General features: G+C 57.2%; 54 protein-coding genes (1 of these 54 running past the window's edge). 33 read left to right on the top strand and 21 right to left on the bottom strand.

The genetic code is table 11. From position 1 onward, the window contains the following. From ACWKWM_RS08655 to ACWKWM_RS08630, 6 genes are all read left to right on the top strand, one after another. Positions 1–92 carry the 3' end of a GNAT family N-acetyltransferase gene (locus tag ACWKWM_RS08655; RefSeq protein ID WP_483845744.1) on the top strand. The gene continues 367 nt to the left of window position 1, outside the view, so only the last 92 of its 459 coding nucleotides appear in the window; its start codon lies beyond the left edge, outside the window; the stop codon is at positions 90–92. A 240-nt stretch (positions 93–332) separates the two neighbouring features. Next, positions 333–980 (top strand): DedA family protein, encoded by a 648-nt coding sequence (locus tag ACWKWM_RS08650; RefSeq protein WP_483845743.1) that lies wholly within the window; start codon positions 333–335, stop codon positions 978–980. 3 nt (positions 981–983) lie between these two features. Continuing rightward, the gene (locus tag ACWKWM_RS08645) at positions 984–1802 is read left to right on the top strand and encodes a M90 family metallopeptidase (RefSeq protein ID WP_483845742.1); all 819 of its coding nucleotides are present in this window, start codon (positions 984–986) and stop codon (positions 1800–1802) included. A gap of 107 nt (positions 1803–1909) precedes the next feature. Further along, a complete protein-coding gene (gene ppa / locus ACWKWM_RS08640) occupies positions 1910–2437 on the top strand; it encodes an inorganic diphosphatase (RefSeq protein ID WP_483845741.1) in 528 nt (175 codons plus the stop codon). Positions 2438–2850: 413 nt separating this feature from the next. Then, a complete protein-coding gene (locus tag ACWKWM_RS08635) occupies positions 2851–3582 on the top strand; it encodes a LexA family transcriptional regulator (protein WP_483845740.1) in 732 nt (243 codons plus the stop codon). Positions 3583–4280: 698 nt separating this feature from the next. Then, positions 4281–6275, top strand: coding sequence for an acyltransferase family protein (locus tag ACWKWM_RS08630; RefSeq protein WP_483845739.1), 1995 nt, complete (start codon positions 4281–4283; stop codon positions 6273–6275). A 123-nt stretch (positions 6276–6398) separates the two neighbouring features. Here ACWKWM_RS08630 and ACWKWM_RS08625 read toward each other — a convergent pair whose 3' ends face one another. The 12 genes from ACWKWM_RS08625 to ACWKWM_RS08570 form a co-directional block, all read right to left on the bottom strand. Continuing rightward, positions 6399–7877, bottom strand: coding sequence for an undecaprenyl-phosphate glucose phosphotransferase (locus tag ACWKWM_RS08625; RefSeq protein ID WP_483845738.1), 1479 nt, complete (start codon positions 7875–7877; stop codon positions 6399–6401). 186 nt (positions 7878–8063) lie between these two features. After that, positions 8064–8873 (bottom strand): hypothetical protein, encoded by an 810-nt coding sequence (locus ACWKWM_RS08620; RefSeq protein WP_483845737.1) that lies wholly within the window; start codon positions 8871–8873, stop codon positions 8064–8066. Between the two features lie 68 nt (positions 8874–8941). Then, positions 8942–10141 carry a polysaccharide pyruvyl transferase family protein gene (locus ACWKWM_RS08615; RefSeq protein WP_483845736.1) on the bottom strand — a complete coding sequence of 400 codons (1200 nt, stop codon included), beginning with the start codon at positions 10139–10141 and terminating at the stop codon, positions 8942–8944. A 96-nt stretch (positions 10142–10237) separates the two neighbouring features. Next, entirely contained in the window at positions 10238–11695 is a 1458-nt protein-coding gene (locus ACWKWM_RS08610; RefSeq protein ID WP_483845735.1) for a lipopolysaccharide biosynthesis protein, read from the bottom strand. Positions 11696–11768: 73 nt separating this feature from the next. Next, positions 11769–12857: a GumK N-terminal domain-containing glycosyltransferase gene (locus tag ACWKWM_RS08605; protein ID WP_483845734.1), complete on the bottom strand. Its 1089-nt coding sequence runs from the start codon at positions 12855–12857 to the stop codon at positions 11769–11771. Positions 12858–12911: 54 nt separating this feature from the next. Beyond that, positions 12912–13655: a WecB/TagA/CpsF family glycosyltransferase gene (locus ACWKWM_RS08600; RefSeq protein ID WP_483845733.1), complete on the bottom strand. Its 744-nt coding sequence runs from the start codon at positions 13653–13655 to the stop codon at positions 12912–12914. Further along, entirely contained in the window at positions 13609–14730 is a 1122-nt protein-coding gene (locus ACWKWM_RS08595; protein ID WP_483845732.1) for a glycosyltransferase family 4 protein, read from the bottom strand. The genes ACWKWM_RS08600 and ACWKWM_RS08595 overlap by 47 nt, the downstream gene beginning before the upstream one ends. A gap of 50 nt (positions 14731–14780) precedes the next feature. Next, a complete protein-coding gene (locus ACWKWM_RS08590) occupies positions 14781–16049 on the bottom strand; it encodes a hypothetical protein (RefSeq protein ID WP_483845731.1) in 1269 nt (422 codons plus the stop codon). 65 nt (positions 16050–16114) lie between these two features. After that, on the bottom strand, positions 16115–18358 hold the full coding sequence (locus ACWKWM_RS08585) for a GumC family protein (protein ID WP_483845730.1): 2244 nt from the start codon (positions 18356–18358) through the stop codon (positions 16115–16117). 80 nt (positions 18359–18438) lie between these two features. Then, a complete protein-coding gene (locus tag ACWKWM_RS08580) occupies positions 18439–18981 on the bottom strand; it encodes a polysaccharide biosynthesis/export family protein (protein WP_483845729.1) in 543 nt (180 codons plus the stop codon). 70 nt (positions 18982–19051) lie between these two features. Beyond that, the gene (locus ACWKWM_RS08575; protein WP_483845728.1) at positions 19052–20221 is read right to left on the bottom strand and encodes an outer membrane beta-barrel protein; all 1170 of its coding nucleotides are present in this window, start codon (positions 20219–20221) and stop codon (positions 19052–19054) included. Between the two features lie 584 nt (positions 20222–20805). Beyond that, a complete protein-coding gene (locus ACWKWM_RS08570) occupies positions 20806–21822 on the bottom strand; it encodes a glycoside hydrolase family 5 protein (protein ID WP_483845727.1) in 1017 nt (338 codons plus the stop codon). 452 nt (positions 21823–22274) lie between these two features. On the opposite strand from ACWKWM_RS08570, the gene ACWKWM_RS08565 reads away from it, so the two are divergent. The 15 genes from ACWKWM_RS08565 (at position 22275) to ureC (ending at position 39344) form a co-directional block, all read left to right on the top strand. Beyond that, a complete protein-coding gene (locus ACWKWM_RS08565) occupies positions 22275–22754 on the top strand; it encodes a copper chaperone PCu(A)C (protein ID WP_483845726.1) in 480 nt (159 codons plus the stop codon). Positions 22755–22779: 25 nt separating this feature from the next. Next, the gene (locus ACWKWM_RS08560) at positions 22780–23223 is read left to right on the top strand and encodes a DUF2946 domain-containing protein (protein ID WP_483845725.1); all 444 of its coding nucleotides are present in this window, start codon (positions 22780–22782) and stop codon (positions 23221–23223) included. A 93-nt stretch (positions 23224–23316) separates the two neighbouring features. Then, positions 23317–24690: a PepSY-associated TM helix domain-containing protein gene (locus ACWKWM_RS08555; RefSeq protein ID WP_483845724.1), complete on the top strand. Its 1374-nt coding sequence runs from the start codon at positions 23317–23319 to the stop codon at positions 24688–24690. A 355-nt stretch (positions 24691–25045) separates the two neighbouring features. Then, positions 25046–28534 carry a dermonecrotic toxin domain-containing protein gene (locus ACWKWM_RS08550; protein ID WP_483845723.1) on the top strand — a complete coding sequence of 1163 codons (3489 nt, stop codon included), beginning with the start codon at positions 25046–25048 and terminating at the stop codon, positions 28532–28534. 262 nt (positions 28535–28796) lie between these two features. After that, positions 28797–30062, top strand: a complete 1266-nt coding sequence (urtA, locus tag ACWKWM_RS08545; protein ID WP_268799368.1) for an urea ABC transporter substrate-binding protein — start codon at positions 28797–28799, stop codon at positions 30060–30062. A 207-nt stretch (positions 30063–30269) separates the two neighbouring features. Continuing rightward, a complete protein-coding gene (gene urtB, locus ACWKWM_RS08540) occupies positions 30270–31859 on the top strand; it encodes an urea ABC transporter permease subunit UrtB (protein WP_483845722.1) in 1590 nt (529 codons plus the stop codon). After that, on the top strand, positions 31859–32938 hold the full coding sequence (gene urtC, locus ACWKWM_RS08535; protein WP_483845721.1) for an urea ABC transporter permease subunit UrtC: 1080 nt from the start codon (positions 31859–31861) through the stop codon (positions 32936–32938). The genes urtB and urtC overlap by 1 nt, the downstream gene beginning before the upstream one ends. Further along, entirely contained in the window at positions 32935–33801 is an 867-nt protein-coding gene (gene urtD, locus ACWKWM_RS08530) for an urea ABC transporter ATP-binding protein UrtD (RefSeq protein ID WP_483845720.1), read from the top strand. Before urtC ends, urtD begins: the two co-directional genes overlap by 4 nt. Before the next feature lie 118 nt (positions 33802–33919). Further along, a complete protein-coding gene (urtE, locus tag ACWKWM_RS08525) occupies positions 33920–34618 on the top strand; it encodes an urea ABC transporter ATP-binding subunit UrtE (protein ID WP_268799364.1) in 699 nt (232 codons plus the stop codon). Positions 34619–34667: 49 nt separating this feature from the next. Beyond that, positions 34668–35513, top strand: coding sequence for an urease accessory protein UreD (locus tag ACWKWM_RS08520; protein ID WP_483845719.1), 846 nt, complete (start codon positions 34668–34670; stop codon positions 35511–35513). Positions 35514–35699: 186 nt separating this feature from the next. Further along, positions 35700–36002 (top strand): urease subunit gamma, encoded by a 303-nt coding sequence (locus tag ACWKWM_RS08515; protein ID WP_483836288.1) that lies wholly within the window; start codon positions 35700–35702, stop codon positions 36000–36002. Positions 36003–36026: 24 nt separating this feature from the next. Beyond that, positions 36027–36566: an N-acetyltransferase family protein gene (locus ACWKWM_RS08510; RefSeq protein ID WP_483845718.1), complete on the top strand. Its 540-nt coding sequence runs from the start codon at positions 36027–36029 to the stop codon at positions 36564–36566. Between the two features lie 40 nt (positions 36567–36606). After that, positions 36607–37143 carry an N-acetyltransferase family protein gene (locus ACWKWM_RS08505; protein ID WP_483845717.1) on the top strand — a complete coding sequence of 179 codons (537 nt, stop codon included), beginning with the start codon at positions 36607–36609 and terminating at the stop codon, positions 37141–37143. After that, positions 37140–37448 (top strand): urease subunit beta, encoded by a 309-nt coding sequence (locus tag ACWKWM_RS08500; protein WP_483845716.1) that lies wholly within the window; start codon positions 37140–37142, stop codon positions 37446–37448. The genes ACWKWM_RS08505 and ACWKWM_RS08500 overlap by 4 nt, the downstream gene beginning before the upstream one ends. Positions 37449–37643: 195 nt before the next feature. Further along, positions 37644–39344 (top strand): urease subunit alpha, encoded by a 1701-nt coding sequence (gene ureC, locus ACWKWM_RS08495; RefSeq protein ID WP_483845715.1) that lies wholly within the window; start codon positions 37644–37646, stop codon positions 39342–39344. An 89-nt stretch (positions 39345–39433) separates the two neighbouring features. Here the strand turns inward: ureC and ACWKWM_RS08490 are convergent, their stop codons facing one another. Then, entirely contained in the window at positions 39434–39694 is a 261-nt protein-coding gene (locus ACWKWM_RS08490) for a hypothetical protein (protein ID WP_483845714.1), read from the bottom strand. Between the two features lie 181 nt (positions 39695–39875). Between ACWKWM_RS08490 and ACWKWM_RS08485 the strand changes: the two genes are divergently transcribed. After that, positions 39876–41009: a sensor histidine kinase gene (locus ACWKWM_RS08485; RefSeq protein WP_483845713.1), complete on the top strand. Its 1134-nt coding sequence runs from the start codon at positions 39876–39878 to the stop codon at positions 41007–41009. Positions 41010–41259: 250 nt separating this feature from the next. Here the strand turns inward: ACWKWM_RS08485 and ACWKWM_RS08480 are convergent, their stop codons facing one another. Beyond that, positions 41260–41562, bottom strand: coding sequence for a chaperone modulator CbpM (locus ACWKWM_RS08480; RefSeq protein WP_483845712.1), 303 nt, complete (start codon positions 41560–41562; stop codon positions 41260–41262). 2 nt (positions 41563–41564) lie between these two features. Beyond that, positions 41565–42515 carry a curved DNA-binding protein gene (gene cbpA / locus ACWKWM_RS08475; RefSeq protein WP_483845711.1) on the bottom strand — a complete coding sequence of 317 codons (951 nt, stop codon included), beginning with the start codon at positions 42513–42515 and terminating at the stop codon, positions 41565–41567. Between the two features lie 295 nt (positions 42516–42810). Between cbpA and ACWKWM_RS08470 the strand changes: the two genes are divergently transcribed. Next, positions 42811–44076, top strand: a complete 1266-nt coding sequence (locus ACWKWM_RS08470) for an Hsp70 family protein (RefSeq protein WP_483845710.1) — start codon at positions 42811–42813, stop codon at positions 44074–44076. A gap of 28 nt (positions 44077–44104) precedes the next feature. Here ACWKWM_RS08470 and ACWKWM_RS08465 read toward each other — a convergent pair whose 3' ends face one another. Both ACWKWM_RS08465 and ACWKWM_RS08460 read right to left on the bottom strand, forming a co-directional pair. Continuing rightward, complete coding sequence (locus tag ACWKWM_RS08465) at positions 44105–45115, bottom strand: AI-2E family transporter (RefSeq protein ID WP_483845709.1); 1011 nt, start codon at positions 45113–45115, stop codon at positions 44105–44107. Between the two features lie 202 nt (positions 45116–45317). Then, on the bottom strand, positions 45318–45608 hold the full coding sequence (locus tag ACWKWM_RS08460) for a PsiF family protein (protein WP_483836280.1): 291 nt from the start codon (positions 45606–45608) through the stop codon (positions 45318–45320). A 258-nt stretch (positions 45609–45866) separates the two neighbouring features. On the opposite strand from ACWKWM_RS08460, the gene ACWKWM_RS08455 reads away from it, so the two are divergent. Next, entirely contained in the window at positions 45867–46751 is an 885-nt protein-coding gene (locus ACWKWM_RS08455) for a DMT family transporter (protein ID WP_483845708.1), read from the top strand. A gap of 13 nt (positions 46752–46764) precedes the next feature. Here the strand turns inward: ACWKWM_RS08455 and ACWKWM_RS08450 are convergent, their stop codons facing one another. Both ACWKWM_RS08450 and ACWKWM_RS08445 read right to left on the bottom strand, forming a co-directional pair. Next, positions 46765–47001, bottom strand: coding sequence for a hypothetical protein (locus ACWKWM_RS08450; RefSeq protein ID WP_483845707.1), 237 nt, complete (start codon positions 46999–47001; stop codon positions 46765–46767). A gap of 60 nt (positions 47002–47061) precedes the next feature. Beyond that, positions 47062–47952 (bottom strand): esterase/lipase family protein, encoded by an 891-nt coding sequence (locus ACWKWM_RS08445; RefSeq protein ID WP_483845706.1) that lies wholly within the window; start codon positions 47950–47952, stop codon positions 47062–47064. Positions 47953–48295: 343 nt separating this feature from the next. Here ACWKWM_RS08445 and osmE point away from each other — a divergent pair, with 343 nt between their 5' ends. Continuing rightward, a complete protein-coding gene (gene osmE / locus ACWKWM_RS08440; RefSeq protein ID WP_483845705.1) occupies positions 48296–48640 on the top strand; it encodes an osmotically-inducible lipoprotein OsmE in 345 nt (114 codons plus the stop codon). Positions 48641–48713: 73 nt separating this feature from the next. On the opposite strand, the gene ACWKWM_RS08435 is transcribed toward osmE, so the two are convergent. After that, complete coding sequence (locus ACWKWM_RS08435; RefSeq protein WP_442793071.1) at positions 48714–48800, bottom strand: small membrane protein YohP; 87 nt, start codon at positions 48798–48800, stop codon at positions 48714–48716. A gap of 226 nt (positions 48801–49026) precedes the next feature. Between ACWKWM_RS08435 and ACWKWM_RS08430 the strand changes: the two genes are divergently transcribed. Beyond that, entirely contained in the window at positions 49027–49551 is a 525-nt protein-coding gene (locus ACWKWM_RS08430; protein ID WP_483836275.1) for a ferritin-like domain-containing protein, read from the top strand. 335 nt (positions 49552–49886) lie between these two features. On the opposite strand, the gene ACWKWM_RS08425 is transcribed toward ACWKWM_RS08430, so the two are convergent. Beyond that, positions 49887–51953, bottom strand: coding sequence for an AsmA family protein (locus tag ACWKWM_RS08425; protein WP_483845704.1), 2067 nt, complete (start codon positions 51951–51953; stop codon positions 49887–49889). A 329-nt stretch (positions 51954–52282) separates the two neighbouring features. On the opposite strand from ACWKWM_RS08425, the gene ACWKWM_RS08420 reads away from it, so the two are divergent. From ACWKWM_RS08420 to ACWKWM_RS08390, 7 genes are all read left to right on the top strand, one after another. Beyond that, on the top strand, positions 52283–52549 hold the full coding sequence (locus ACWKWM_RS08420; protein ID WP_483845703.1) for a hypothetical protein: 267 nt from the start codon (positions 52283–52285) through the stop codon (positions 52547–52549). 156 nt (positions 52550–52705) lie between these two features. Then, entirely contained in the window at positions 52706–53338 is a 633-nt protein-coding gene (locus tag ACWKWM_RS08415) for a TetR family transcriptional regulator (RefSeq protein WP_483845830.1), read from the top strand. Between the two features lie 279 nt (positions 53339–53617). Then, positions 53618–54118 (top strand): urease accessory protein UreE, encoded by a 501-nt coding sequence (gene ureE, locus ACWKWM_RS08410; protein WP_483845702.1) that lies wholly within the window; start codon positions 53618–53620, stop codon positions 54116–54118. After that, positions 54115–54789: an urease accessory protein UreF gene (locus tag ACWKWM_RS08405; protein ID WP_483845701.1), complete on the top strand. Its 675-nt coding sequence runs from the start codon at positions 54115–54117 to the stop codon at positions 54787–54789. Before ureE ends, ACWKWM_RS08405 begins: the two co-directional genes overlap by 4 nt. A 34-nt stretch (positions 54790–54823) precedes the next feature. Beyond that, positions 54824–55441, top strand: coding sequence for an urease accessory protein UreG (gene ureG / locus ACWKWM_RS08400; RefSeq protein ID WP_483836270.1), 618 nt, complete (start codon positions 54824–54826; stop codon positions 55439–55441). A gap of 24 nt (positions 55442–55465) precedes the next feature. Then, positions 55466–56038 (top strand): HupE/UreJ family protein, encoded by a 573-nt coding sequence (locus ACWKWM_RS08395; protein ID WP_483845700.1) that lies wholly within the window; start codon positions 55466–55468, stop codon positions 56036–56038. Between the two features lie 214 nt (positions 56039–56252). Next, positions 56253–57401: an AGE family epimerase/isomerase gene (locus tag ACWKWM_RS08390; protein WP_483845699.1), complete on the top strand. Its 1149-nt coding sequence runs from the start codon at positions 56253–56255 to the stop codon at positions 57399–57401. Positions 57402–57671 lie beyond the last annotated feature (270 nt).

The following is a 57671-nucleotide window of genomic DNA, read 5'->3' as shown; positions in this document are numbered from 1 at the left end:
ATAATGAAGTGGCGCAGAAGGTGTACGAGTCGATTGGTTTCAAAGAGGACACGCAGTTCAAGAATTATGTGTTGCCGATCAGCGAGGGTTGATAGATCGCCTCTGTAGAGCGAACTTTTTCGCGAGGCGGTGTCTCTGACTATCCGCATCGCATTGCTCGCCAACAAGTTGGCTCCTACAGATCAATGTGATCAGGCGTTTCCCTACCAAATGTTTCAAAGCACATGCGGACCAGCGACATGATGTTTCTTGCCCCTATAATGCCGCCCATGTAACGCCTCATTTCGACCCGCACGTGACCCTGATCGGGTCTCCTCACCCAGGTGCCGTACATGGATTTCAACCCGCTGGACCTTATCCTTCATCTCGACGTTTACCTTGATTTACTGGTTACCAACTACGGCACCTGGGTCTACGCGATTCTGTTCCTGGTGATTTTCTGCGAGACAGGCCTGGTGGTAATGCCTTTCCTGCCGGGCGATTCTTTGTTGTTCATCGCCGGCGCAGTAGCTGCGGGCGGCGGTATGGACCCTCTCCTGCTGGCAGGATTGCTGATGGCGGCGGCCATTCTTGGCGACAGCACCAACTACATCATCGGGCGCACCGCTGGCGACAAGCTGTTCAGCAATCCGAACTCGAAAATCTTCCGCCGCGACTACCTGACCCGCACTCACGAATTCTATGATCGCCATGGCGGCAAAACTGTCACCCTGGCGCGCTTCCTGCCGATCATTCGCACCTTCGCGCCGTTTGTGGCTGGCGTGGGCAAGATGCACTATCCGCGCTTCCTTGGTTTCAGCGTGCTGGGTTCGGTGCTGTGGGTCGGCAGTCTGGTAGCGCTGGGTTACTTCTTCGGCAACATCCCGTTCATCAAGAAAAACCTCACCCTGCTAGTGCTGGTCATCATCCTCATCTCGCTGCTGCCAATGATCATCGGCCTGGTCCGTGGCCGTACCAGCCGGTCCGCCGACGCGCGCTGAGCCATGTGGTCGCTTGGCGGCTGGCTCAAACGTCGCACCCTCGCACGTCATCCGGTCTCTGCCGAACTGTGGAGCCGGGTGCGTGAGCGACTGCCGATCCTTGACGGCTTGAGTGCCGAAGAGGATCAGCGTCTGCTGAACGGCTGCATCCTTTTCCTGCACAGCAAAACGCTGACGGCGCTGGACGGCGTCGAGCTGGATGACGAATCACGCCTGTTTCTGGCGGCTCAAGCGCAACTGCCGTTATTGGCGCTGGATGATTTGAACTGGTATCAGGGTTTTCACGAAATTGTCCTGTACCCCGATGATTTCATCAGCCCGCAGAAGCACCGTGACGCCAGCGGCATCGAACACGAGTGGGACGGCGAGCACAGCGGTGAGGCCTGGTCGCAAGGGCCGGTGATTCTGGCGTGGGCCGGCGTGCTGTCGAGTGGCGGCTGGGAAGCGTACAACCTGGTCATTCACGAACTGGCGCACAAGCTGGACATGCTTAACGGCGACGCCAACGGCATGCCGCCACTGCACAAGGGTATGAAAGTCCAGCAATGGACCGGGGCGATGCAAAGCGCATACGACGATCTCAACTGCCAACTCGACGCCGACCCCGATGCCGAAACCGCCATCGATCCATACGCTGCTGAAAATCCAGGCGAGTTCTTCGCGGTCACCAGCGAATACTTCTTCAGCGCCCCGGATTTACTGGTCCACGCCTACCCCGCCGTTTACGAACAGCTCAAAGCCTTCTATCGGCAGGACACCCTCGCCCGACTGACGGCACTTCAACGGGAAAACCCGGTCTATCAGGCTCATACCAACGTCTAGAAGACGTCGAGCCGCATGGCAACCCTTCTGGAATATGCCTATAATCCGGCCCACTTTTTGGCGTTCGACGCCAGATTCTGACTGGTCAACAAAGGGGGCACTGCCCAATGAGCTACAGCAAGATTCCGGCTGGCAAAGACCTGCCGAATGACATCTACGTCGCAATCGAAATCCCGGCTAACCATGCCCCGATCAAATACGAAATCGACAAAGACAGCGACTGCCTGTTCGTTGACCGCTTCATGGCCACCCCCATGTTCTACCCGGCCAACTACGGTTTCATCCCCAACACTCTGGCTGACGACGGCGACCCGCTCGACGTGTTGGTCGTGACCCCTTATCCGGTCACTCCAGGTTCGGTCATCCGCGCCCGTCCAGTTGGCATACTGCACATGACCGACGACGGCGGCGGCGATGCCAAAGTCCTCGCAGTCCCACACGACAAGCTGTCTCAGCTGTACGTTGATGTGAAGGAATACACCGATCTGCCGCCACTGTTGCTGGAACAGATCAAGCACTTCTTCGAGAACTACAAAGACCTCGAAAAAGGCAAATGGGTGAAGATCGAAGGCTGGGGCGACGCAGAAGCAGCCCGCACCGAGATCATGAAATCGGTTGCTGCCTACAAAGGCTGATCCGATTCGCTGCCTGCTCGGCATCCGCTTCGGGTGTCTGGCAGGCTGCATTCCACGCGTTTTTTGCAGTGCGGCGCAAAAAACCACTGTTTAAATGTTTAAAAAACTCTCGCTTTAAACACATCGTTTATTCGGATTTATGCCTTAGCGGTTTCTGCAACTCGCCCCAAGCGCCCCCTGATAAATCAAGTGAATGGAAAGGCTCTATATCAACAGTCTTCCACTAGACGTCGCCAAAGCCTGCGCAATTAAAAGAAAACCGCACTGTTGACCAAAACAGCAACAGCTACGGAAACACCCTACAAGTGCAACTTACAGCCGTAAGTTATCCGCACAGCCATAACGTTGACGCCCCTCGCATTTGAACACTTCGTTCATTTAAACAGCCTTGAAGCCCCCGTAAACTTGATCCCATGAATACATCAGGTGATCGACTACGCGTCCTATTGCGGGAGTGCCAACTCTCTGCCACAGACTTCGCCGCCAACCGCAAGGTGACGCCGCAACACGTAAATAATTGGTTCAAGCGCGGCATCCCAATAGCGCGCGTGGAGGAAGTTGCCCAACTGCTCAGCGTCAACCCTCACTGGCTGCGCACCGGCTGCGGCCCCAAACATCCGGGAGAGGCCCGCGTGAAAAGCCAACCCACGCCCGCCCCCGTCCACCGAACACGCAACGAACGAAGCAACGCCCGCGATCAACTTGAACTGCCGGTCTACAACGAGCAGCAAAAACAAGGTGCCAGCCGCACCGCCGTGAGTGAAATCCCCAACCACAAGATTCGGCTGTCACGCCGAGTCCTCGACGCAATGGACGTCGAACTGCATAACGCCATCTGTATTGCCATGGCTGGCAGCAGCATGGCCGACAAGATCCAGGACGGCTCGCTGATTGGCGTCGACCGGGGAAAAGTCCACGTCATCGACGGCGAAATCTATGCCCTCGAACACGACGGCATGCTGCGCGTGAAATACCTGTACCGCCTTCCCGGCGGCGGCTTGAGATTGCGCAGCCACAATGCCAGCGAATACCCCGACGAACTCTTTACCGCCGAACAAATTCAGGAACAACACATTCAAGTGCTCGGATGGATTTTCTGGTGGTCCACGCTCAATAACCGCCGCCATCCGGCCACTGTGCTGTGAATCCTGCCGGGTAGACATCAAGCGGCGGGATGATGGAAGAAATCCAGGCTGGGCAGACACGGCGAACATCAGTATCCTGTGCGCCTTTGTTTCATCACCCCTGCGCCACCCGCACAGGGATGACAGACCAGGCACCGGCCCACGGCCCGCCTTGGTTACCTCACAAGCGCTTTCCTGTAGAGCGCACTTTTGCAGGCGGGTGCGGTTAGCCAAAAACTAACCAAACCTGCCCACGAGAAGCCGGCCACAAGCCGGCTTTTTAATGTCTGGAGGATTGTCGTGGGCTGCCTATTCAGATTGGCCACATGAGTGAAGGTAACTGTGACAGCAGTGCTGACACTATTTGTCTTTGGCCTCCTCGCGAACGAGTCTGCCTCCCAATCAGTTTCTTGTACGCCTGATTTCCTCAATCAGAAGCAATTTCCGTGGGAGCGGACCTGTCCGCGAATAGGGAGGTAAATGCGCCGCATTTGTTTCGGTTGGAATTTTTTTTTGCGGGCAAGCGCACCCCTACAAAGCCTTACAAGCGCTTGCCATATCTTTGACACCCCCAAACCAACCACCAATCCTCCCCCCCATTCAAGCCATTAATTTGACTGGCCGTCCCATTCCTCTATGGTTGACCACGGCGAATGGATTCCCTGTTTTTCTGGAGTGCCATCCCTCGAGTTCTTTCAACTTCGACGATCAGGCCTCCCATGAATCCAGCCGTAGCCCATCCCGAGCGTGTCATTAAGTACCGGCCTGAAATCGACGGGCTTCGTTCGTTGGCGGTTCTGCCGGTGATACTGTTTCATGCGGGGTTTACGTTCTTTTCCGGCGGGTTTGTCGGTGTGGATATTTTCTTCGTGATCTCGGGCTACTTGATCACGTCGATACTGGCGGCGGAGATTGCTCAGGGAAACTTCTCGATCCTCAAGTTCTACGAGCGCCGTGCCCGTCGTATTTTGCCTGCACTGTTTTTCGTGATTATCACAACGGTGCCGTTTGCCCTGGCCTGGATGCTGGACAGCGATTTGCAGAATCTGGGACGCAGCATCATGTCGGTCGCGGTATTTGCGTCCAATCTGTTCTTCTGGCGCAACACGGATTACTTCGACCCCGCGGCTGGGGAGCAACCGTTGCTCCACACCTGGAGCCTGGCGGTCGAGGAGCAATATTATATTTTCTTCCCGTTGTTTCTCTTGCTGGCCTGGAAGCTCAAGAAGCCTGGTTTGACGCTGTTCATCCTGTGCATCACTTGCGTATCGCTGGCCTTGTCCGAGTGGGGCGCAACGTATCACCCGGCAATTAATTTCTACCTGTTGCCGACCCGGGCCTGGGAACTGTTGGCGGGCTCGCTGGTGGCGATGCTGCTCTTCAGCCGACCAAAAACTACAGCGCTGGCGCCTACGTTCAATCCATACAAAGCGGCGCTGGCGATCACCGGCGTCGGCATGGTGCTGTACTCGATTTTCGTGTTCGACGAATCAACGCCCTTCCCCAGCCTGTACACCGTGGTGCCGGTGCTCGGCACGTGCCTGATCATTCTCTTCGCCTCGCCCCAGTGCCTGACGGGCAAGGTGCTGTCGCTCAAGCCGATGGTCGCTATAGGGTTGGTGTCCTACAGCGCCTATTTATGGCATCAGCCGATCTTCGCGCTGTACAGGCTCTCGCCGCTTCAGTTGTCGGCGTATGACGAGGCTATCTTTCCGCTGCTGATCGTGACGGTGTTCGTCCTCGCGTGGATCAGCTGGAAATACATCGAGGCGCCGTTCCGCTACAAAAACCGCATATCCCAGGCCGGAATCTTCAAATGGGCCACAGCGAGCATCGTGTTGCTGCTGGCCCTCGGGGGGACCTTGAATGCTGTCTTCACGCCCAAAGTCGATCCGTTCGCGGTCAACGTGCAGGACTGTCCCGGCTACGACGCTGGCGGATCAGAGTTGGTGTGCAAGAAGATCGGCAACGGCAGCCGGCTGGTGGTGCTGTTCGGCGACTCCCATGTATTGCCGCTGATTGACGCCTTCACCGAAGACGCGGCCATGACGTACATGTTCATCTCGATCCCGGGCTGCCCGCCGCTGGTTGGGCTTGAACGCTATGACGGGATCGGCAACAGCTCCAACTGTGACAAACCTGGGCAACTGGCGGGATACGCCGATCAAGTCGCCAGCCTTCAACCGGAGAAAATCATCCTCGTGGGCCGCTGGACGCTTTACATGCATGGCTGGCAGAAAAAGAACGTGCTGCAGAAAAAGCATCATCTGTTGCAGCTCGAAACCGGGGAGAAAGGGCTGACGCCGCAGCAGGTCGTGGCAGCGGGCGTAGATGCAACGGTCAAGTTTTTCACCCGAACAACACCTTCGAGCAAACTGTTCATCGTTGAGCAGGTGCCCGATATCCAGATGTTTGGTCATGTCAAAGCGGTAGTCAGCGCATTGGGCGATAACGTACCGCGAACGGCCATTGATGCATGGGACCAGGGCGAGATGGCGATGTTGGACAATGAGTCCAGTGGCGGACTGCTAAAAGTCATCCGCACCAAACAGTATTTCTGCGACGCCACTACGTGCGAAATAGGCAAGGACAAGCGCTTCTATTATCTGGATGACAACCACCTCAGCGCATCGGGCGCGAAGTTGTTGAGCGAGCCTTTGAAGATGGCGATTGCAGACCAACCTGACGACGCTAGAACGTTGATCAAGCCCTGATTAAAAACCAAAAAAAACCCCGTACTTGTTTCCAAGGACGGGGTTTTTCAGGTTTAGGTAATACGAATCAACGATCACTGATGTGCGGCCCCCCTTTGCATGTCGATATAGAGGACGGGGGCATCAATACGCATTTTTATCGCGTTTCACCAGCATCAAGGCCGTTTTGATAATGATCATGATATCGAGCGATACACTCCAGTTCTCGATATAGAACAAGTCATGCTCAATGCGCTTGTCGAGTTTTTCCTGGGTATCGGTCTCACCTCGCCAGCCGTTGCATTGAGCCCAACCTGTGACACCTGGTTTTACACGGTGGCGCCTGGCGTAATCGCTCAACAAATCATGCAGCAGACACCCGCCCGAGTGCATGCCGGTCGCGTGAGGACGGGGCCCCACTAACGACATTGTGCCCATCAGCACGTTAAACAGCTGTGGCAACTCATCGATGCTGGTTTTACGAATAAAGCGGCCTACACGCGTTACCCGAGGGTCATCCGCCACCGTTTGCCTGGCGCCGCGCTGATCACCCCTGTCGGTGAACATTGAGCGGAATTTAAAGACCCTGATCGTCTCGTTGTTAAAACCGAAACGTTCCTGGATGAACAGCACCGGACCTTTGGACTCAAGCTTGATCGCCAGTGCGACGAAGGCCAGCACAGGGAAGAGCAAAACGATAGCTGTCAGCGACAGCACGACGTCTTTGATACGTTTGACGACCGCGTTCCACTCGCTGATAGGCCGTGCCTGAAGACTCAAAAAGTACGCGCCGCCTACTTGCAATACAGGGTGGTCAGCGTACATAAAGCCCAACTTGTCCGGGGCCAGGTACACGTCGACGCTCCAGGATGAAAATCGGCTCACCATCGCATCGATGCGAGCAGTTTCCTGCCACGGCACGGCAACGATCACCAAGTCGATACCGTGCTTGCGCACCATCTCGTCAGAAAGATCGATGGTGCCCAGCAGAGGCACTCCGGTGTTATTTTGCGGCAGATGGGTCACACGGTCGTCGAGAAAACCCACCAGATCAATGTTTTGGTCATTGAATCGGCGCATGTGCTCAACCACTTGCAGCCCTTCCTCGCCGGCGCCCAAAACCAATGCCCGACGCCGAAAAATGCTGCCGCGCGTGGCCTGAGAAGGTCGTGCGAAATACCACATCAGCATCAAACGGCTGCACAGTATGTAGAGCGAGAAACCCGCGAACCACGTAGTGACCCAGAGGCGCGAAAAACTCTCGGTCATCCTGAAAACAAAACCGATCAGCAAAAGCGCCCCGAACGCGAACACCAGCCCGCCAAACGTGATGAACGGCGCTCTGACCTGCTGTTTGAAGCGCTGCCATTCGTACTGGCCACTGGAAAAGCCAAAGATACTGAACGTTACCACCGCAATGACCACCGCCATACCGTAGCGAAAGTACGATGCAGGCCCATCTTCAACGTAATACTGCACGCCGAAATAGACGATCAGCGAGGTGAGCATCATCGCGATGATGTCAGTGAAATAAAGAAGGTAGTTGGCGTAGCTCTGTAGAACGGTTGGCGTACGCTGGAACGCTGATAGACCGTCCATAGGTCGTTGAACGTCGTTATCCATAGCAAGAGCACCTTAGAGATAGAAGTTAGATGTTTGAACTTTTCACCATGCACAAGCCCACCCCAAAACAAGCGGACACGCACTTGCCACAATGAAAACCCTTAAGCTAATTAAGCTGAACGGCAGCATCGAAGCGCATGTTCAGGATCTATCTGATATCAGTTTTTATGACAGCCAAAAGGCAGATTAGAGAGGCAGCGTAAACTCACTATTCATCGACTTATTCACGTGTCGAAATTTTCTAGCTGAAGTGACGAGTTTCACAGGGGAACTCAAGTTGCTCTTATTCAATAAAAATGTGCGCACCACAGAGTTTGATTTGCTGTGGGCTCCTGAGTGACCCACCCGGTAGACCGCCCCTGGGAAGGGCAGCGGAGAAAGGGGCGTGCCGTTCTCGATCATCAGGGCCTTGATAAACTTGTGACTGCCCAGCACCTCCTTTATGTACTCATCCGTCGCTTCGGCAAAGGAGCCGGGCAATTTCATGAGGCGCGCCTGAACAATGTAAGACGTGCCGCAGTACTCGTTGAATTCAGGATGCAGGAAAACCCAACGAGTGCCTTCGGACCAGACAAAACCATTATTGATGTACCAACCGTTGGAGAGCGGTTGTTGCGACACAAAGGCCGTGAGCTTGTTACTGAGGAAGTCGTCGTCATCAACGATCATGAAATAATCCGTTGGCGCAGCGTGCAGCATGCCCGCGAGGACCCGACGACCTTTGTCCAGACGCACAGCATCGTAAAATGCTGCACGGCCCGCGTCGCTCAATTCATGCAGCGGGTTGGGCTCAAAATCAACGCGCACAACCTGAATGCGTGACGGCAGCGGTGGCAACTCGGCGCCTTCATTCGCAACAATCACGGCGGCCCAATCGTCCCCCTGCTGGGCGACGATCGACTTAACAGTTTCCGAGATATTTCTTTTGTTCTGTTCCCAATCTTTTGAGTTGGCCGGATGCCTTACCGGTATAACAAAGGTTAATTTGAAAACCACGTTATATGCCTCTCTCGAAGATTGAACAGCCGGCAACCTGAACGATGGCTCAGGCACAGACAGGTGAGTTACTTTCCCGCCCGAAGCGCTTGGGCCAAGGTCTTGACCCCGGTGTGAGCCTCATCCAACACTTGAGTGTGCCTGTCCGGATCGATGCCTTGAGCCATGGCAGCAATAAAGGTTTCAACCACGTCTTCTGGTGAGGAGCGGCTTGTTTCAACAAAGAACGCATCGCGGTCCACGGACTTATAAAAGCTTTTCAATTTGACGTCCCACCCCAGGCCAACATGGGGAATCTTCAACGAGTACGCAGTGATGTTTGCGTGCATGCGGTGAGCGATCAGGCCGTCAAAACTTGAGATAACGCGATACAGCTCACCACCATTCAAGGGCCGTGGTGAAATTTCGCAACCCGGAACGCGACTGGCCACTTTCACCAGCACTTCTTCATCCTCAACGTCGCCATTGGTGAACAGGACCGGGGTGAAACCCTTGTCGATCAGCCGCAAAGCCACATCAGCGAAGAACGTAATCATCGCGTCCTCGGCGACGTCTTGGGCGCGGATGATGGCATTGACCATCTTGGAGTCGATCACGCCGACGCCGACGCGGCCGGTCAGTTGTCGCTCGGCGTTAGGGAGCGCCAGTCTTTCCGGGTAAACCCTTGAGGCCAGCAAACCAGGGTCACGGCAAAACTGCGGGTGAACGTCGGCATCCACGTAGGCGGTCCAGTGCTCAGCGGACAACCCGTCGCGCACAGAAACAAACCCAATCAGCGGCTGCTTGTGCAGCGCTTTGCGCAACAGGCGACCGGAATGAGCAAGCCAGGTTTTCTCGCTCGACACACCGACCGCGTAGAACGAAACCTGAACATTCAGGCGCCGCGCCAAACGCATGATTGAATACAGCCGGGCCGGAAAATAAGAAGACGTCGCGGTGACGAGCTGCCCGCCGCCGATTACAAAGCGAGTGGTCTGGTCTGAAGGGGCTGCTGTGATATGCGCAGAGAGCCGACGATCAGTGCGCTTGATGTTTTTGATGTCTGCAATACGCGAGAGCAGCCAGCCTGGCATGACCTTTTTCAACGTGCCTTTGAGTTGCGCTTTGCCAGCGCCCTCGCTGACAGGGAAATCCGATTTGCCGTCAATGTCGATCGAACTCACGTTTGCCTCTGGCAAACATTTTCTGAGCTCGTGTTCCAGGCAGTCGGACAGGAGCCCGTCGCCTACGTTGGTGCTGTATTTGTCGTTGAAGATCAAAACATTCATCGAAGATTCCCTACATGACGGCCCGTTGAATGAGCCAGCCCACGATGCTTTGAAATAAATACGAAGTCCCAATCCTGGGCGCCTGAGACGGTGCAATCATGTTTCCCGTCGAAGTGTTTGCTTGAGCAGGGTAAGCACCTCAATCACGGCGCGGCGGTTGGTCAGCAGCATGGCCACCAGATAGATAAATACGCCCGCAGGAATGAGCAGTAAAAGCCGTAGTCCTGGGGAGAGTGCCGAGACTTGCAGAGCCAGAAGATAGACACACGCGCCCATCACTAACGATGAGACCAGGGGCGCAATAATGCATTTTAGATACGTCGTCCAACTGATTCCGAGCAAGCGCAAGGTGGGCAGGATCGAGAGCGGTGAGAACAAGATTGTCTTGACCAGAAAGCCGCTCGTAAGGGCGATAAGTCCATGCCGAGCCAGCGCGAAAAACAGGATGAAGTTTCCCGCCCCGCTAATGAGCGTAATGCTGGTTTGCCAATGGGCCTTGCTGAACACCATCAAGATGTTCGAGTTGTACTGGGACAGTGCAGTGACGAAAGCGCTCAGCGAGAGGAAGGCCAGGACCGGCGCTACATCCGCCCACTTCGCTCCCAACAGCACATACACAACGTCCGGGGACAGCGCGGCGATCCCGACGTACAAAGGCCCGGTTATGCAGATGCTCAGGTAAACGCATTTTAAATAGGCTTCGCTTGACCGTTTCGGGTCATCCCGAAGTGCCGCCTGGATAGGCAGGGCTACAGAGTTCAGCGAACTGGAAATCATCAGCCACATGGCAACACTGATGCGCTTTGCCGCATTGAACACCCCGGTTTGAGCAGCGCCGAGGTAGTAGGAAGCAAAGAACACATCGCTTTGCATACTGACGAATGAAGCAGCGGCAGATAACGACACATGGCGCGAATGGTGAAGCACTGAAGCGACGTCTTTCCACGTCGTGTTGAGACTGGGCTTCCAACGAGTGGTCAGCCATAAGGTGGCGGTCCCGACCAGCGAGGTCACTAACTGTTGAGCGATCAGACTCAGCAAGCCAAACCCCTGGATCGCCATGCCGATACCGATCGCGCCACCGATTGAAATCGCCAGCAAGGACCGTACGGCGAGGACCTTGAACATCAGTTGTTTCGTCAGCCAGGCCTCATGTGTCTTCGACAACCCAGTGGTGAACAGCAGAATGCTGGTCCACTGCAGTGAGGGTGCGATCTCGCTGTTATCCAAAAGCCGGGCAATGGGCTCGGCGAGTAGAAACAGCACCAACGCCCCGACTGCACCACTGGCCAGCATCAGGACGAACGCCGCGTTGAATGTCGCGTCCCCGGTGTCTCGCCGGGAAACAATCGATGCCGCCACGCTTTCAATGCCTATCTGGCGGAACGCCTCCACCAGAAGCAGGCACACAGCCATGATGCCGAACGCTTCTTTTGAAACAAATCGAGCAGTCACCAGAAAAACAAGCAGCGCAAGAATCTGCGCAACCGACTGGTTGATGATGGACCAAAATGCGCCCCGGCCAATTTTATTGGCGGTGAAATTAGCTGACATAAGGACCTGTTGATATGAGTGGAAACATCGAACGGACGCGTTCGCGAGGATGCCGCGACAACCCTAAACAGAATCAGGACAAGAACATTTGCTCAGTCACTTTTTCCCAATTCATGACTTGGGAGCGATCAATGGACTTGCGGTCATACGCTATTGCGCTTTCGAACGCAGAGACCAGTGACGCCTCGTCTGCATCGGGGTGAAACGATTGCACGTGATCACGGCCGGCTGCTGCGAAATGAGGCGCAACGATCGGTAACTGACAGTACGTGTACTGGACCATTTTCAAACTGGACTGGCTGATATAAGCAACACTGGGTGCGTCTCGATAAGGCGCCAGACCGATGTCGGAGTAAAGCAGATAAGGCACCAGATCCGAAAACGGACGCTCGCCATGCTCGATGACATTATCAAACGGTTTGGTCAGGTGAGACTTCTTGCCGAACACGTGAAATGTCCAGTCCGGAAACCGCCCGGCAAGCGTTTCAATCACAATGGGATTGAAAAGCATGTCGCCAACACTGATCGCATTCTTTGAAGTTTTGAATGGATTACTCGCCGGCGCATCGAAGACTTCGGTATCCAGCCCAGGCGGCACGTAGGTGATGGGCGCGCTGGCCGGAAAGCTTTCCTGCATGACAGCGGCAGGCACTCTGATCGAGTTAAACAGCGGGAGCGATGCTTTCTCTGCTTGAAGCACCATGGGATGAAACGTCAGTGTTTCCAACAGATCGCTGACGCTGTAGATGAACTTTGCCTTGGGCGCCAGCTTGGCGAACAGGCTGACCAGCATCAGACCCACACCGCTTTCTATGACCACGATATCCGCCTGCCGCACCCGATCCTTGACGGCCGTCGGAACGAGACTTGGATAGATCGAAAACACCGGAGCGGTGATGCTGTCGAGCTTTTTGTTGCCCAGGCTGAAGGGATGAACGACAGGCCGCCAGACGTATTTCTGGACGAGATCAGACATTCGAATCCAGGTATTGAACGGACGACTGAAATGCCGGCTGTTTTTCTTCATGCCCGTGGCGTAGCTCAAACCAACGGTCATGAAGTCGACGTGGATTCCTTTCCTTTCCAGACAGTCCGCCCAGAAATGGAAATCTACTTTTCGACCTGCGCTTGCATCATGTCCTGAGACAAAGAAGACATTCATGGACTACGTTCCTGTGAACCTTCGGCTTGTTCATAACCCAGTAAAAGCAGCGAATTATTTGTTGGCCACCAGGTAGTAAAAGAACTTGGGGATGCCCAGCAAATAACGCCGGAACAGTCGTTGCGGCTCCCTGATCAACCTGAATAGCCACTCAAGGTTCAAGCGACGCATGAACTGGGGCGCACGATCAAAGCGCTCGGCCTGGAAGTCGATGATTGCCCCGCCGCACACCACGAGAATCGGACCATTCACGGCCTCGCGCAACCGACCGGCAAGGTGTTCTTGCTTGGGCATCCCCATGGCGAGAACGACGATGACGAGCACGTTTTTACGCGACCACCTCTTCAGATACTTCAGGTATTTCTCTTCACTGTGGAAGCCGTGCAAAGTGTGGCAGGCCTGCCCTTCCATCAACTTCTGCGTCCCCGCTTCGAGCCACGGAGACTGGGTACCAAATACGAAATAGTCGATCTCGATCGGGCAGTCATGCGCCTTCTTGATAAGCTCCGGGATAAAGTCCGTTCCGTTCAGATTCGCGCCAGGCTCAAGCTTGTTCCAGCGGCACGCAAGCTTGATCCCCACCCCGTCGCGCAGCAGATAATCGATATTTCCAAAACTTGACAGTACGGACTGTTCTTCCGCGGCCAAGTTGTAGCCATATTGATTCAAGAACCCGAGAACTTTTTGTTCCTTGGTGCCTAGCAGCTCGTCAATAAATGTATCGAGGTTATCGTCTTCTATTATATGAAGCCTATCGATAAGCGCTGACGCTGTTCTCAAGGGTGCTTTCGTATACATTGAAGATTTCCTCTGCCACAGTGGTCCACGAGAATTGTTTGGCATACGATGCCGCGCTTACTGCTGCTGAAGGAGACCATTCACTTATAAGCATCTCGTATTTGGACTTGAAGCTGGACGGACCAACATTAAATATCTGTCCGACTCCAGAGTCATTGACGAAATCCTTAAACGAAAGTGGCTCCTCAGCCAAAAACGGTACATGTCCATATGACATTAATTCCACGACGCCCAGCCCAAAACCTTCATATTCTGAAGCGCTTACTGTGAATTTCGAGTTGACAATATGATCAGCTATTTCTTCGTCATTGATATCGAAGATGAGTTTCACTTTGTCATCACAACCCAAACGCTGTACCAGTGACGTTAACTCTGCTGCATCCCCGGTTTTGCTTCGCCCGATGATTTTCAAGAGTCCCGCCGGGTGTTCGAGCTTTGCAAAGTTTTCGATCAGCCAGGGCAAACGCTTGTTTTCACTGAACCGTCCCAGGTAAACCAGATCGTCGACGGGTGCAGATCCATTCGACGTACCTGCTCCGAACTTTTTCACCCGTATCCCGTTGTTCACCATCTGGGCACGCCGCGAGATCGGAGCGAACACCGAATAATCGTTGGAGCTGTTGCAAACAACTGCCTCAACACCACCCAGCGTCCAACGTGTGATGACTTCGAAGAACACTTTCTTTATCCACTGATTTTTCCGCGTGTGGAAAAACCCGCCATGGGTCGACAGCACCAAAGGCGCTGTGAGTCGTCCGAGCCTACGCATGAGCGACAAATAATCGATGAAGAAATCAACCGCATGAACATGGACGACGTCCATCTGGTTCAGTAATTCAAGATTTGGCCTGCATAGGGGATAACGCTTTGATCCTTTCCAGGGAAGTCTTAGTACCTTGATGCCCTGATGTTCTTCAGTATCGGAAAGTTTGTTTCCCGTCTGAAAATCGGAGTCCAATGTGAGCACGATGACTTCATGACCTGCCGAGCGCTGCTCCTTTGACAAGTTAAGGACGTAGTCCTCAAGACCGCCGACGCTTGGATAAAACTGTCTCACAATATGAACAATTTTCATGGAGAACCTTTATCAGTCGAAGTAATTCGCTCGAGGGAAAGAGGCGCATCTTATGCAGCAGTTTTAATGAACCTGTCAGGTCGCTTGAACAGTGGTCCGGACATGAGCCCTACTAACAACCAAAGCGGCGCACCTGTTTTCATCGAAAAGATAGCGGTACCGGACACCAGCAAATTCATGAATATGTAAAGCGACAGTGCGTTGGCACAGCGTCGGCGTTCTGGCGTGTTCTGCGGGACGATGAAACAAACAAAAAGCCAGTAGGCGATGAAGCCAATGATAGTGGCTGTGGAAATCAAATAAGGATAACCACTGTCCAACAGTGCGCCGGTGGCACCGACGTTATTACCGAAGTATTCACCTAACGGCATATTGAACAGGAAGTCGCCCGTCTTTGACGTTCTCCCGACGAAGGTATCGGAATGATCAAGAGGGAACGCCAGATACACCATCACCGCAATTGCCATGATGATCGGCGCCAAAAACGTATTTGAATACTTTGGCACCTTGGGATACAGGAAGTAACCCACCAACGAGAGCAATGTCAGAATAGAAGTCATGCGAGTGTTGTTCGATACGATGATCAACAGCACAACTGCAATGTGCAGCACACGTTGCTTTGGAGCGATGTATTTCCACAGCGATACCAGAAAAATCCCTGTGACGGCTGCGTAATTGGCCAACGACACCTGCTCCAGAAAAATGGAAGAGGTGCGAGGACCGTCGAATATCCCGTAAGAAAAACGCCCCTTGAAACCCAATGCGTTATTGAACAGCCCGGTCTCGTTGTACTTGAACTCAACCATGCCCCGGGTATTGATGAAGTACTGCGCCGGCTTGAGCAACGCTGCGTATTGGGTCACCGATGAAACTTCCAGGATCAACACTGCCAGCACCAACACGCTGCAGCAAAGGAAGGCTGCCATCACCGTTTCACGTGACGACCTTCGACCCAGGCAAACAAATATCGAGACGATCAGTGCGTTTCGCAAAGCATCCACGAATACACGCTGGTTGATCATGCTGACCATGAGGCCGAGCAATACGAACAGGCAAACGAGATAAAGAACGTTTTTGTCTGCTTTCGCCAAGCCCCCTCGCAGGATCAAAAACAACCCAGCGAAAATGACCAATATCTCGGTGAGGGCAACAACGCCAAAATTCAGGCCGGCAGCATGCGCGTTTACGAAGGACAGCAGCGCGTTATAGCCGACGGCAAAAAACGTTAAAACCACCACACGCCGGTCGGCGACATCTGCTGTTGTATTCGGCGTGACGACGCCCTCAAAGGGTGCCGTTCGCGGCATTGAGCGCTCCATTGAATCGACTCCCGATTTGTTCTATCACTGCGCCTGCAGCTGAAGCAGGATGACGACACGACTTTTTAAGCGGGTCTTTTTTGGCTGTACCCGTGGTAGTCATAGAAGCCGTCAAATCGGTGGCCGTACTGCTTGGCCTTGTTGATGTCTACCTGGTTCACGATGATGCCGCGCACTGGAGCCTTGTGTTGTAGCAACTGTGCGATGCCTTTTTCGGTCAGCGAAATCGACGTAGCGCCAGATTTCACAACATAAATAACCGAGTGGGCCAGCGTGGAGATCACTTTCGTATCGCTCACCCCTTGGGTAGGGGATGAATCGATGATGACCCGCTTGTATTTGAGCTTGAGGGTTTCAAGCAGTTGAGCGAAGCGTTGCGACGCCAATTGCTCAAGTGGATTGCTGGTCGCGCTGCCTGCGCACAGCACGTCGATACCATCGATATGGCTTATGCACTGCTCCAGCGTGGCTTTGCCCTCGATCAGATCGGACAAGCCCGGCTTGTCAGCTGAAACGCCCAGTGCTTTTGCCAGGGATGGACGACGCAGATCGCCATCCATCAATAACACCGGCTCCATCTGGCCCAACGCCACAGCAAGATTGATCGACACGGTGGTTTTGCCCTCACCCGGAACAGATGAAGTCACCAGAATGATCTGATGGGGTTTGTCGTAGCCGCTCAATACGACGTTGGTGCGAATCGTACGTATCGATTCTGTGAAGCGGTTGAACCTTGGATCGTTGAACGTCTTGGCCAGATCCTTTCTGTCCCGACGGCTAATGAGCGGCAAGATACCCACCACCGGAATATTCAGATGATCTTCAACTTGCTCGATGCTGCGGAAAGTGTTGTTCAGAGCATCCAACAGCAGTGCGCACAGCGCACTGAGGAATAGCCCCATGACCGCGGCTATAACCAGAATCAGTGATTTCTTTGGCTTGATCGGAGCGATCGGAACAACAGCGGGGTCAACCACCCGAATGTTTGCACTGTCGATGTCAGCAGTCGCCGCCGTCTCTTTCAGGCGGGTCATGAAGGTGTCATAGAGCGCACGGTTCCCGTCCACCTCGCGCTGCAGTTCCTGCAACTTGAACTCCTTGCGCGAGATGTCCTGGATTTGCGATTTGTTGGTATTGAACGAAGACTGCAGCGAGCTTTCATTGGCAGCAGCGAGCTGATAGTTGCGTTCGATCCCGGCGACCACTTGCTCAACCTGGCCACGCAAAGCGGCGGATGCTGCATTCAGGTCTGATCGCGCAGCGTCCATCGCTGGGTGTTTAGGGCCATAACGGTTCGACAACTCATCGACTTTGGCTCGAGCCTGCGCTTCCTGTGCCTTGAACTGCTGCACCAATGGATCGGCGAGGACCGCTGGGACGCTGGCCATTTTCTGCCATCCGCCCTTACCCATCGCTTGCACTTGCCGAAATTGGCTTTCGGCTTCGGCACGCTGGCGACGCGCGTCGATCATTCTCTCGCCGGTCAAGGACAACTGGGCGGCGCTGATAGTGCCGACGCCTTTAACGTCCACCAGACCTTCAGACTCTCGATAAGCCTGAAGACGAGACTCCGAATCTTTCAGCTTTTCGCCTAACTCCACCAGGCGGCTGTTCATCCAGACGGTTGCCGACTCCGAGGCGCCGATGGTGGACTGCAACTGACTTTCGATAAAAGCGCGCGAAAGCGCGTTTGCCGCTTGTGCCGCCAGAGCAGGGTCTTGCATGTCGACCATGACATTGGCCAACTGACTTTTACCTTGGGGCTCTACGTTCACCAGCTCCATGAACGCGCGAGTTGTGCGGTCCAGGCGTTGCTGCTCAGTGGGTTGGGGGGACGGGTTAAATTTCGCGACCAGGCCTTCCGGAAGGTATTTATCCAGGCCCGTACTGGCGAGCCAGCGTCCAATAAAGGCAAAGGGCTTGGTTTGGACGCCAGGATCAAATTGAGGCTTGCTGGATAAATCCAGATCGCGCACTACACGTTCTGCCAGCGTACGCGACTGCAACAGTTCAGCCTGGGTTTCCATGTACTGGCTGGCGTTACTGTCGCCGCTCGCCGCTGCCACGTCGAACGACACTGCCTTGGAGCCTTTGGCATCCATGACCAGCGTCGCCTGCGCTCGATACACGGGCGTCATTGAGGACACGGCCACCAACGCAATCACGATCACAACCCCGGTGAAAGCAAAAATGGCGTTCTTGCGGTGCCAGATCGTTTGCCACAGCTTGAGCAAATCGATGGTGTCGTCACCGTTGTCTTTTCGAGATGAACCAATGCGGGACGCAAAGACTGGAGGATTTGTATCCATGATGGGCAACCCTGAAAAGGACATGCTTGGGTAGGCTAAGCGCCGTTTGCGACGCTTGAACTGTGACCCTGCAGTCTTAACTAGAAAAAACCCTGAGGCACGGTAATGGTGTCTCCAGGACTGACCAACGCATCAAGACTGGCCTTTTCGGTCGGCTCGGCACTGAGGTCACGATTGATCGTGATCTTTCCTTCCGACGCTCGTTCAGTAAAACCGCCTGCCAACGCTACGGCGCGTCGAATAGTCAAGCCAGGCTGGAACGGGTAACCACCCGGCGTTTTGACCTCGCCGCTGATGTAGAACTCGCGATACTGCAAGACACTGACCGAGACGCGAGGATTGACCAGGTAATCGCCTTTGAGCTGAGCCACCAGCAGCCCCTCGATTTGCGAAGCAGTCTTGCCCTTGGCGTTGACCTCACCGATGAACGGATAGGAAAACGTGCCTGCATCGGTCAGTCGCAGGCTCTTGAAACTCATGTCTTCTTCGCCATATACCGTAATGCTGATGACGTCGCCAGAGGCGAGCTTGTATTCGGAGTTACCTGCGGCGTATACCGCCTGCTGACCGGCGACGAGCATGAAAAGGCCCAGGAGCAGGCGGCTGATGGTACGAATGATCATAAAGTTGACCGCTCTAGAAGGGTGTCTTGAAACGGCCACCGACCGACCAATGTCAAGTGCGCCTGCATGACTACAGTGTTGCAGTAATACTGAGCTTGTAAATGTTGCGTTCATAGCTTTCATCCGCAACGGTGGAATCCTCTTTGCCATGCCGGTAGCCCAGATCGAAGCCCAACCAGCGACGCATCTGGTATTTAACCGCAAAGCCGTAACGATTGATTTTGTCTTCGCGGTCGACCTCCTGATACTCCTTGGTCGTGTGCGATACGGTCGCCACGGTACTGAGTCGCTGTAGCCATTCGTGCTCCCATGCCAGCGAAGTAGTCAAGTTATCGATGGCCGATGCGCCGTTGGTACCTTCGTCCAACGAATGGTGGGTCTTGAGCGTGAATGTCGAGTAAGACCGGGGTTTGTAGTCGACGCCTACTTCCCACAACGAACCGCCTTTATTACCGACCGTCTTGTCGTCATAACGTTTGCGTTCGGCACCTAGTTTGGCGGTACCGGTAGTATTGGCAGTCGCGTCCCAACTCAAGCCACCCAACAGCGCCACGGTGTCATTATCCAGGCGTGTATTGGATACGTAATCAAATCGGGTCCAGCGTGATTCAATCAACGCGCGGGTGCTGGGCGCAACTTTGAAGTAGAACGTTCCAATGTTGGCTGTAGCGTCACGCTCTTTATCGTTGTTGATGCCGTCGCTGTTCTGGTACCGCATTTGTGAATAGTCAGTGCTGAGCTCAATTTGTCCACGCGCGGTTCGCGCGCCGTACGTGTACATCCCGCCTGCGTGCGTATAGGTGTACTTGTCATTTTCAATGTGTTGGTCAAGCGTCGCGGTATCTTCGACTTTCTTATAGCCCGACTCCAACTTCAACCGGTTACGCGCATTGAATTCAAAGCGCGCCGTGCCATCGAGATACTGGTCAGTGTTGTTGTCTTTTGGGCTTGAATGGAATGTATCGCTATCAGCTTTATATGACAGCTTAAAGGCCCTTTTGCCGTGGTCGGACGCAAGATTGAAGCTGGGTGTCAGGCCAGTGATCCAGGAGGATTCGGCGTGACGCTCAACCTCTCGAAAATTGTCGTCGTAGCGCTCACTGGTCTGCAGGTAGGGCGTGAAGGTCAGGCCGTTCTCGAACTTGAAGCTTTGGGGGATGTGCTGCTCCTCGGCGCAAGCGTTAGCACACAGCAAGGCGGAGAGCTTTATGAGAGAACGGGTACTGGATTTCAAGCTCATAGTATTTCCGGCAGAATCGATGAGGAAATGGCATTGAACAGTATTGGCCTTGACCACGCTACCGCCCCAAGATTTTCCGTCAATCCTTGAAGACGTCGTTAGCACAAAGATGAATGACGCAATAGCCCCGCCCCTCTGGTAAAGGGGAGTCGTTAACAAACGGGCAGGTTTTTAAAATCGAAAAGGAGCCTCTCGGCTCCTCTATTATTCAAACGCTGATCTTTGCCAGCGTGGTGACCTCGGTCCCGGAGTCCCAAGGCGGCAAGCGCTTAGAGACTACGGGCCATAATGCTTTATTCGGAACCACGGCGTTAAATGTAACTCTACTGTTACAGCAGCTCCAGCATGAGCCATCTAGCGGATCCGAAGTGATACTTACACCTGATACGAGCCATCATGCTTCGTATAAGTTCAACTGACCAGTTACTTTTTTCGCTTATTGCAAAAGGCCAGTATCAATTATTGCAAAAGGCCAGTATCGTTATCAACGGCATATATAAGTCGTCAAAAAAAGAACACTTGATCCTCTATAACGCTAGCAAACCACTAAGTGCCTGCTTTAGATCAATAAACCTACGACAGCCTTACTGGCAGTTGCTGTTGGTTTTAACAAACGGCGCCAGCATCGCCCACTGTGGTTTTTCCACACCCGCCTTCGGTTCGACCGAGAGTGAATAGGATCCCCAGAACGACCCGGCAGCCCAGTAGGCTAGAGGAACGCAGTTTGCGCTCAGGTAAGTCAGCAAGCGTGTGCCGGCCTCTGCCCACTGAGGGTCATTTCCGGGAATGCCAAATTCACCTATATGTCCCTTTTTACCGTTTTGCACAAGCCAGTCGACGAACGGTTTTGCCCTTTTGACGCCGATGTCCGGGTCAAAATTGGCCCCGGGCTCAGACTTGTAGGTCCCGCTCGCGTCGGAATCCAGATACAGGTGGGCAGAAAAAATCAGGTTGTTACTTGGGTCCTGAAGCGCAAGCAGAGCATCGTTATTTTTGGCCCACTGTGAAGCGCTTGACCATGAACGACCCTCGACGTAAACAGGCTTGACCTTGTCATAAGCCCGCACACCCCTGATCCCCGCCTGGGCCGCGCTCGGCCAATTCGCATCTGCCGGGCCGTTTGGCTCATTCATAATGTCGTAACCATGAAGCCCCGCATTCCCTTGCCAACGCTCGGCAACCAGCGACAGAAACTTCTCGTAGGCGGTGTAAGGCACATCTGCGGACCCAATAGGCTGCTTGCGATAAACCCCGTAATTATGGATATCGAGCAGAACAGTCATTTGCCTGCTTTGGGCCTGGGTCAAGAGCGTATCAATCAGCGCGGCGTAGGTTGGGTCAAGAGGCCCATCCAGAGCAGGCTGCAAGCGCTCCCAAGTCAGAGGCACGCGGACGATTTTAATGCCCTTTGCCTGCCACTGATCCAGATACGTCGCGGAGGGGAACATGTAGTCGTATCCCGGGCGACCGGGCAGAAGCTTGGCGTTGAACTCGGCGCCAGAGACATTGATGTGAATCATAGGACGCGGATCTGCGGCTTGGGCACACACCCCGAAAAGGCCGGAAACGGCTAATACTAAAGCGCTTGAAAAGCGTGTCATGACGTCGTCCTGCTCGCTTGCGTGATAACGCGTTAAGTTAGGGTCACGTACAGCCTTGGCAGGGTATTCATTTGCAACTGAAGGTGATCGTTGAACACCGGCGCAGAGCGCTCTAATGCTGAGGGGATCAAGCGGACCTGAGGCCTCTCACGTTGACCTCTTATGTTTAGAGGATCGATTCAGCACCGAGGACAACCTAGCACAGGTTTAGGGCGAGCAACGAACCGAGACGGCAGCAATTGCCCAGACGGCGACTCGCGTCACATCCCTCGTTTTTTACATCGCGTGTTTATTCAGGCTAAATATCCTCCCCTTTGCGCCCGCAGGTAGGCGCTGATGTCGGGCAGCGCGCGGCGACGCCACTCGCCCACAAAATAATTATGCGCCCCCGTGAATTTATTTTTCCCCCGCGCCCAACCTGCGCCAGGACAGACTGGAAACTTGACACCCCAATGTTAAAAAAATACCTGCTTCTTTTAGCATTACTGCTGCCCGTCTTTTATGCCCAAGCTCAGGACTACAGCGCAGGCTCGCTGCACATCGATCAGCCGTGGTCGATGGAATTGCCACCGAATGCGCCGACAGTGGCGGCCTATTTCTCGATTCATAACGGTGGCACCACGGCTGATCGCCTGACCGCTGTCGACAGCCCGATTGCCGGCAGCGCTCAGTTGCACGAACACATTCACAAAGATGGCCTGATGAAAATGCAGCCGGTGCAAGCTGTTGAGATTCCGGCAGGCGGCAATGTCAGCTTCGCGCCGATGGCATATCACGTCATGCTGCTGGACCTCAAAGATCGCTCGACGCTGGTGGACGGGCAGCACTTCGCGCTGACCCTGCATTTCGAAAAAGCCGGTGATGTAACGGTCCAGGTACAGGTGCTCAAACAACCAGCGCAAACTTCAACCGCCCCGACTCACGCCCACTGATTGATAGCCACGATCCTGACCTGACTTGAACCGCACAACCGCCTCACGCAGCAGACCTTCCGGCCCCCCGCGCAAAACGTCGGGCACCTGGCTGAGCCTGTTCGCCATGCTGATGATCTTCATCGGACCGCTGATTTCCCAAGCGATGCCGATGGAACATCACGCGGGCATGTCGATGCCCGCGACGATGGACATGTCCTCGTCCATGGAAATGCCGGGCGCGCATGTGGGCATGCAGCACGAGGCCGCGCCCGCCCCCGCAGCAGTCGATCACGTGCTGTGGGCCAAATGCGGATATTGCACGCTGCTCTTCAGTTGCCCCGCATTACCTCAGGCGCTGACCACTCTTGCGCCCACGCCGCCCAAACCGACTGACTTCTTCACCCCCGCACCACAGCAGGGTCACGCCCAACGCAGTGTTTTCCCCAACGCCCGCAGTCGCGCCCCGCCCCTCTCGTCACTGGCTTGAATCCCACAACCGAAAAATGATTTCGCAACCGCTGGCGGCTGTTCTGCTGTCAGCGGGTTGCGCCGTGAGTCATCCCTGACGGGAGCGTTTCCCATGTCCAAACCGAACGTGTCTTTCTACAACCTGGCGTGGCGCTGGCATTTCTATGCCGGGCTGTTTGTCGCGCCGTTCATGATCCTGCTGTCGCTGACCGGGATCATTTATCTGTTCAAACCGCAACTCGATTCGCTCATGTACAGCGACCTGCTGACGGTCACACCCGCTCACCATCAACTCAGCGCCGACGAGCAGCAACGCCTGGTTTTGCAGGCCTATCCGAACGTGGCGGTAAGCAAATATCTACCGCCGCTCAACGCCGAAGGCAGCGCGCAGTTCGTGGTGAAAATGGACGGCCGCGAGACCAATCTGTTCATCGACCCCTACAGCGGGAAAATCCTCGGCACCCAGGACGCCAAGCAGAACCTGCAAGCCATCGCGCGCGAGCTGCATGGCGAGTTGATGATCGGCAAAGTCGGTGATCGGCTGGTAGAACTTGCCGCCGGCTGGGGCATCGTGCTGGTGGTTTCGGGATTGTATTTGTGGTGGCCGCGCGGACGTTCCCCGGCGGGCGTTCTGTGGCCGCGCACGACAGCGCGCGGGCGCGTTTTGTGGCGCGACCTGCACGCAGTGACCGGGTTCTGGGGCGCGCTATTGCTGCTGTTCATGCTGGTGAGCGGCATGACCTGGACCGGTCTGTGGGGCAAACAATACGCGGACGTGTGGAACACCTTTCCCGCTGCCATGTGGAATGACGTGCCCAAGTCGGACAGGCAAACCGGCGAATTGAACAACGCCAGCGTGCAGACCGTGCCGTGGGCCTTGGAAAACACGCCCATGCCGGTTTCTACAGGCGATCACGCCGAGCACATGAACCACGCGAACATGTCCAGCGCACCGGCCGCGCCACACATCTCGTTGCAACAGGTGGTGGACATCGCACGCGGCAAGGGTATCGAGCCGGGCTACAGCATCAGCGCACCCACCAGCGCCGACGGCGTGTTCACGGTTTCCGTGTTCGCGGACGATCCGCGTAATGACGCCACGCTGCACGTCGATCAATACACCGGCAAGGTGCTGGCGGACGTGCGCTATGCCGACTACAGCACTGTTTCCAAAGCCACCGAGCTGGGCGTCATGCTGCACGAAGGCAAGTTATTTGGCTGGATCAATCAGCTGGTTATTTTGCTGATCTGCCTGATGGTGCTGCTCAGCTCGGTCAGCGGGCTGGTGATCTGGTGGAAGCGCCGGCCACAAAACGGGCTCGGTGTACCGCCGTTGCGGCACGACTTGCCACGCTGGAAAACCGCGACAATGGTGATGATTGCGCTGGGTCTGGCGTTCCCGCTGGTGGGCGTTTCGATGCTCATTGTGTGGGTGCTCGATCGGATAGTCCTTTCGCGCTTTGCCAAATCCCGCGCAACAGCATAGATTGCGTCCTGCGGGGCCTGAGACCATTGAGTGGCTTTGTGATGAATTCCTCCTCATATACGGTTTCAGGCCCCGCTCCATTCACTTCGCTCGAAGATGAATGGCCGTCAGATTCGGTATGAATCTGTCGAACCAACTCCCCAGGTTTTGAGCCTACTGGCCTCCTCTTCAAGTCCGCTCCACAGAATCTGCTTTCGCGTTGGGGTAGCGCGTTTTCCTACTTGCTGTGCCTACGAAGTCGGCGCACATCGATCTGCCAAGCCCTACAGACACGCCACGCCAGCTCTGACTCCATGGCATGAAGCATTCGGTGACGTATCACCGAGCATTCATCATTGCCATTGAGGCCTGCAGCATGAACACGCTTATTGACCCGTCAGCCAGTTTGACGCCAACCCGCACTCCCTCTCACAACGATCTATATCCACCCAGTTTTGCCGAAGTCACCCGCACATTCATTAGCGAGTACCTCAGCAACCACCACCCGGACCTTGCCATCGACATCGATGCGACGTGGCTGTATTGCCGCGATAGCCGGGTGGCGCCGCACTTGCCAAATCCACCGACCATCCACGCCCTGCGCGACAGCGTTGTCGATTACTTCACAGGCGCGTTGAACTGGACTGAAACCGAAGTCCAGGGCCTCTATTCCTCGCCTGTCTCGAGACCGAATGAGGAGACCATCAAGGGCATAGGCCGCGTCGAGCTGATCAACCTGTATGCCAGTGCCCAGCGAACCCTTGAAAGCCGTTTTATCAGCGCATTGGACCACTACTGGAACAAAGTCCTGGCCAGTGGAAAAACCCGGCGAGCGACGTTCATCGAGCAAAGAGTCCGCGCGCTGGAGCTGGAAGCTCAAATGCGCGTGAACGAGGGCGACATGCCTTCGGATATGTACTACATGCTTGAGCGCATGCTCAAAGGTTGCGCCCAAGCCACGCAAGCGCCCGTGCCCGAGCATGGCGTGTATAGCCTGTCACTGGTATGGAAGGGTGGCTTGCCCATGCCGTTGGCGGGAGCCTTTGTTCTGACTTCAGTGCGTGGCCTTCAGGCTCCGTCCAGCGATAATCAATCATTGGGCAAAGCCCTGCTGTACACGATCGATGAAGGTCTGCAGGGTTTTCAGAGCCTCAAGCAACAAACCTATGCACTGGATCAACGTCTGCTGACCGCCGACAGCAAGGCTTCGTTACTGTCGGCGCTGGATCACAAAGATCGATCAAAACTGCCGGTGAATTTTGACGCCGACAACCCCGCCTCTTTGTTGCAATGGCACTACACGCCTCTGGGGCCAGACTTTCTCAACCCGCTGTTCACCCAGCAGCTTGAGTGGCAGAAATCACACTTTGAGCACGCCGTCCTGCTCGGCAAGTCCCTTGAGATGGATCACCGCTCATTTGAGCGACTCATTCCCCAGCTACTCGCTCCGAAAATGCATCTGGACAACCGCAGGCACTTGCAACGTCACGACTCGGCGCTGATCCAGACGCATCTGCCCGACTGGTGGCAAAGCATGAATCAGCCGCAGCGCAGCAACTGGCTCAACCATGCGCAAACACTGGGCGAGCAGACCCTTAACATTCACCGCCAATGCTCGGCGCGGTTCAAGGGCGAGGCGTTCAATCCCGATACATTCGTGCGCAGGTACATCGATCAGCACCTTGCGACGGCCTTGAAAAAGCTAGCCGTAACGCTGCCACCGGAAAAAATTTCCCTCACCCTCTGCTACCCACCGCCGCTGCCACGACCCAGCCTTACATTGAGCCTGCCCCCGCGGGCCGAGGTGTTCAAACGCTATTCGTTGAAAACGCTGATGCATTTGCCGGTCGAGTCGCTGAATCTAGGCTTTGCCAGCGCCATCATCGCGACCGATGAACGCGGCGCAGCCGTGCCTGGGATTGACCACAAGTTCGTCCAGACATTGGTCAGCGAAGTCTCCATTCCAGAGGCTTTTGACACGTTCCTGAAGGCCCAACTCATGACTTCGCCGTTTGCGCAGCAGTTACGTAAAGCGCACGAGCTGATGATGCACGCGCACTTACGCATGGCGCTGCTGGAAGTTGAACATCAGGCATTTCCGCTGTGGGCGCGTCAGTGGCTCGAAGCTGTTTTGGACTCCCCGAACCCCGCGATGCGAAGCAAAGTCGGTTCTGACGATATCCAGGTTCACTTTCTCAAAATCAGCCACACCCGCTTGAGCAACATTTTGGTGGTGGCCCCCACCGGTAAACTCGACAGCGGCCCTGTCGTGCTCTGCACCTTCGGCGCGCCGGATGGCGTAGTACTGCGCTGGTTCGACAGCGTGCACCGACTCAAGTCGATGTTTATGGAGCAGGCAAAATTCCGGCCGTATCTGGCTCATCAGATTCCGGCGTCAGTACGTGCCGATACGCTGGGGGTTCTGGAATACGATAAGTGGCTCAAACATTGGCGCCTGCCGGACGTGATGCGCTACATGACACAGCCGCTGCCTGTTCCCGAAATGCTATTTCGCCCGGTGACGTTGGTCCCGCAGCAAAAAAGTTTCTATGACGAAAATCACGAGATCAAAATCGATCATCTGATCAAGGATGCCAACGCCACACTCAAAACCATGACAAGCACCTCAGACGCTATTTCATTTGAAATGGTCGCCAGTATTGCGCTGCTGTTTCTACCCCCACCGATCCTGCTCCCATTGGCATTGGGCCTTGGCTTTTACAGTGCCTGGAACGGTTTCAGTCAATACGATGCGGACGATTTTGAGGGCGCGACTGGCGAATTCCTTAACGCGCTCGGCTATCTGGCGACAGCACAAATAAGCGCCAGCATAAGCTCAGGATCGCTGACACCGATCGATCAGTCGTTTCAGCCCGTGGAGGAGCAAACACTACGCCCGCATCTGGTGCGAACAGTGGGCCGTGACGGCAAGCCACAGATCGGTTATCTGTTGTCGCCCAAAACGCCGCCTCGTCTGCCCACTGAAAGCATTAGCGTCACCCCCGACCCTCAGCGTTTTACAGCCATCGACTTTAACAGTGAGCGCTGCTACGTCAGACGCCGGTTCAATCTCTTCGGTCATGCGCGGTTGTATCGCCTGAACGCCGCAGACAACACGTTGATGCACGCGAACGAGTATGTATCGCGCGACAGCAAAGGCATCTGGGTAGCGGCCGGGGGGCTTGCCCCACGCCTGAGCCTCACCGCCCGAAATGCCGCAAGCGCAGAACTGGATGAAATCATCGCGGGCTGGCCACAAACCCCAAGACTCAGCGGCGCGGAAGAAAAATCCACTTTCGTCACTCGCTACACAGCACTGAGCCGCACGTCGAACACTCAAGAGCTGCCCGAAATACTCGCCTACAGCGAAGGCGGATCCGCACACATCAACGATGTGCTCAGACGAGGAACGCTGGATGCTCAAACCCTCAACTTTCTAGCGCAGTTCTACCAACTCAAAGAGTATGAAGGCGTTGCCTTCCGGGCGACTTACGTGTCCAAGGTCGGTCTGGAGACCTTGCAGCGACAGATCGGCGAGGTGTTCGCAGACAGCGGCGTGCAATCCGCCTCGATCAGTCGGGGCAATGCCTCCCGATGGAGCCAGGACAGCTTTGTGACCCGTCACGCAAGCGCCGAAAAAACCCCTATGTTTTTCATCTTCGATCGCTCGATCAACAAGAAAAATATGTTTAGCAACTTTCTGGGTGACCATGTAGCCGTACCACCCGCAACGCCGATGCAACTGCGGGCCATCCGACAAGTCGAGGAGCGTTGGTATGCCTATTTCTCGGCACCATCGAGCGTGGCCGACGACGTTTATGACCTGTACTCGGGTGAGAAAAAGCTGATGCTAGGGGCGGCATGAGGAATTGACCGCTCCGTCAGTAAAAGACGTCACCCAAGGCTGACACCTGCCCATCTACCGAGCGACGCACCAGATAAGAGCGTGGCGCGCACCGTCCAGCCCATAGGCGGCCAACATGGTGCGCGACACTGATTTCAGGCGACACATTCATTCCGTTTTGCGACGTTGTGGCGTTGGCCCAGCGTTTGCTAAAGCCTTCTCAGCAGAACGCCTGCACCGACCGAAGAAGTCATTTAAAAAAATCAAAGAATGGAGCTAGCCAATGAAGCGTCGCAGTCTGATTAAAGCGTTCACCTTGTCTGCATCGATCGCCGCAATGGGTTTGACCTGGACCGTCCAGGCCGCTGAGACCATTAAGGTCGGCATTCTGCATTCTTTGTCCGGCACCATGGCTATCTCCGAGACTTCGCTCAAAGACATGGCGTTGATGACCATCGACGAAATCAACGCCAAGGGCGGCGTCAACGGCAAGATGTTGGAGCCTGTGGTCGTCGACCCTGCCTCCAACTGGCCGCTGTTCGCCGAGAAAGGCCGTCAACTGCTGACCCAGGACAAAGTCGCAGTGGTCTTCGGCTGCTGGACTTCGGTGTCGCGTAAATCTGTGTTGCCGGTTTTTGAAGAGCTGAACGGCCTGCTGTTCTACCCGGTGCAGTACGAAGGTGAAGAGATGTCGCCGAACGTGTTCTACACCGGCGCGGCGCCTAACCAGCAGGCGATTCCTGCGGTCGAGTACCTGATGAGTGAAGACGGCGGCGCCGCCAAGCGCTTCTTCCTGCTGGGCACTGACTACGTTTACCCGCGCACTACCAACAAGATTCTGCGCTCCTTCCTGCACTCCAAAGGTGTGAAGGACAGCGACATCGAAGAGGTCTACACCCCGTTCGGTCATGCCGACTATCAAACCATCGTGGCGAACATCAAGAAGTTTTCTGCCGGTGGCAAGACCGCTGTGATCTCCACCGTCAACGGCGACTCCAACGTGCCGTTTTACAAAGAACTCGCCAACCAGGGCCTGAAAGCCACGGACGTTCCGGTTGTAGCGTTCTCGGTCGGCGAAGAAGAACTGCGCGGCATCGATACCAAACCGCTGGTGGGCAACCTGGCCGCCTGGAACTACTTCCAGTCCGTCGAGAACCCGGTCAACAAGAAATTCGTCGCTGACTGGAAAGCCTACGCCAAGAAACACAACCTTCCGGGCGCGGACAAGGCTGTAACCAACGACCCGATGGAAGCCACTTACGTCGGCATCCACATGTGGGCTCAGGCGGCTGAAAAAGCCAAATCGACCGACGTGGACAAAGTGCGCGAGGCCCTTGCCGGCCAGACCTTCGCTGCACCGTCAGGCTTCACCCTGACCATGGACAAAACCAACCACCACCTGCACAAGCCAGTGATGATCGGTGAAATCCAGGACGACGGTCAGTTCAACGTCGTGTGGCAAACCAAGGAGCCGATCCGCGCCCAGCCGTGGAGCCCGTACATCCCTGGCAACGACAAAAAGCCTGATACCCCGGTGAAGAGTAACTAAGAGCCACTGTCGGGCCGGAAGTTGATTCGGCCCGACATCGATCCCTTGTGGGAGCTGCCGAAGGCTGCGATTGCGGTGTGTCATCAAACCCGTATCGCGGCCTTCGGCAGCTCCTACAGGGGATTGCCTGAATCCTGTGGGAGCGGACTCGTCCGCGAATGATTCAACACGGTTTCTCTGCTGTACGCCGACACCAAGGCCACCAACATGCCCAAATCTCTCTACCGCTTCATCGTCGCCCTCGCCCTGCTGCTGCCTTTCGAAGCCCACGCCAGCGATGCCGGTGATTTCGTTGCGGCCAGTTCCGCCAAACAAGCTGATTTGCTGGAGGCCTGGTCCGCCAAGCCCGATCCAGCACGCGTCGAGCTGATCATTGCCCTGCAAGACGGCCGTGTCGCTGCCGACAGCAGCAAACGCGCCTTCATCGAAACCGGCGACAAACTGGTGGCTGTCGACCCTGACGCCCCCGCCGCTGGCGATGCGCCAACGCCTGACGAACCGCGCAAACTGCGCCTGAACAACCGACTGCGCGGCCTGGTCGATACCGCCCTCGCGAGTCACCAGTTGCTGGCCGTCGACGACAAGCTGCGTCTGGCCGCCGCCCAACAACTGCAAAAAAGTGCTCGCCCTGCGCAACTGCCGCTGCTCACCCAGCAAGTCGCCAGCGAGCAAAATGACAACGTGCGCTCGGCGCTGAGCCTGGCGCTGGCCAATCTGCAATTGGTGGACACCAGCCCGACGGTGCGCCTCGCCGCTGTGCGCCTGCTGGGCGAAACCGGCGATCCGCTGGCCCGAACCCGCCTCGAAACGCTGTTGGAACCCAACGTCGAAACCGACGCCACCGTGCGCTTGGCGGCTGAAACCAGTCTGGCGCAGGTGAAACGCAAACTGATGATCGGCGAGATCCTCGGTCAGGCCTTCAGCGGTATGTCGCTGGGTTCGATCCTGTTGCTGGCAGCGCTGGGCCTGGCGATCACCTTCGGCCTGCTCGGTGTGATCAACATGGCCCACGGCGAGATGCTGATGCTCGGCGCTTACTCGACCTACGTCGTGCAGCTGATGTTTCAGCGCTATGCACCGGGCGCCATCGAGTTCTATCCGCTGATCGCGTTGCCGGTCGCCTTCTTCGTCACCGCCTGCATCGGCATGGCGCTGGAACGCACGATCATTCGCCACTTGTATGGCCGCCCGCTGGAAACCCTGCTCGCCACATGGGGTATCAGCCTGATGCTGATTCAGTTGATCCGCGTGGTGTTCGGCGCGCAGAACGTCGAAGTCGCCAACCCGGAATGGCTGTCCGGCGGCATTCAAGTGCTGCCCAATCTGGTGCTGCCTTACAACCGCATCGTGATCATCGCCTTCGCGCTGTTCGTGGTAGTACTGACCTGGCTTTTGCTGAACAAGACCCGACTGGGCCTGAACGTGCGTGCGGTCACGCAGAATCGCAACATGGCAGCCTGCTGTGGCGTACCGACCGGGCGCATTGACATGATGGCGTTCGGGCTCGGTTCCGGCATCGCGGGGCTGGGCGGTGTGGCGCTGAGCCAGATCGGCAACGTCGGCCCTGACCTGGGCCAGAGCTACATCATCGACTCGTTCCTGGTGGTGGTGCTCGGCGGGGTCGGTCAACTGGCCGGCAGCGTGATGGCCGCGTTCGGGTTGGGCATCGCCAACAAGATTCTCGAACCTCAGATCGGCGCCGTACTCGGCAAGATCCTCATCCTGGCGCTGATCATTCTGTTCATTCAGAAACGTCCGCAGGGCCTATTCGCACTCAAAGGACGGGTGATCGACTGATGAATCAACCACTGATGGTCACTGCTGCGCAACGCGCTGGCACCAAAGTCACGATCGGCGTCGGCGTGGTCATTCTCGCGCTGCTGATCGCCCTGCCCGTTTTGTCGCTGCTGCCGGAAAGCAACAGCCTGCAAGTTTCGGCCTACACCTTGACGCTGGTGGGCAAGATTCTCTGTTATGCAATCGTCGCCCTGGCGCTGGATCTGGTGTGGGGTTATGCAGGTTTGCTGTCGCTGGGCCACGGCCTGTTCTTCGCCCTCGGCGGTTACGCCATGGGCATGTACCTGATGCGCGAAGCGGCGGGCGATGGTTTGCCGGCGTTCATGACCTTTCTGTCGTGGACTGAAATCCCTTGGTATTGGGCTGGCACGCAGCACTTTCTCTGGGCCATGTGCCTGGTGGTACTGGCGCCCGGTCTGCTGGCGCTGGTGTTCGGCTTCTTCGCCTTCCGCTCCCGAATCAAGGGCGTGTACTTCTCGATCATGACTCAGGCGTTGACCTTCGCCGGGATGCTGTTGTTCTTTCGCAACGAAACCGGCTTCGGTGGCAACAACGGCTTCACCAACTTTCGCAGCATTCTGGGTTTCAGCATCACGTCTCAAGGCACAAGGGCCGTCCTGTTCTTGCTGACCGTGGTTCTGCTGGTGGGCAGCCTTTATGTGGGCTGGCGGCTGGCGCAGAGCAAGTTCGGCCGGGTACTGACCGCATTGCGCGACGCGGAAAACCGCCTGATGTTCTGCGGCTACGACCCACGGGGTTTCAAGCTGTTCGTCTGGGTATTGAGCGCGGTGTTGTGCGGTTTGGCGGGTGCGTTGTACGTGCCGCAGGTCGGCATCATCAACCCGAGCGAGATGTCGCCGACCAACTCCATCGAGGCCGCTGTGTGGGTTGCACTCGGCGGGCGTGGCACGCTGATCGGTCCGTTGCTGGGCGCAGGCGTGGTCAACGGCATGAAGAGCTGGTTCACCGTCGCGTTCCCGGAATACTGGCTGTTCTTTTTGGGCGCGCTGTTCATCGTGGTGACGCTGTATCTGCCCAAAGGCGTGATCGGCCTGCTGAAGAAAAGGGGCGAACAATGAAAGTCACTCCCACCCCAGCCTTCGACCCGGCGCTCGATCCTGGTCTCGATCCCAACAGCGACGCCGGCACCAGCCGCGACGCTATCGGTTTGGGCCAGGTTGCCGGCAAAGGCCTGAACACCCGGCACGGCACGATCCTCACGCTGGAAGACATCAGCGTCAGCTTCGACGGCTTCAAAGCCCTTAACGATTTGAATCTGTACATCAGCGTCGGCGAGTTGCGCTGCATCATCGGCCCCAACGGCGCGGGCAAGACCACGCTGATGGACGTGATCACCGGCAAGACCCGTCCCAGCCACGGCAAAGCCTGGTTCGGCGAAACCCTGGACCTGACGCAGATGAGCGAAGTGCAAATCGCTCAGGCAGGCATCGGTCGCAAGTTTCAAAAGCCCACTGTTTTCGAGGCGCTGAGCGTGTTCGAGAACCTGGAGCTGGCGCAGAAAACCGACAAGTCGGTGTGGGCCAGTTTGCGCGCCAGACTCAACGGCGAGCAACGCGACCGCATCGATGAGGTGCTGGACACCATTCGTTTGACCAGTTCGATGTCGCGTCCGGCAGGTCTGTTGTCTCACGGCCAGAAACAGTTTCTGGAGATCGGCATGTTGCTGGTTCAAGACCCGCAATTGCTGTTGCTCGATGAGCCAGTGGCGGGCATGACCGATGCCGAAACCGAATTCACCGCCGAGCTGTTCAAGAGTCTTGCGGTCAAGCATTCGCTGATGGTGGTCGAGCACGACATGGGCTTTGTCGGCTCCATCGCCGACCACGTGACCGTGCTGCACCAAGGCAGCGTGCTGGCCGAGGGATCGCTTGAAGATGTGCAGGCGGATGAAAGAGTTATCGAGGTTTATTTGGGCCGCTGATACAACCCCTGTAGGAGCCAACTTGTTGGCGAGAAGAACAACGCGGTGTGCCTGATGCCGCGCCTCGCGAATAAATTCGCTCCTACAGGTTGGTCATTTATTTGCCTGGGATCTGAACATGCTCCAAGTCGAAAAGCTTCACCAATACTACGGCGGCAGCCACATTCTTCGCGGCCTGTCTTTCGATGTGAAAGTCGGCGAAGTCACCTGCCTGCTGGGCCGTAACGGCGTGGGCAAAACCACGCTGCTCAAAGTGCTCATGGGCCTACTGCCTTCCAAGGAGGGTGCGGTGCAGTGGGAAGGCAAACCGATCACCACGTTCAAACCGCATCAGCGGGTGCATGCCGGCATCGCGTACGTGCCTCAGGGCCGGGAGATTTTCGGGCGCCTGACTGTGGAAGAAAACCTGTTGATGGGCCTGTCGCGTTTCCCCGGTTCCGAAGCCAAGGAAGTCCCGGCGTTCATCTACGAGCTGTTCCCCGTACTGCTGCAAATGAAGCAACGCCGTGGCGGCGACTTGTCCGGCGGTCAGCAGCAACAATTGGCGATTGGTCGCGCGTTGGCCAGCCGCCCTCGCCTGCTGATTCTCGACGAGCCGACCGAGGGCATTCAGCCCTCGGTGATCAAAGAAATCGGTGCGGTCATCAAAAAGCTGGCTGCACGGGGCGACATGGCGATTTTGCTGGTGGAACAGTTTTACGATTTCGCCGCCGAGCTGGCCGATCAGTACATCGTCATGTCCCGTGGCGAGATCGTGCAGCAAGGCCGTGGCGAGAACATGGAAGCCGAAGGCGTGCGCGGTCTGGTGACCATCTGACGCTTAATCCGGTAAGGTGCCCACCTTCGAAACACGATAAAAGAACGCTATGAATCTTCCTGCCCACACCGCTCTCTTCACCCCCAGCTGGCATGCCGAGCTGGAACTGGGCTATGGGCGTTTCGGCGAGAGTACCCGCCCGACGCAACGCCGACACAAAGGCCCGCTGCGGGTGCAAAAGCACCTGTACGCCGAAGGCCCTGAAGTCTGCCAGCACATCATCGTCCACCCGCCCGGCGGCATTGCGGGCGGGGATCGCCTGGACATCGACGTTAACGTCGGCCCCAATGCCTGGGCGCAGTTGACCAGCCCTGGCGCGGCTAAGTGGTATCGCGCTGCCGGGCCTGCGTTTCAGCAGCTGAACCTGAAGATCGAAGCCGGGGGCACGCTGGAATGGCTGCCTCAAGAGACGATTGTCTTCAGCGACGCCAAAGCCGAACTCAGTACCTGCATTGAGCTGCAAGGCGACGCGCGACTGCTTTACTGGGACGTGGTTGCGCTGGGCCGTCCTGCCAGTGGCGAGCGTTTTGATCTGGGACACTTTCAGGCGCATCTGGACATTCGTCGCGACGGCCAATTGCTCTGGCACGAACGCCAGCGCATTGTCGGCAACGACGGTTTGCTGGAGTCACCGATTGGCCTGGACGGCAAGCCAGTGTTTGCGACGTTGATCGTCACCGGCGAGATCGATGCCCACTTGATGGAAACCTGCCGCACCCTGGCTGAACATTCGCCGGTGCGCGGAGACGTTACGCAATTGCCGGGGCTGGTGGTGGCGCGCTGCCTGGCTGACGAGGCACTGCATGCACGGGCCTGGCTAATCGAATTATGGAAACTGCTGCGCCCGGCACTGCTGGGCCGCGAAGCCGTCGCGCCGAGGATTTGGAGTACGTGAGTCGCCGTGAGTCCCCTGTAGGAGCTGCCGAAGGCTGCGATCGATTGCGCAGCAATCGCAACCTCGGTGAGACGCGGCCCGCAACCGAATGAATTTTTGAATTTGAATACGTAGGAAGGTCGTTCCGACCTTATCGCAGCCTTCGGCAGCTCCTACAGGTTAATCATCGTTCTCAATGGATAAACCATGGACCTGACGCCACGCGAAAAAGACAAGATGCTGATCTTCACCGCAGGCCTCGTTGCCGAGCGGCGATTGGCACGGGGTTTGAAACTCAATTATCCCGAAGCCATGGCCTTCATCTCCGCAGCCCTCCTGGAAGGCGCGCGAGACGGCCAGACGGTTGCCGACCTGATGCATTTCGGCACCACTCTCCTGACCCGCGAACAAGTGATGGAAGGCATCCCGGAAATGATCCCGGAGATTCAGGTCGAGGCCACCTTCCCCGACGGCACCAAGCTTGTGACCGTGCATCAACCGATCGCCTGACACTCGATAAGACGTGGAACGAACATGACTGACCTGATTCGCGACGCCCTGCCTGCGGACATGAGCGCGGTGCTCGCCATCTACAACGACGCCGTACTCAACACTACGGCGATCTGGAATGAACAGCCCGTGGATCTGGCCAACCGCGAGGCGTGGTTCAACGCCCGTGCTGCGCAGGCGTACCCGATTCTGGTGGCCATCGATGCAGTAGATGAAGTGGTGGGCTATGCCTCGTTTGGTGACTGGCGCCCCTTCGAAGGCTTTCGCCATAGCGTCGAGCATTCGGTGTACGTGCGCGCCGATCAGCGCGGCAATGGCCTGGGCCCTCGACTGATGAGCGCCTTGATCGAGCGCGCCAAGGCGTGTGACAAACACATGATGGTCGCCGCCATCGAAAGCGGTAACGCAGCGTCGATTCATCTGCATCAGAAACTCGGTTTCAACATCACCGGCCAGATGCCGCAGGTCGGCACCAAGTTCGGTCGCTGGCTGGACTTGACCTTCATGCAGCTTGATCTGTCCCCCGGTGCCGACGCGCCACCGTCACAAGCACCCAAATCCTGAACATGGCCTGAGCTTCACTTTCTGAAAGGATGCCCCAACGATGAACGCCGCCCAGATTCGACGCGTTACCTCCGAGAGCTTTGCGCACTATCGCCAGGGCCTGGCGGAGTTGTTGCTGGATGCGGTTCATCGCGGCGCGTCGCTGGGCTTCATGGCCGATGTGGATATTGCGCAGGCACTTGCCTGGAGTGACAGCGTAAAAGCGGAAATCGAACAAGGCCGGTTGCTGCTGTGGGTCGTGGTGCAGGAAGAACAAGTGCTGGCCACGGTGCAATTGGCCCTGTGCCAGAAGGCCAACGGCCTGAACCGCGCCGAGGTGCAGAAGTTGCTGGTGCTGCATGGGGCGCGCCGTCGTGGCCTTGCCTCGCAGCTGATGCAAACGGTTGAACAGGCAGCGCATCAACTCAAGCGCGGCATGTTGCATCTGGACACGCTGGACGGTTCGGCGGCCGAAGATTTCTATCGGGCGATGGGCTACCAGCTCTCCGGCAAAATCCCGGATTACGCCTGCAACCCTGACGGTGAATACAAAGCCACTGCCATCTATTACAAAGTTTTGTCGAGGAAGACCGCATGATCCCAGGTCAGTACCAGATCCAGCCCGGCGACATCGAACTCAACGCCGGTCGCCGCACGATCACCCTGAACGTCGCCAACAGCGGCGACCGGCCGATTCAAGTGGGCTCGCATTTTCACTTTTTCGAAACCAACGACGCCCTGACTTTTGATCGCGTCGCAGCCAGAGGCATGCGCCTGAACATCCCCGCAGGCACGGCCGTGCGCTTCGAGCCTGGGCAGTCGCGGGATGTGGAATTGGTGGACCTGTCGGGCAACCGCCGCGTGTTCGGGTTTGCCGGCAGAGTCATGGGCGAGCTGGATTAAAAGGCGGAGCGATCTCCTGTAGGAGCGTGGCTTGTCCCGCGATCTGCCGGGAACCGGCAGCAAACCCGGAGAACACGGTGTGCCAGATAAACCTGACCAGCAGGATTTACGACTGCTTCGCAGCCGATCGCGGGACAAGCCACGCTCCTACAGTTATCCGTCATACGCGATATTTTTTGAATTCAAGGAATCCCGATGAAGATCTCCAGACAAGCCTACGCCGATATGTTCGGCCCAACCGTCGGCGACCGTGTGCGTCTGGCGGACACCGAGTTGTGGATTGAGGTCGAAAAGGACTTCACCACCTACGGCGAAGAAGTGAAGTTCGGCGGCGGCAAGGTCATTCGTGACGGCATGGGTCAGGGCCAGAGGCTCGCCGCTGAAGTGGTCGACACGCTGATCACCAACGCGTTGATCGTCGATCACTGGGGCATCGTCAAAGCCGACGTCGGCATCAAGGACGGCCGCATCGCCGCCATCGGCAAAGCCGGCAATCCGGACATTCAGCCCAATGTCACCATCGCCATTGGTGCAGCGACGGAAATCATCGCCGGCGAAGGCATGATCCTCACCGCAGGCGGCGTCGACACCCACATCCACTTCATCTGCCCGCAGCAGATCGAAGAAGCGCTGATGAGCGGCGTGACCACCATGATCGGCGGCGGCACCGGCCCGGCAACCGGTACAAACGCCACGACGGTCACGCCCGGCCCCTGGCACATGGCGCGCATGCTCCAGGCCGCCGAAGCATTCCCGATGAACATCGGCTTCACTGGCAAGGGCAACGTCAGCCTGCCGGAACCGTTGATCGAGCAAGTCAAAGCCGGCGCCATTGGCCTCAAGCTGCACGAGGACTGGGGCACTACGCCTGCGGCCATCGATAATTGCCTGAGCGTGGCCGACCTGTACGACGTGCAAGTGGCGATTCATACCGACACGCTGAACGAATCCGGCTTCGTCGAAACCACGCTGGCCGCGTTCAAGAACCGCACGATCCACACCTATCACACCGAAGGTGCCGGTGGCGGTCACGCGCCGGACATCATCAAGGCCTGCGGCTTCCCCAACGTACTGCCGAGCTCGACCAACCCGACGCGGCCGTTCACCCGCAACACCATCGACGAGCATCTGGACATGCTGATGGTCTGCCATCACCTGGACCCGAGCATCGCCGAAGACGTGGCCTTCGCTGAAAGCCGCATCCGCCGCGAAACCATTGCCGCCGAAGACATCCTGCACGACCTGGGCGCATTCTCGATGCTCAGCTCCGACAGCCAGGCCATGGGCCGTGTGGGCGAGGTGATCATCCGCACCTGGCAAACCGCCGACAAAATGAAGAAACAACGGGGGCCGCTGCCGCAAGACGGTAAAGGCAACGACAACTTCCGCGCCAAGCGCTACATCGCCAAATACACCATCAACCCGGCGATCACCCACGGCATCAGCCATGAGGTGGGCTCCATCGAAGTGGGCAAGTGGGCGGATCTGGTGCTGTGGCGCCCGGCGTTCTTCGGTGTGAAACCAACGCTGATCCTCAAGGGCGGTTCCATCGCGGCCAGCTTGATGGGTGATGCCAACGCTTCGATCCCGACCCCGCAACCGGTTCACTACCGCCCGATGTTCGCCAGCTACGGCAGCTCATTGCACGCCAGCAGCCTGACTTTTATCAGCCAGGCGGCCATGGACGCAGGTGTGCCTGAACAGCTGGGATTGAAGAAGCAGATCGCCGTGGTCAAAGGCTGTCGCAACGTGACCAAGGCCGATTTGATTCACAACGATTACCTGCCCCATATCGACGTTGACCCACAGACCTATCAGGTCAAGGCCGATGGCGTGCTGTTGTGGTGCGAACCGGCGGACGAGTTGCCGATGGCCCAGCGGTATTTCCTGTTTTAAGAAAAACGCTTCTGTAGGAGCCAACTTGTTGGCGAGCTGATGCGTTGTGCCAGACATGCCGCTTCGCGAACAAGTTCGCTCCTACAGGATCACTGCAACTCGTTGATCAAAGATGGCAAGGTTTGCTTGCTATCCAGCATTTGTAGCTTTTGGAGCGTGTCATTGACAGCTCCTACCAGCCCGCGCGCCTTGTTAGACGGTTTGCCATCCATGAATTCGAGCAGGGCCAGATAGAACTGTAGCTTTCCAGCGGATACTTCATCATTGGCCGAATGCTTGGAATCGTTAATTTTTTCAGTCAACAGAACAGATTCTTGATCGATATAGGTCCGAAAGTCGGCTTTCAACATGATGTCTCTCCTTGAGTAAATCCCGCCCTGTTGTTCACGTTATGCTCGTCCGCTACGACCGTCTACTGTCAGAAATGACAGTGGCTAGAACCCCAACGCTTGAAACTGATGTTCTTGATGCAACCCTCAGGGGTTACTATGCGCCATCTTCCCGACCGCTATGCCAGCAAGGTAATCGTCCATGCGTCTTTCCGACTTCATCGTTGCGCAAGTCGATCGAATCGTCGATGAGTGGGAAAACTTCGCGAGCACGCTGACTCCCGCGGCTGAATCCATGAACTCCGTCGAACTGCGCGACCATGCGAAAGCTATTCTGCTGGCCGCCACACGGGACATGAACACCGCCCAGACCAAAGCCGAGCAGATCGCCAAAGCGCAGGGCGAGGAACTCAATAAAACCCCGACCCTCGATGAAGCCGCCGCCAGCCACGGCGAACTGCGCCATACAGTCGGTTTCGACCTGGTGCAGATGACCTCGGAGTTTCGTCACCTACGGGCGACAGTGATCCGTTTCTGGGTCGAGAGCCTGAAGATACCCGACATGACCTCGTTTCAGGACATGATCCGTTTCAACGAGGCCATCGACGAAGCGCTGGCTGAATCCACGGCCGCCTACGCCGAGCGGGTCAATCGCTCGCGGGATATTTTCCTGGCGATTCTCGGGCACGACCTGCGGGCGCCTCTGCAAGCGGTGAGCATGTCCTCGGAGGTGCTGATGCGCAAATCCGGGCTGGACGCAACGGCGCTGGCCTATGCCGGGCGTATCAACAGCAGCAGCCGTCAGATGGCGACGATGGTCAGCGATCTGCTCGAGTTCGTGCGCAGCCGTCTTGGCGTATCGTTACCGGTCGAGCGCCAGCCGATGGAGATGGTGATCGCCTGCCGGGATGCCATCGACGAGGCCAGCGCTGGTCACCCGAACTGCAATCCGGTGTTCAACTACGATGGCGATACCCAAGGGGAGTGGGATCGCAACCGCATCGATCAGTTGCTGCGAAACTTGATTGGCAACGCGTTGCAACACGGCGCCGCCAGCCACCAGATCACCGTGACGCTGACGGGCGGCGAAAGCCACGTCACGATTGCCGTTCACAACAACGGCGAGCCGATTGCGCAGGAAGCCATCGGCAGTATTTTCGATCCACTGGTAAGAAGTGCGAACGAAGACGTGGGCAATCACAACCCATCGACCAGCCTGGGCCTTGGGCTGTTCATCGTAAAAGAAGTGGTGAATGCCCACGGCGGCAGCGTGACGGTGACGTCGAACTTCGGCGATGGCACCACGTTTACGGTGGAGTTGCCCAAGAAAGGCTGATTTCGAAACTCCCCGTGGGAGCAGACTTGTCCGCGAAGAGATTCGTGAACCCGCTGAAATTGAGTCCTCTGAAGCACCGTATTCGCGGACAGGTCCGCTCCCACTGGATTGATGTCCGTCGCGCTTTCTGCGCCGAACTCAGGTTCTGGTCCTTTCCCCGTAGGAGCGAACTTGTTCGCGAGGCGGTATGCCTGACACACCGGATCAAGCCTCGCCAACAAGTTGACTCCTACAGAGGGTCATCCGCACTTCAATCCAGTAAAAACCGCCCCAATCGCTGCTTGAGCATGCGGTTTTCGGCGCGAACATTCTCCAGCTCATCCAGCAACTCCAGCGCCAGCGCTACGCCGTCCCATTCCATTGCCAGTTCGTGGTGCAGCTTGGCCGCACGCTTGGCCACTGACAGCGAATAAGTGTCGAACAACCACTCGTCAGGCCTTTGCCCCTGAGGTTCGAGAATGCCGTGTTCGACGATCTCGATCACGTAGGCGGGCGACATGTCGACCACCTGACAGAATTCCTTCATATCCAGCTCTACAACCAGGGTGCTCATGATCAGTTACTCCATTGGGCCCTCGGATCGAAAGCCGCCGTGTCGGCCAGCTTTTCCCACAAGGCCTTGGCGGCGTCATCGGTTGTCTTGGGCATCACGACTTTGAGTTGAGCATACAAATCGCCTCGCTGCCCCTGTTTGTTCATCAGGCCATTACCCTTGACCCGCAGGCGTTGGCCGGTCTGGCTGTCGGGGCGGATGGTCAGGTTGATCTTGCCGGTCAGGGTCGGTACCGCGATTTTCGCGCCCAGCGCCGCCTCCCATGGGGCGAGCGGCACAGTGATGATCAAATCGTGGCCTTCCACATCGAACTTGGGATGCGGCGCCAAACGCAGTGTCAGGTACAGATCGCCATTTTCACCCCCGCCAATGCCGGGCGCGCCCTGCCCTTTGAGCCGAATGCGCTCGCCGTCCGTCACGCCTGCCGGGATTTTCACGTTCAGTGTCTTGGTGATGTCAGCCATCCGCTGACCCGCCGCGTTGTGTTGCGGCACCTTGAAGCTGACTTGCTTGGATTCGGTCGACAGCGTTTCTTCCAGAAAAACCGGCAATTCCATTTCCACGTCTTGTCCTCGACGACCACTGCTGTATGCACGACCGCCCTGCTGAGCGCGATTGCCAAAAATCGAACTGAAAAACTCGGAGAAATCGCCGGTGGAATCGAAACCACCGTCACCGCCACCCGCGCCGCCTCGGCTCTGCCAACCCGGCGGCCCCTGAAACGGTCGGCCTTGCTGGCCGTACTTGCGAATGTCGTCGTACTCGGCGCGCTTTTCGGCGCTGCTGAGCACTTCGTAGGCCTCGTTGGCCTCTTTGAACTTGTCCTCGGCGCCTTTCTCTTTACTGACGTCGGGGTGGTACTTACGCGCCAGCTTGCGGTAGGCGGTTTTGATTTCCTTGTCGTCAGCCGTCGGCTCCACGCCAAGAATCTTGTAATAATCTTTGAAATCCATCTAACGATCACCCATTCCGGATTCCAGCTGCGTTGCAAACAGCGTCCTCAGTTGAGGACGCCTGGCGTGCTGGATGTTGCAAGATTGTCGGGCCACGACTTCGCGTGCTTGAAGCATCGCTCAAAGTTGCAGCGCAAGGTAGGAATTAACACGGAGAATGGGGGCAGATCCCGGCAGTTCAAGCCAAACGGCTCAAATAGACGCGTATCCGTGTATAAACCGACGTCTCGCCCTACGCATCCGTCGCACACTCGCATACACTGCGCGGCCGTTTTTTGACTGGAACGTAAAGAACATGAGTAAGCAAACTCCAGCCCGTGCCTGTGGTATCGACTTTGGCACCTCCAACTCCACCGTCGGCTGGCTGCGACCGGGGATGGACACCATGATCGCGCTGGAGGACGACAAAATCACCCTGCCTTCGGTGGTGTTCTTCAACATGGAAGAACGTCGTCCGGTGTACGGCCGCCTTGCGCTGCACGAATACCTGGAAGGCTACGAAGGCCGGTTGATGCGCTCGCTCAAAAGCCTGCTGGGCTCCAAGCTGATCAAGCACGACACCAGCGTGCTGGGCACAGCGATGCCGTTCAAGGATTTGCTCGCGCTGTTCATCGGTGAGCTGAAAAAGCGCGCTGAAGCGACCGCAGGTCGTGAATTCGAAGAAGTGGTGCTGGGCCGCCCGGTGCATTTTGTCGATGACGACATCATGGCCGACCAGGAAGCCGAAGACACTCTGGCCGAAGTCGCGCGCAAGATTGGATTCAAGGACGTGTCGTTCCAGTACGAACCTATTGCGGCCGCGTTTGACTACGAGTCGACGCTTGAGCGTGAAGAGCTGGTATTGATCGTCGACATCGGCGGGGGTACGTCGGACTTCTCGCTGGTGCGTCTGTCACCAGATCGCCGTTTCTATGACGACCGCCACGAGGACATTCTTGCCACGGGCGGCGTGCACATCGGCGGTACGGATTTCGACAAGCAACTGAGCCTGCAGGGCGTGATGCCGTTGTTTGGCTACGGCAGCCGGATGAAAAGCGGCGCTTACATGCCCACCAGTACGCACATGAACCTGGCGACGTGGCACACCATTAACTCGGTGTACTCGCAAAAGTCCCAACTGGCACTGGGCAGCATGCGCTACGACATCGAAGACACCCAGGGCATCGACCGCCTGTTCAAGCTGATCGATCAGCGCGCCGGGCACTGGCTGGCGATGGAAGTGGAAGAAACCAAGATCCAACTGACCCATGCCGACAATCGTGTGGTGCCAATGGACCGGGTCGAGCCCGGGTTGAGCGTCGATCTGACCCGCGTGTTGTTCGAGTCCGCCATCGATGCGCTGCTCGAACGCGTGCGCAACAGCGTGACGGCATTGCTCAAAGATGCGGGCGCGGCGGTGACGGATGTCGATACGGTGTTCTTCACCGGCGGTTCGAGCGGTATCCCGGCCTTGCGCAATGGCGTCTCGGCAATGCTGCCCAATGCTCGGCACGTGGAAGGCAACATCTTCGGCAGTATCGGCAGCGGCTTGGCGATTGAAGCGAAGAAGCGGTATGGCTGAAGGCTTCTGCCCGGAGGGCGACTGATCGTTAGACCAAATCAGCCCTGCGCAACTCGCTCTTGAGATACGCATAATAAATCGGCCCTGCCACCACTCCAGGCAGGCCGAAAGCCGCTTCGAAAATCAGCATGGCCAGCAGCAATTCCCACGATTTGGCACTGATCTGCCCGCCGACGATCCGCGCGTTGAGGAAGTACTCGACCTTGTGGATCACGATCAGATAACCCAAGGCCGCCAGCGCCACCCAGATCGACAGCGACATGCCGACGATGAAGATCAGCGTGTTCGACATCAGATTCCCCACTACCGGCAGCAAACCCAGCAGGAAGGTCAGGACGATCAGCGTCTTGGTCAGCGGCAGGTGTACGCCACACAACGGCAGGACCACGGCGAGAAAGATGGAAGTGAACGCCGTGTTCAGCAGTGAAATTTTGATCTGCGCGAAGACGATGTTGCGAAATGCCTGGCTGAGCAGGTGCAGACGCTCGAACAGCGCCGCCGCCAGCGGTTTGCGCTTGGTGACGTCCGGAACGCGCTGCAGGGCGATGATCGCACCGAGCACCATGCCGATCAGCAACGTCACGAACATATGGGCCGCGCCTTTGCCCAGCAATTGCAGCTCGCCGACGTGCTTGGCGAGCCAGGCACCCAGCGACACCCGAAATTCGGTAGCGCTGGCAGGCAGGTAGCTGTCGATGAAAGGCGGCAACTGGCCGCGCGCGCGGTCCACTAAGATCATGAACTTATCCAGCGACGCGCCGGGGTTTTCCGCCTCGTGCAGCAAGAAGCTGATGGCGCCGGCAAACAGCAGCGCAAGGACAGTGACCACCAGCGTGCCGAGTAACGCCACCGCCAGCCAGCGCGCACGCTCGCCCGCGATCAGGCGTTGAAGCTGCGGTGTGAGCATGTCGACCAGCTCGTACACCAGCAAACCCGCCAGCAAACTCGGCAGAAGGTTCAGCGGAAGGACCAGCAACAAGCCGCCGAAGACGAGAATCCAGCTGGCCAGGAAAACGTGACGTGGAGAAAACGTTGGCATACAGCCTCAAAACGAGCGGCCTGAAGAGGTGGGCAGTCTGCCAGCGTTCCGGGTCCAGAACCAGCGGTCAGACGGCTTGAGCCGGACTGCGGGTCGGGGCAGTGCGACTGCACCCTGAATCATCGGCTGCAATCACACGCTCTTGCCCCGGTGGCATACGGCACTGCCCGAGAATTTCCGATGCTCGGACGGCCCCGTAAAATTATTTCTTCTTGAGACAATCGCTCATGAACGCTTTGCGCGCATCACCTTTGAGCGCCTGAGTGCCCGCTGTGGCGTTGCAGGTTTTCATTTTGTCTTGCTGCGTTGCCGCCGGTGCTGGCGCAGCTTTGAGGCAGGTGCTCATGAATGTTTTGCGTTCGTCGCCTTTGAGGGACTTGGCGCTCGCATCGGCGTTGCAGGTGGTCATTTTGTTCTGTTGCGCAGTGGCGGCGAAACCCTGGGCGCACATCAACAGACCTACGACCAGCAAAGGAACACGCAGCATCTTCATCGACTCATCTCCTGGATCGCCGCACGGTCGGCGGCTTCGAGTGGAGTGTAGCCAAAGATCATTGCGACATATGTCAGTGGCAATGATGGTCCGTTGGAGCGAGGCTTGCCCGCGAAGCTAGCACCTCGGTTTACCTGACACTCCGCGTTCTCAGCTTCGCGGGCAAGTCGGGATGCCGGCCACTCGCTCGAACAAAGGCAGGTAGACGCAACCGCCGACAAGCGGATAATGCGCGCTCATCTTCAAACGGCAGCCCCCATGCAATACCTTTACCCCTTACTGACCGTGTTCATCTGGGCAGGTAACAATGTCATCACCAAGGCGGCTGCCGGCCGGATATTCCCCGCCGAGATCGGGTTCTACCGCTGGTTACTGGCGGGCCTTCTGTTTACCCCGTTCCTGCTGCGTCCGGTACTGAAGAACTGGCCGATCATCAAACCCAATCTCGGCAAAATCGCCATCCTGGCGGTGCTGGGCATGGCAATTTATCAAAGCCTGGCCTATTTCGCGGCGACGATCACCACCGCCACCAACATGGGCATCATTTTGTCGCTGGTGCCCATCGTCACGCTGGCAATGTCGATCATCACCCTGGGCAATCGCTTGACCATGGGGGCACTGGTGGGCGCAGTGCTGTCATTTATCGGGGTTTTGTTCGTGGTGTCTCAGGGTAGCTTGACGGTCTTGCTGGCCCACGGCGTCAACATGGGCGACCTGATGATGCTGATCGCTACCACGGCCTATGCGGTCTACAGCACGCTGCTGAAAAAATGGAAGCTGGGGCTGCCGCCGCTGCAATTGCTGTATCTGCAAATTCTGGTGGCGATAGTGGTTCTGATGCCGCTGTTTTTGCTGTCGCAGAAAACCGGGCTGAACCTGAGCAATATCGGGTTGGTGTTATACGCCTGCATCCCGACATCGATGCTTGCGCCCTTGTTGTGGATGAAAGCCATCAGCGTCCTCGGCCCAAGCCGCACGACGCTGTTTTTCAACCTCATCCCGTTGCTGACCGCGCTGATTGCCTCGGTCGCATTAGGTGAGCAGCTTGCCCTGTATCACTTGCTGGGCGGTGCGTTGACGCTACTGGGCGTGATCCTTGCCGAACGCTGGACCACGCCGGTGCGATCTGTCACAACAACTTGAGTGTGCGCCATCATCAGGCATTTTCCGAACCCTCGACGCTGTGAATCGACACATCGGTGATGCCCACGACATGGGGCATGTCCAGGTGCGGCGCACCTGATCCCAACGGATCGTCGTCTACCGCGACGTGGTGTTTGAGCGCCAGCTCGTGCACCACTTCGATGATGGGCACATCGAGGTCTTCAATGACGTCTACGTGGTGCTCACCTGCCAGGGTGTACTCGATTTCATACAGTTCTTTATCGCTCATCGCATCACTTCCTCAACGACCATCTTGGCGCCGACTGACTACGAACTTCGGCTCATAAAGTTAAAGACCGGCGGCTTTAAGGCGCGCGGCATGTTCCAGAAACAGCCCGACAGGATTGGCTCCTTTGCCGACCAGGCCGAGGCTCTGGTTGACGATGTCGAAATGGTCGAGCGGATAGTCATCCCTGATGACCGTGCCCAGATGAGAACTGAATCGCCCGACCATGCCATCAGATTGACCTCGCTCTTTTGTGAACGTGCGAGCGAATATTCGGCACGTGATGTTAGTGCCGTCGAGAAGGTTTAAACCGCGATTGGTTCGCCCTTTTTGCAAGGTTCCGGACCAAGAGTAATAACGCACGCCATTGACCAGTTCTTGCCCCTGCCCGCCCCAAGTGGTTGGCAAACCCTGGGGGTATTTCTGGTTGAAGGCGGCGACACCTGAAGTGGTCAGCGAATGGTGGGCGGCGTCGAGATCCGTCGGCAGCCGCGTGCCGCGATAGCCGGTGTCGAGCAAGTGCATCATCCACCCGACCAACAGCAACGCGGCGTTGAGCAGACGACCGCGTGCGGTGTGACGAGGGAAGCGCGACTCAATGAAATCCGCCAGCTCAGAGCCATGGTTGGGCCCGGCCACGGAAGTCACCGACGCGACGAGGTCCGGGCGCTTGGCGGCGGCGTAGCGAATGGTCAGAGCGCCCTGGCTGTGTCCGATCAGGTTGACCTTTTCGGCGCCGGTTTCCCGCAGGATTTCTTCGATACGGCCCAGCAGCTGCTCGCCGCGAATTTCCGATGAGTTCATCGCCGACACCATTACCGGAATCACCGTGGCGCCGCCGCGACGAAGATTCGGCACGATGCCGTACCAGTAGGGGTAAATCACCAGATTCACAAAACCCAATAACCCCGGCACCAGAACGATGGGGTAACGCGTGGTCTGGGTTTGGGTCATGAGAAGGCTCCTTCAAGATAGGCATGCATTGGCCAAGACCGGGATTGGGGTAGCGGCGCAGATCCAATGTGGGAGCGGACCTGTCCGCGAAGACTGATTATCAGCCGCTAAAGATGCGTTGAATGTACCGCCCCTTCGCGGACGGGTCCGCTCCCACAGGATTTGAGGCAATTCGATATCGAGTAATCCCCCCGAAGCCTCGCTCCAACAGGTCCAAATTAAACCGCTCTACGTGACAAACAAACGTAATGCCCCATCGCCATCAATCCAATCGAACTCTTTCACCCGGCCAACGCTCATAACAGCAACGAGCCAACAATGGCTCTTTCTCTGGAGTGACCTTATGTTCAAGCAATCCTTGGCAGTAGCGGGTGCGTGTGTGGTAGCCGCGTTGGCGGGTTGTACATCGACTACACCGGCCAATCCGGTGGACTACGTGACCTACCGCAATCAGCCGCTGGTCAAGCAAGTCGAAGAAGGCATGACCAAAGAACAAGTCCTGACCATTGGTGGCACGCCGTCCACGACTGTGCAGCGTAAAGCGCACCCAGGCACCTGCAACAACTACGTGCTTAACCGTGAAGGCCATCAACAGCCTTACTACATCACGTTTGACAACAACGGCCGCGTCAACAGCAAGGGCTTCATGACCTGCGAACAACGCGATACCAACGAACGCGCGATGTAAACCACACGTTTTCAAGACGTAAAAAAAGCCCGAATCAATCGGGCTTTTTTGTGGGTGTCGTTCCGGTCTTGGATTAGAACACCAGCTTGAACAAGGCGATCACCACGATCAGGCCGATAATAAAAATGATTCCGACGGTGCCACCAAGAAACTTCAGCATTGGTTCTCTCCATTGATAATTTCAGTCTCAAAGCTGGGACCGCAGCGGAGCGCGCTGGTTTCGTTGATTTTTAACATCGGACCTCATTGGCAAATCAAATAAAACTTTTCAGTTCCCCTGCCACTCACAGGTTAAGACCCGATCATGCCGGGCGTCAGTCAACGTAGTAGCCGACTGACGCATCTAGAGCGCGACGGGATAACCGGATTAGCCCTGGAGAATTATGATGACCGAACTATCGAGTGTGACCGAACTGCGCGAACGCGCACGCCGTAACGTGGAAAACGGGGCTGTGACCGAATCCTACAGCGCTGACATCGAAACGGTGATCCGCTTGCTCAACGAGTCGCTGGCCACCGAACTGGTCTGCGTGCTGCGTTACAAGCGCCACTATTTCATGGCCAAAGGTGTGAAAGCCCACGTCGCCGCTGAAGAGTTTCTGGAGCACGCGACTCAGGAAGCCCAACACGCTGACAAACTGGCCGAGCGCATTGTGCAGCTGGGCGGCGAGCCGGAATTCAACCCGGACCTGCTGTCAAAGAACTCCCACGCGCAGTACGTTGCCGGCAATACGCTTAAAGAGATGGTGACTGAAGACCTGGTGGCCGAGCGCATCGCGATCGACAGCTACCGCGAGATCATTCAGTACATCGGCGACAAAGACCCGACAACCCGTCGCCTGTTCGAAGAGATTCTGGAGCAGGAAGAAGAGCACGCCGACGACATGGCAGACTTGCTCGACGGCATCTGATTGACGTCGCGGTAATGCAAAAAGCCAGGACTTAAGTCCTGGCTTTTTTGTGGACGCCATTTCTATTGCGTACGCCAATTCCCCATGGGAGCGGACCTGTCCGCGATGGGGTCGGTACATCCGGCATATTTCTAACGTCTGACGGATAGCCCTCGCGGACGGGTCCGATCCCACAATGGATTTGCGGCGCCGCTGATAGGTGGGTTCAACACAAATCCCGTGGGAGCGGACCTGTCCGCGAAGACGTTGTTACACCCACAGATATCTGTCGAATGTACCGCCCTCTTCGCGGGCAAGTCCGCTCCCACGAATCTCCGCACGATCACATAACGCGATTACTGAACTGTCTTAGGCGCCTTACCTGAGCGCATCTGCTCAAGCAACGGCGCACATTGATTAGGCTCGCCACCGCTCGGTGCCACCAACGCCAACAGACCCGCAGCCGGCCCCGCGACAGCACCCAGCAGCACCATCCCGGCACCGCGCAGTAACAATGGGCCTGATTGCACACCCGCGCTCGGCTTGGCAAACGCGCCACGCACATACAATGGCGAACGCAGCGAGAACACGCGGAAGCCCTTGGATTCCGGGGTGATCTTCATGTCCAGCTGTTCGGTCTTGAAGTTGGCCGTACCGTCGATGTAGATAATCGCGTTCTCAGTATCGAATACAGACAGCTTGGTGCTGGCCAAACCGTTCTTGATCTCCAGAGCAGTGGCCGCGCAGTTAATCTTCACGTCCTTGTCACCGAACAAACGACCTACGACGTAGTTACCCACGTTCAGACCGGCGATCTCCATTAGGCTGCGACTGATCGCTCCATCATTGACCAATAGCTTCAGCTCGCCATTGGAGGTCCCCAACAGCGCGGCAACCGAATTGCCCCTGCCGCTGATGTCGGCGTCGCCATTTAACTCACCGAAACTGGTTTTCATCGGCTCGAACGTCGGGAACAGCTGCTTGAGCTTAAAGTTACGCGCCGTCAGTTTGGCTCGTCCTTCCAGCGGCTGCGCATGGCCGTTCAAACGGATATCGGCGTCCAGCTTGCCGCCCGCCACACCGAATCGCAGCGGTTGCAGGCTCAATTGGCCATCGTTGAGCACGACGTGGGTGTACAGATCGGTGAACGGCAGCTCGGCGCTTTGCACGATTTTCTTGCCGGTGAACTCGACATCGGCGTCCATCGCGCTCCAGCGATCGGTCTTGAATTCCTCGACCGGCAAGACCTTATCGGTCGGCTGCTTGCTCTCGCCGCCTCGGCTCTTTTGCTCGGCGTTGGAGTCAGCACCAATGAGCGGCTTCAGGTCCGCCATCAGCAATTGATTGGATACCAGCGCGCCGGTCAATTTAGGACGCGGCTGGCTCGCCACGAAACTCAGGTCACCGTGAATATCGCTGCTGCCAATCTTGCCGTTGAAGCCCTGATATTTGAACGAGGCGCCCGCCGCATCATGCAGATGCGCAATCAATCGGCCGTCCGTTGAGTAAGGCGGCGAATCCGGCAGCGTCACGCCCGTCAGCGGATACAGATTGCCCAGGCTGTCGCCAGAGAGCTTCAGGCGCAAATCCAGTTCGCCGAGATTCTGCGGATCGGTCACGGTGCCTGCCACAGCGACTCGGGTATTGCCCGCGCTGACATCGACCTGTACCGGGAACGGCTGCTTGGCGTCTTTCAGCGCCAACAGCCCGCCGACCTTGCCTGTACCGTTGAGCTTCTCGCCGTGATACTGACCTTTGGCCGTGAAGCCAAAGGCATAGTCCTGCGCCGAACCCCCTTTGTCCTGCACCTTCTTGGCTTCGCCGCTGCCGACGATGTCGCTGAAAGGAATCGGTTTGCCCAAGGGATCAATCACCACATCGATTTGCGTATTGATCTTCTGATCGTTGTAGCCCACCAAGCCCTTGTCGAAACCGATGGAGCCAATGTCCATCACCCACTTTGAAGGCTCCGCGCTGGGATCGCTTTTGGGCAAATCAAACACCCAGTTGGCGCGACCGTCTGCCAGACGCTCCAGTTTTGCGTTGGGTTCGGTCAGATTGATTCGTGGGATGGAGATGGTTTGCGTCAGAAGTGGCAGCGGCGAAAGCCTGAATTCGACACGTTTGAGGGTCACCATTTGCGGGTTCTTCGACCACTCCGGATTGCCCAGCGTGATGTCTTCGGCCGACAGGTGCGGCCACGGCACCCAAGCACGCCAACCGCCCTCATCAGGCTCGCGACCCCAGTTCACTGCGAGATTGCCATTGATGGCAAACGGTCGATGGAGCGCTTCGGACACTTTTTCGTTGAGCGTCGGCTTGATGCGGTTCCAGTCGAAGGTGGCGATCACGATGATCAAAATGGCTATCAACAGCACCAGGATGGCGCCCGTCCAGGCAAAAATCTTACGGCCTCGCGTCATTGCGTTTTCTCCCCAAATACCGACGCGCCATCCGAGGCGCCTCGCAAACGTCTTAGCGCTTCGACTGACAAAAACCCTGTGGGTTTGATTGATCTCGAAAGTTTTCGATACCGCAGGATTTTCAGCCGGTTCCACGATGGCGCAGCAGGCGCTCTGAAATCCCCAGGAAGAGGCACGACGCTCACGCTGAAGCCCTTGATTGGCGGGGCTTTGCGGCCAGAATCATTTCTGTCGATTGTTACCATCACATCTATGAACTTTTGTATCGACAAACCCCCTGTATTATCGGCTCCATGTTCTTTAAACGCCCTTCCGGGGAGCACCTAATCATGAAACGACAACTGCTGCTTAGCCTGACTCTTTCACTTCTCGCCACGAGCGCGTTCGCCCTGCCTGCCAGCGAGCAACCGATCCTTGGTCAGATGAAAGCCACTCAGCAAGCAGTGCTGCCTACCCTCGCTCAGGACGGCAAACTGATTCAGCAATACCAACGCGTCGCCGAGGACGGTGCAACCAGCAACCTCGCTCGCCAATACCAGCGTGTGGCCGACAACGGTCCCGATCGGATTATTCAGCAATACCAGCGCGTTTCTTGATCACTCCAAACTCGCTCACCAAGCCCGGCCATCGCGCCGGGCTTTTTCATTCTGTTTTGCCTGCACCCGCTCTTTCGGTCTGAAGCCGGGTTCGACGCCGCGCGAATGCATTTGTTAGAGTGCAGCGCAATGCCCAGCCAGAACCACACCCACCCGATGCTGCCCCGCGCCGAACAAAAACAGCAAACCCGCCACGCCTTGCTCGATGCAGCCAAAGGCTTGATGGACAGTGGGCGAGGGTTCGGCAGTTTGAGCCTGCGCGAAGTGGCAAAAACAGCAGGCATCGTCCCGACCGGTTTCTATCGTCACTTCGACGACATGGATCACCTGGGCTTGGCGTTAGTCACTGAAGTGGGCCAGACCTTCCGCCAGACCATTCGCCGAGTCAGGCGCACAGACTCCCTGGCGACAGGCATCATCGACGCTTCGGTGCGGATATTTCTCGATGACGTGGCCGCCAATCGTTCGCAGTTTCTGTTCCTGGCTCGCGAGCAATATGGCGGCTCGCTAAAAGTGCGTCAGGCACTGGGCGCGCTGCGCGAAGCGATCATTGCTGACCTGGCGACAGACCTTGCGTCGATGCCCAAATTTCAGCACCTGAACACTAACGATCTGGCGGTTATGGCGGATCTGGTGGTCAAGAGCGTGTTTGCGATGCTCCCGGAACTGATCGACCCGCCGCCCCCCTCCTTGGCCGAACACCTCACGCCACGCGCCAAAATCACTCAGCAATTGCGCTTTATCTTTATCGGCGCCAAGCGCTGGCAGGGGTTGGGGAGTACGGAATAGGACCCAAATGCGCTGCTCCTGTAGGAGCGAATTTATTCGCGAGGCGCCTGTGTTCCTGTCCCAATTCCTCTATCCAACTATTTCTCGCGAATAAATTCGCTCCTACAGAAAGCCCGCCGCCCCAAAATCGCGCACCGTACGTGATGACGCACCAAGATCTATCGCACAGCGCTATTAATGGGGACGGTCACGCACCGAATGTAGGCAATTTCCTACAGCCCGCTCTGTTGGCAAGCCCCTTGCTCTGGCTTTTGCATCGCATTCGCTGGAAGCTTTCTTATGTTGGTGATTCACCAAAAAGTCGAACCCTGCGCCGAATGGGCCGCCGAGCTGCATTTGAATTTCGAAGCGCGCAGCAAGAGTCGCTTGCGCTGCTTCAGTTCAGAAGGCGAAGACGTCGGGCTGTTTCTTGAGCGCGGCCAACCGCCGTTGCGCGACGGCGACTTTCTCAAGGCCGAAGACGGTCGGGTGGTACGGATCTGCGCCCGCCCGGAGCAGCTGATGCATGTCACCTGCTCCAGCACCTATGAACTGACACGGGCCGCTTATCACTTGGGCAATCGTCACGTTGCGCTGCAAGTCGGCGATGGCTGGCTGCGCCTGCTCGACGACTACGTTCTCAAGGCGATGCTCGATCAATTGGGCGCCACCACCGAATCCATCGAAGCGCCCTTCTCGCCTGAACATGGCGCGTACGGAGGCGGGCATCACCACTCGCGCGCGGGCGAGGAAGATTTCAACTACGCCCCGAAGATTCACCATTTCGGCGTGCGCATATGAACAGCGCCTGGGCGCTTTTGCGTCTGGCCAGCCCGCAGTTGCCCATTGGCGGCTACAGCTATTCGCAAGGGCTGGAAATGGCGGTCGAGCAATCAATCGTCACTGACCCGGCCAGTGCCGGACGTTGGATCGGCGATCAATTGCTGCTCAATCTGGCGCGCTTCGAAGCCCCGCTGCTACTGGCACACTGCACCGCCGCTGCCGAAAACGATTGGGCGCAGTTGCTGCAACTGAGTCACCAACACCGCGCCAGTCGCGAGACCCGCGAGCTGCACCTGGAAAGTCGGCAGATGGGCTACTCACTCAAGCAGTTGTTGCTTGGGCTGCCGGAAATGGATCAGCCCGCTAAAGACTTTCTTGACCAGCTGGAAGAACCGCATCTGGCCCTGTGCTGGGCGCTGGCTGCCCGCGCGTGGCAGATCAGCCCGCAGGACGCGCTGTCCGCCTGGCTCTGGAGTTGGCTGGAAAACCAGCTTGCGGTGTTGATGAAGACGTTGCCGCTGGGTCAGCAGGCGGCACAACGACTCACCAGCCAACTGTTGCCGCTGCTGCAACGCGCCCAGCAACACGCCACGACTCAAGACCCACGCCACATCGGCAGCGCGCCGTTCGGCGTGGCCCTGGCGAGCATGGCCCACGAACGCCAATACAGCCGTCTGTTTCGGTCCTGACTTCTGTGAATAAAAGATCAACGGAGAACACTCAATGAACAGCCAACCCTTGCGCATCGGTATCGGCGGCCCGGTCGGGTCCGGTAAAACCGCTCTAACCCTGGCCCTGTGCCTGGCGTTGCGCGACCGCTACAACCTGGCGGTGGTCACCAACGACATCTACACCCGCGAAGACGCCGACTTTCTGGTGCGTAACGAAGCCCTGGCGCCGGAACGCATCATCGGCGTGGAAACCGGCGGCTGCCCGCACACGGCAATTCGTGAAGACGCTTCGATCAATCTGGAAGCCGTCGACCAGCTCAACCGCCGCTTTCCGGGGCTGGATCTGATCATCGTGGAATCAGGCGGTGACAACCTCTCGGCCACTTTCAGCCCGGAACTGTCGGACCTGACCCTTTACGTGATCGACGTCTCGGCAGGCGACAAGCTGCCGCGCAAGGGCGGGCCGGGCATCTGCAAATCCGACTTGCTGGTGATCAACAAAATCGACCTGGCACCGCTGGTGGGCGCGTCGCTGGAGATGATGGACCGCGACACCAAGAAGATGCGCGGCGACAAGCCGTTCGTGTTCAGCAATCAGAAAACCGGACAAGGTCTGGAAGCCATCATCGCCTTCATCGAGCGTCAGGGTCTGCTGACCGAAGCGGCCTGAGTCTTTTTCCCAAGGAGTGTGTTCATGAATTACAAACAAGCCGTCAGCGCGCTGGCCCTGTTGCTGATCCCGGCACTGGCGTTTGCCCATCCCGGTCATGACGAAAGCGGACTGGTCGCGGGCATCAGCCACCCATTGGGCGGTCTGGATCACTTGCTGGCGATGGTGGCCGTGGGTCTGTGGGCCGCACAGCAGAAAGGCGCGCCGCGCTGGGCGCTGCCTTGCACGTTCGTGGGCACCCTGTTGATCGGTGGCTTGCTGGGCTTTGAAGGCTTGGATGTGCCGGGTCTGGAAAGCGGCATCGCGGCCTCGGTATTTGCGTTGGGCCTGGCGGTTGCGCTGGCAGTGCGTCCACCTTTGCTCATGGCCGTCGCGGCGACTGCGCTGTTTGCGATGTTCCACGGCGTGGCCCACGGTCTTGAGCTGCCGGAGATGGCCAGCCCTTGGGGTTACGCAGCCGGTTTCGTCGGCGCAACGGCGGCGCTGCATGCCGCCGGTTATGCGGTTGTGCGCTTCCTGCCAACGGCTGCAGCGCCCATCGTGCGCATCGCTGGCGCCCTGGCTGCCGCGGCAGGTGTCTGGATGTTCGCCGGTTAACGCCGCACCCTTGTAGGAGCTGCCGAGCAGAGCGAGGCTGCGATTAAAGTCTGTCTTACACACCGCATCGGTCGGGCGCGACCCCGGAGCCTCGCGTTGCTCGGCAGCTCCTACAAAAGCGAAGGCATAGGCCGCCTCCAGATTTGCATCTGACTCCAAATCCCACCTCCTGCTACCATGTCGCGCAATTTGCCACTGCCGTGACGCTAACTCGATGCCTGACACTCGCCCTGCCGACAAGCCCCCCCTGAAAGCCGTATTCGCCGCCGTGCGCCAGCATTTCATGCAGGTGATCGTGCCGATGTGGTTGCGTGCTGGCTGGAATGACGAGATGGCATTGCCTTACGAAGCAGTCGACGCGAAGCATCAGCCATTACCACCCCAACGCTATCGGGCCATGGCCTGCGCGCGACAGCTATTTCTGTTTTCCAACCTGATCGATGACCCGTCCGTGCCTGAAGCCGGGGCTCGCGCGGCAGCGTTGTTCCGGTCGTTGCAGCAGCATTTCCACGATGCCGAACACGGCGGCTGGTTCTACAGCATCGACCCGCAGGGCGTTCCACTGGACCGCCGCAAAGACCTCTACACCCACGCCTTCATCGTGTTTGCGTGCGCTCATTACTGGGCCAAAGCGCGCGAGCCGTTGGTTGAGTCAACCCTCAATGCCGCACTGAACGTGGTCGCCGAGCGCTTTGCCGACGGCGAGGGTTTGTACGAAGCGGTGCTTGATGAGGACTGGTCACGACTGAATGCCGGGCCGTTGCAGAACCCGCTGATGCATTTGGCCGAAGCTTTTCTGGTGACCGTAGAAGTGCGTGAAGACGCCCACACGCAGGCTGCGCTGGATGCGTTAGTCGCTGGCATGCAACGCCGCTTCGTGGACGTTGAGCACGGGGTAATGCTGGAAAAACCGCTGGGAGCTGTGGATAACTGGTCCGAGCCTGGGCATCAGTTCGAGTGGTTCTATTTGCTGGAATCGTCAGAGCACTTGCGTGACACCCCGTTGCATCGCTCGCTGACCACGGCTTTCGCCCACGCGCAGGCCCAGGGCGTTGATCCGAAGACTGGCGCTGTCGCGGCGATGCTGGAAGTAGACGGATCGATGAAGGACGGCACGCAACGGATCTGGGCTCAAGCCGAATATCTGCGCGCACTGACCCTGCGGCCTGACAGCCAGAATCTGCTGGCCCGACAACTGACCGCGCTACAACAGCGGTTTTTGCATCCGACCGGCTGGAACGAATGCCTGGACTGCGATGGCACGGTCAGCCGCAGCGACATGCCGTCTACCACGCCGTATCACCTCGCGACCTGCTATATCGGCCTCGCCCAGTATTTCAAAGACACCGCCGCGCCCCTGTAGGAGCGAACTTGTTCGCGAGGCGTCAGCTCTGGAACCGCATGACCTGTAGGAGCCGCCGAGCCGCGCGAGGCTGCGATGCGATATGCCTGACACACCGCAATCGCAGCTTCGCGGGCAAGCCTCGCTCCAACGGGTGTCGCCCGGCCTGTAGGAGCGAACTTGTTCGCGAGACGTCAGCTCTGGAACCGCATGGCCTGTAGGAGCCGCCGAGCCGCGCGAGGCTGCGATGCGATATGCCTGACACACCGCAATCGCAGCTTCGCGGGCAAG

This window comes from Pseudomonas rosaeacicularis, from assembly GCF_057128745.1.
This window is presented reverse-complemented; position numbering and strand designations above follow the sequence as displayed.

What these genes read in the sequence shown, in the direction of transcription:
- ACWKWM_RS08435 (WP_442793071.1), bottom strand. Translation starts at nt 48,800, where the DNA reads ATGCTGAAGTTTCTTGGTGGCACCGTCGGAATCATTTTTATTATCGGC.
- ACWKWM_RS08520 (WP_483845719.1), top strand. Translation starts at nt 34,668, where the DNA reads ATGAATCTTCCTGCCCACACCGCTCTCTTCACCCCCAGCTGGCATGCC.
- ACWKWM_RS08595 (WP_483845732.1), bottom strand. Translation starts at nt 14,730, where the DNA reads ATGAAAATTGTTCATATTGTGAGACAGTTTTATCCAAGCGTCGGCGGT.
- ureE (WP_483845702.1), top strand. Translation starts at nt 53,618, where the DNA reads ATGTTGGTGATTCACCAAAAAGTCGAACCCTGCGCCGAATGGGCCGCC.
- ACWKWM_RS08585 (WP_483845730.1), bottom strand. Translation starts at nt 18,358, where the DNA reads ATGGATACAAATCCTCCAGTCTTTGCGTCCCGCATTGGTTCATCTCGA.
- ACWKWM_RS08565 (WP_483845726.1), top strand. Translation starts at nt 22,275, where the DNA reads ATGTTAAAAAAATACCTGCTTCTTTTAGCATTACTGCTGCCCGTCTTT.
- ACWKWM_RS08605 (WP_483845734.1), bottom strand. Translation starts at nt 12,857, where the DNA reads ATGAATGTCTTCTTTGTCTCAGGACATGATGCAAGCGCAGGTCGAAAA.
- ACWKWM_RS08625 (WP_483845738.1), bottom strand. Translation starts at nt 7,877, where the DNA reads ATGGATAACGACGTTCAACGACCTATGGACGGTCTATCAGCGTTCCAG.
- ACWKWM_RS08515 (WP_483836288.1), top strand. Translation starts at nt 35,700, where the DNA reads ATGGACCTGACGCCACGCGAAAAAGACAAGATGCTGATCTTCACCGCA.
- ACWKWM_RS08455 (WP_483845708.1), top strand. Translation starts at nt 45,867, where the DNA reads ATGCAATACCTTTACCCCTTACTGACCGTGTTCATCTGGGCAGGTAAC.
- ACWKWM_RS08490 (WP_483845714.1), bottom strand. Translation starts at nt 39,694, where the DNA reads ATGTTGAAAGCCGACTTTCGGACCTATATCGATCAAGAATCTGTTCTG.
- ACWKWM_RS08415 (WP_483845830.1), top strand. Translation starts at nt 52,706, where the DNA reads ATGCTGCCCCGCGCCGAACAAAAACAGCAAACCCGCCACGCCTTGCTC.
- ACWKWM_RS08465 (WP_483845709.1), bottom strand. Translation starts at nt 45,115, where the DNA reads ATGCCAACGTTTTCTCCACGTCACGTTTTCCTGGCCAGCTGGATTCTC.
- ACWKWM_RS08390 (WP_483845699.1), top strand. Translation starts at nt 56,253, where the DNA reads ATGCCTGACACTCGCCCTGCCGACAAGCCCCCCCTGAAAGCCGTATTC.
- ACWKWM_RS08445 (WP_483845706.1), bottom strand. Translation starts at nt 47,952, where the DNA reads ATGACCCAAACCCAGACCACGCGTTACCCCATCGTTCTGGTGCCGGGG.
- ACWKWM_RS08420 (WP_483845703.1), top strand. Translation starts at nt 52,283, where the DNA reads ATGAAACGACAACTGCTGCTTAGCCTGACTCTTTCACTTCTCGCCACG.
- ACWKWM_RS08580 (WP_483845729.1), bottom strand. Translation starts at nt 18,981, where the DNA reads ATGATCATTCGTACCATCAGCCGCCTGCTCCTGGGCCTTTTCATGCTC.
- ACWKWM_RS08590 (WP_483845731.1), bottom strand. Translation starts at nt 16,049, where the DNA reads ATGGAGCGCTCAATGCCGCGAACGGCACCCTTTGAGGGCGTCGTCACG.
- ACWKWM_RS08395 (WP_483845700.1), top strand. Translation starts at nt 55,466, where the DNA reads ATGAATTACAAACAAGCCGTCAGCGCGCTGGCCCTGTTGCTGATCCCG.
- ACWKWM_RS08650 (WP_483845743.1), top strand. Translation starts at nt 333, where the DNA reads ATGGATTTCAACCCGCTGGACCTTATCCTTCATCTCGACGTTTACCTT.
- ACWKWM_RS08500 (WP_483845716.1), top strand. Translation starts at nt 37,140, where the DNA reads ATGATCCCAGGTCAGTACCAGATCCAGCCCGGCGACATCGAACTCAAC.
- cbpA (WP_483845711.1), bottom strand. Translation starts at nt 42,515, where the DNA reads ATGGATTTCAAAGATTATTACAAGATTCTTGGCGTGGAGCCGACGGCT.
- urtE (WP_268799364.1), top strand. Translation starts at nt 33,920, where the DNA reads ATGCTCCAAGTCGAAAAGCTTCACCAATACTACGGCGGCAGCCACATT.
- ACWKWM_RS08450 (WP_483845707.1), bottom strand. Translation starts at nt 47,001, where the DNA reads ATGAGCGATAAAGAACTGTATGAAATCGAGTACACCCTGGCAGGTGAG.
- ACWKWM_RS08470 (WP_483845710.1), top strand. Translation starts at nt 42,811, where the DNA reads ATGAGTAAGCAAACTCCAGCCCGTGCCTGTGGTATCGACTTTGGCACC.
- osmE (WP_483845705.1), top strand. Translation starts at nt 48,296, where the DNA reads ATGTTCAAGCAATCCTTGGCAGTAGCGGGTGCGTGTGTGGTAGCCGCG.
- urtA (WP_268799368.1), top strand. Translation starts at nt 28,797, where the DNA reads ATGAAGCGTCGCAGTCTGATTAAAGCGTTCACCTTGTCTGCATCGATC.
- ppa (WP_483845741.1), top strand. Translation starts at nt 1,910, where the DNA reads ATGAGCTACAGCAAGATTCCGGCTGGCAAAGACCTGCCGAATGACATC.
- ACWKWM_RS08480 (WP_483845712.1), bottom strand. Translation starts at nt 41,562, where the DNA reads ATGAGCACCCTGGTTGTAGAGCTGGATATGAAGGAATTCTGTCAGGTG.
- ACWKWM_RS08570 (WP_483845727.1), bottom strand. Translation starts at nt 21,822, where the DNA reads ATGACACGCTTTTCAAGCGCTTTAGTATTAGCCGTTTCCGGCCTTTTC.
- ACWKWM_RS08505 (WP_483845717.1), top strand. Translation starts at nt 36,607, where the DNA reads ATGAACGCCGCCCAGATTCGACGCGTTACCTCCGAGAGCTTTGCGCAC.
- ACWKWM_RS08610 (WP_483845735.1), bottom strand. Translation starts at nt 11,695, where the DNA reads ATGTCAGCTAATTTCACCGCCAATAAAATTGGCCGGGGCGCATTTTGG.
- ACWKWM_RS08485 (WP_483845713.1), top strand. Translation starts at nt 39,876, where the DNA reads ATGCGTCTTTCCGACTTCATCGTTGCGCAAGTCGATCGAATCGTCGAT.
- ACWKWM_RS08430 (WP_483836275.1), top strand. Translation starts at nt 49,027, where the DNA reads ATGACCGAACTATCGAGTGTGACCGAACTGCGCGAACGCGCACGCCGT.
- ACWKWM_RS08460 (WP_483836280.1), bottom strand. Translation starts at nt 45,608, where the DNA reads ATGAAGATGCTGCGTGTTCCTTTGCTGGTCGTAGGTCTGTTGATGTGC.
- urtC (WP_483845721.1), top strand. Translation starts at nt 31,859, where the DNA reads ATGAATCAACCACTGATGGTCACTGCTGCGCAACGCGCTGGCACCAAA.
- ACWKWM_RS08510 (WP_483845718.1), top strand. Translation starts at nt 36,027, where the DNA reads ATGACTGACCTGATTCGCGACGCCCTGCCTGCGGACATGAGCGCGGTG.
- ACWKWM_RS08550 (WP_483845723.1), top strand. Translation starts at nt 25,046, where the DNA reads ATGAACACGCTTATTGACCCGTCAGCCAGTTTGACGCCAACCCGCACT.
- ACWKWM_RS08555 (WP_483845724.1), top strand. Translation starts at nt 23,317, where the DNA reads ATGTCCAAACCGAACGTGTCTTTCTACAACCTGGCGTGGCGCTGGCAT.
- ACWKWM_RS08630 (WP_483845739.1), top strand. Translation starts at nt 4,281, where the DNA reads ATGAATCCAGCCGTAGCCCATCCCGAGCGTGTCATTAAGTACCGGCCT.
- ACWKWM_RS08645 (WP_483845742.1), top strand. Translation starts at nt 984, where the DNA reads ATGTGGTCGCTTGGCGGCTGGCTCAAACGTCGCACCCTCGCACGTCAT.
- ACWKWM_RS08615 (WP_483845736.1), bottom strand. Translation starts at nt 10,141, where the DNA reads ATGAATGTTTTGATCTTCAACGACAAATACAGCACCAACGTAGGCGAC.
- ACWKWM_RS08425 (WP_483845704.1), bottom strand. Translation starts at nt 51,953, where the DNA reads ATGACGCGAGGCCGTAAGATTTTTGCCTGGACGGGCGCCATCCTGGTG.
- ureG (WP_483836270.1), top strand. Translation starts at nt 54,824, where the DNA reads ATGAACAGCCAACCCTTGCGCATCGGTATCGGCGGCCCGGTCGGGTCC.
- ureC (WP_483845715.1), top strand. Translation starts at nt 37,644, where the DNA reads ATGAAGATCTCCAGACAAGCCTACGCCGATATGTTCGGCCCAACCGTC.
- urtB (WP_483845722.1), top strand. Translation starts at nt 30,270, where the DNA reads ATGCCCAAATCTCTCTACCGCTTCATCGTCGCCCTCGCCCTGCTGCTG.
- ACWKWM_RS08405 (WP_483845701.1), top strand. Translation starts at nt 54,115, where the DNA reads ATGAACAGCGCCTGGGCGCTTTTGCGTCTGGCCAGCCCGCAGTTGCCC.
- ACWKWM_RS08635 (WP_483845740.1), top strand. Translation starts at nt 2,851, where the DNA reads ATGAATACATCAGGTGATCGACTACGCGTCCTATTGCGGGAGTGCCAA.
- urtD (WP_483845720.1), top strand. Translation starts at nt 32,935, where the DNA reads ATGAAAGTCACTCCCACCCCAGCCTTCGACCCGGCGCTCGATCCTGGT.
- ACWKWM_RS08600 (WP_483845733.1), bottom strand. Translation starts at nt 13,655, where the DNA reads ATGTATACGAAAGCACCCTTGAGAACAGCGTCAGCGCTTATCGATAGG.
- ACWKWM_RS08575 (WP_483845728.1), bottom strand. Translation starts at nt 20,221, where the DNA reads ATGAGCTTGAAATCCAGTACCCGTTCTCTCATAAAGCTCTCCGCCTTG.